The 55627-nt window shown below is 65.6% G+C and carries 58 protein-coding genes and 2 pseudogenes (2 of these 60 running past the window's edge); 23 read left to right on the plus strand and 37 right to left on the minus strand.

Annotated elements, in window-relative coordinates; translation table 11 throughout:
• The 3 genes in view from ACQPXH_RS21325 to ACQPXH_RS21335 are tightly spaced (at most 32 nt apart) and all read left to right on the plus strand, a layout consistent with a single transcriptional unit that may run on beyond the window.
• Window positions 1–367, plus strand: the 3' portion of a protein-coding gene (locus ACQPXH_RS21325) for a Zn-ribbon domain-containing OB-fold protein (protein WP_433598304.1). Its footprint begins 14 nt before the window's first position; only the last 367 of its 381 coding nucleotides appear in the window; its start codon lies off the left edge, out of view; it ends in the stop codon at window positions 365–367.
• Window positions 367–1524, plus strand: a complete 1158-nt coding sequence (locus ACQPXH_RS21330; protein ID WP_433598305.1) for a thiolase family protein — start codon at window positions 367–369, stop codon at window positions 1522–1524. The genes ACQPXH_RS21325 and ACQPXH_RS21330 overlap by 1 nt, the downstream gene beginning before the upstream one ends.
• Window positions 1525–1556: 32 nt before the next feature.
• Window positions 1557–3125 (plus strand): acyl-CoA mutase large subunit family protein, encoded by a 1569-nt coding sequence (locus ACQPXH_RS21335; RefSeq protein WP_433598306.1) that lies wholly within the window; start codon window positions 1557–1559, stop codon window positions 3123–3125.
• A gap of 154 nt (window positions 3126–3279) precedes the next feature.
• Here the strand turns inward: ACQPXH_RS21335 and ACQPXH_RS21340 are convergent, their stop codons facing one another.
• From ACQPXH_RS21340 to ACQPXH_RS21350, 3 genes are all read right to left on the minus strand, one after another.
• Window positions 3280–3504, minus strand: a complete 225-nt coding sequence (locus ACQPXH_RS21340; protein WP_433598307.1) for a MarR family transcriptional regulator — start codon at window positions 3502–3504, stop codon at window positions 3280–3282.
• Window positions 3505–3627: 123 nt separating this feature from the next.
• Window positions 3628–4767 carry an acyl-CoA dehydrogenase family protein gene (locus ACQPXH_RS21345; RefSeq protein ID WP_433598308.1) on the minus strand — a complete coding sequence of 380 codons (1140 nt, stop codon included), beginning with the start codon at window positions 4765–4767 and terminating at the stop codon, window positions 3628–3630.
• Complete coding sequence (locus tag ACQPXH_RS21350; RefSeq protein WP_433598309.1) at window positions 4767–6041, minus strand: acyl-CoA dehydrogenase family protein; 1275 nt, start codon at window positions 6039–6041, stop codon at window positions 4767–4769. The genes ACQPXH_RS21345 and ACQPXH_RS21350 overlap by 1 nt, the downstream gene beginning before the upstream one ends.
• 178 nt (window positions 6042–6219) lie before the next feature.
• Between ACQPXH_RS21350 and ACQPXH_RS21355 the strand changes: the two genes are divergently transcribed.
• From ACQPXH_RS21355 to ACQPXH_RS21365, 3 genes are all read left to right on the plus strand, one after another.
• On the plus strand, window positions 6220–7416 hold the full coding sequence (locus ACQPXH_RS21355) for a cytochrome P450 (RefSeq protein ID WP_433598310.1): 1197 nt from the start codon (window positions 6220–6222) through the stop codon (window positions 7414–7416).
• An 89-nt stretch (window positions 7417–7505) separates the two neighbouring features.
• Window positions 7506–7667: a hypothetical protein gene (locus ACQPXH_RS21360; protein ID WP_433598311.1), complete on the plus strand. Its 162-nt coding sequence runs from the start codon at window positions 7506–7508 to the stop codon at window positions 7665–7667.
• 52 nt (window positions 7668–7719) lie between these two features.
• On the plus strand, window positions 7720–8934 hold the full coding sequence (locus tag ACQPXH_RS21365; protein WP_433598312.1) for a cytochrome P450: 1215 nt from the start codon (window positions 7720–7722) through the stop codon (window positions 8932–8934).
• 150 nt (window positions 8935–9084) lie between these two features.
• Here the strand turns inward: ACQPXH_RS21365 and ACQPXH_RS21370 are convergent, their stop codons facing one another.
• Entirely contained in the window at window positions 9085–9501 is a 417-nt protein-coding gene (locus ACQPXH_RS21370; RefSeq protein ID WP_433598313.1) for a cobalamin B12-binding domain-containing protein, read from the minus strand.
• A 255-nt stretch (window positions 9502–9756) separates the two neighbouring features.
• On the opposite strand from ACQPXH_RS21370, the gene ACQPXH_RS21375 reads away from it, so the two are divergent.
• Window positions 9757–11217: an aldehyde dehydrogenase family protein gene (locus ACQPXH_RS21375; RefSeq protein ID WP_433598314.1), complete on the plus strand. Its 1461-nt coding sequence runs from the start codon at window positions 9757–9759 to the stop codon at window positions 11215–11217.
• A 63-nt stretch (window positions 11218–11280) separates the two neighbouring features.
• On the opposite strand, the gene ACQPXH_RS21380 is transcribed toward ACQPXH_RS21375, so the two are convergent.
• From ACQPXH_RS21380 to ACQPXH_RS21415, 8 genes and pseudogenes are all read right to left on the minus strand, one after another.
• Entirely contained in the window at window positions 11281–11691 is a 411-nt protein-coding gene (locus ACQPXH_RS21380) for a TetR-like C-terminal domain-containing protein (RefSeq protein ID WP_433603527.1), read from the minus strand.
• Between the two features lie 6 nt (window positions 11692–11697).
• A pseudogene (locus ACQPXH_RS21385) lies at window positions 11698–11958 on the minus strand (helix-turn-helix domain-containing protein); the annotation flags it as partial.
• The gene (locus ACQPXH_RS21390) at window positions 11955–13112 is read right to left on the minus strand and encodes an aldehyde dehydrogenase family protein (protein ID WP_433598315.1); all 1158 of its coding nucleotides are present in this window, start codon (window positions 13110–13112) and stop codon (window positions 11955–11957) included. The pseudogene ACQPXH_RS21385 and the gene ACQPXH_RS21390, both read right to left, overlap by 4 nt.
• A 412-nt stretch (window positions 13113–13524) precedes the next feature.
• Window positions 13525–14286 (minus strand): GntR family transcriptional regulator, encoded by a 762-nt coding sequence (locus ACQPXH_RS21395; RefSeq protein ID WP_433598316.1) that lies wholly within the window; start codon window positions 14284–14286, stop codon window positions 13525–13527.
• A gap of 186 nt (window positions 14287–14472) precedes the next feature.
• Window positions 14473–14913: a hypothetical protein gene (locus ACQPXH_RS21400; RefSeq protein WP_433598317.1), complete on the minus strand. Its 441-nt coding sequence runs from the start codon at window positions 14911–14913 to the stop codon at window positions 14473–14475.
• 412 nt (window positions 14914–15325) lie between these two features.
• Window positions 15326–16432, minus strand: a complete 1107-nt coding sequence (locus tag ACQPXH_RS21405) for an NDMA-dependent alcohol dehydrogenase (RefSeq protein ID WP_433598318.1) — start codon at window positions 16430–16432, stop codon at window positions 15326–15328.
• A gap of 40 nt (window positions 16433–16472) precedes the next feature.
• Window positions 16473–17948 (minus strand): aldehyde dehydrogenase family protein, encoded by a 1476-nt coding sequence (locus tag ACQPXH_RS21410; protein WP_433598319.1) that lies wholly within the window; start codon window positions 17946–17948, stop codon window positions 16473–16475.
• A complete protein-coding gene (locus ACQPXH_RS21415) occupies window positions 17945–18445 on the minus strand; it encodes a VOC family protein (RefSeq protein WP_433598320.1) in 501 nt (166 codons plus the stop codon). Before ACQPXH_RS21415 ends, ACQPXH_RS21410 begins: the two co-directional genes overlap by 4 nt.
• 286 nt (window positions 18446–18731) lie before the next feature.
• Here ACQPXH_RS21415 and ACQPXH_RS21420 point away from each other — a divergent pair, with 286 nt between their 5' ends.
• Window positions 18732–19475, plus strand: a complete 744-nt coding sequence (locus ACQPXH_RS21420) for an SDR family NAD(P)-dependent oxidoreductase (protein ID WP_433598321.1) — start codon at window positions 18732–18734, stop codon at window positions 19473–19475.
• 406 nt (window positions 19476–19881) lie between these two features.
• Here the strand turns inward: ACQPXH_RS21420 and ACQPXH_RS21425 are convergent, their stop codons facing one another.
• From ACQPXH_RS21425 to ACQPXH_RS21470, 10 genes are all read right to left on the minus strand, one after another.
• The gene (locus tag ACQPXH_RS21425; protein ID WP_433598322.1) at window positions 19882–21060 is read right to left on the minus strand and encodes an NAD(P)/FAD-dependent oxidoreductase; all 1179 of its coding nucleotides are present in this window, start codon (window positions 21058–21060) and stop codon (window positions 19882–19884) included.
• Entirely contained in the window at window positions 21057–21449 is a 393-nt protein-coding gene (locus ACQPXH_RS21430; RefSeq protein WP_433598323.1) for a ferredoxin, read from the minus strand. The genes ACQPXH_RS21425 and ACQPXH_RS21430 overlap by 4 nt, the downstream gene beginning before the upstream one ends.
• The gene (locus ACQPXH_RS21435) at window positions 21424–21951 is read right to left on the minus strand and encodes an aromatic-ring-hydroxylating dioxygenase subunit beta (RefSeq protein WP_433598324.1); all 528 of its coding nucleotides are present in this window, start codon (window positions 21949–21951) and stop codon (window positions 21424–21426) included. Before ACQPXH_RS21435 ends, ACQPXH_RS21430 begins: the two co-directional genes overlap by 26 nt.
• A 50-nt stretch (window positions 21952–22001) precedes the next feature.
• The gene (locus ACQPXH_RS21440; protein ID WP_433598325.1) at window positions 22002–23309 is read right to left on the minus strand and encodes an aromatic ring-hydroxylating oxygenase subunit alpha; all 1308 of its coding nucleotides are present in this window, start codon (window positions 23307–23309) and stop codon (window positions 22002–22004) included.
• Window positions 23310–23424: 115 nt separating this feature from the next.
• Window positions 23425–24078 (minus strand): GntR family transcriptional regulator, encoded by a 654-nt coding sequence (locus tag ACQPXH_RS21445; RefSeq protein ID WP_433598326.1) that lies wholly within the window; start codon window positions 24076–24078, stop codon window positions 23425–23427.
• A 296-nt stretch (window positions 24079–24374) separates the two neighbouring features.
• Window positions 24375–25868, minus strand: coding sequence for a glutamine synthetase family protein (locus ACQPXH_RS21450; protein ID WP_433598327.1), 1494 nt, complete (start codon window positions 25866–25868; stop codon window positions 24375–24377).
• 216 nt (window positions 25869–26084) lie between these two features.
• Entirely contained in the window at window positions 26085–26393 is a 309-nt protein-coding gene (locus ACQPXH_RS21455; protein ID WP_433603528.1) for an aldehyde dehydrogenase family protein, read from the minus strand.
• A 131-nt stretch (window positions 26394–26524) separates the two neighbouring features.
• Window positions 26525–26662 carry a hypothetical protein gene (locus tag ACQPXH_RS21460; RefSeq protein WP_433598328.1) on the minus strand — a complete coding sequence of 46 codons (138 nt, stop codon included), beginning with the start codon at window positions 26660–26662 and terminating at the stop codon, window positions 26525–26527.
• A 209-nt stretch (window positions 26663–26871) separates the two neighbouring features.
• Window positions 26872–27183: an SHOCT domain-containing protein gene (locus ACQPXH_RS21465; protein WP_433598329.1), complete on the minus strand. Its 312-nt coding sequence runs from the start codon at window positions 27181–27183 to the stop codon at window positions 26872–26874.
• Between the two features lie 109 nt (window positions 27184–27292).
• Window positions 27293–27775 carry a DoxX family protein gene (locus ACQPXH_RS21470; protein WP_433598330.1) on the minus strand — a complete coding sequence of 161 codons (483 nt, stop codon included), beginning with the start codon at window positions 27773–27775 and terminating at the stop codon, window positions 27293–27295.
• 384 nt (window positions 27776–28159) lie between these two features.
• Between ACQPXH_RS21470 and ACQPXH_RS21475 the strand changes: the two genes are divergently transcribed.
• Both ACQPXH_RS21475 and ACQPXH_RS21480 read left to right on the plus strand, forming a co-directional pair.
• Window positions 28160–29164 (plus strand): Acg family FMN-binding oxidoreductase, encoded by a 1005-nt coding sequence (locus ACQPXH_RS21475; protein WP_433598331.1) that lies wholly within the window; start codon window positions 28160–28162, stop codon window positions 29162–29164.
• A 283-nt stretch (window positions 29165–29447) separates the two neighbouring features.
• Window positions 29448–30434 (plus strand): Acg family FMN-binding oxidoreductase, encoded by a 987-nt coding sequence (locus ACQPXH_RS21480; protein WP_433598332.1) that lies wholly within the window; start codon window positions 29448–29450, stop codon window positions 30432–30434.
• 242 nt (window positions 30435–30676) lie between these two features.
• Here the strand turns inward: ACQPXH_RS21480 and ACQPXH_RS21485 are convergent, their stop codons facing one another.
• Together ACQPXH_RS21485 and ACQPXH_RS21490 are read right to left on the minus strand one after the other, a co-directional pair.
• Window positions 30677–31555 (minus strand): universal stress protein, encoded by an 879-nt coding sequence (locus ACQPXH_RS21485; protein WP_433598333.1) that lies wholly within the window; start codon window positions 31553–31555, stop codon window positions 30677–30679.
• Between the two features lie 11 nt (window positions 31556–31566).
• Window positions 31567–32169, minus strand: coding sequence for an Rv1733c family protein (locus ACQPXH_RS21490; protein WP_433598334.1), 603 nt, complete (start codon window positions 32167–32169; stop codon window positions 31567–31569).
• Between the two features lie 270 nt (window positions 32170–32439).
• Between ACQPXH_RS21490 and ACQPXH_RS21495 the strand changes: the two genes are divergently transcribed.
• Window positions 32440–32967 carry a flavodoxin family protein gene (locus ACQPXH_RS21495; RefSeq protein WP_433598335.1) on the plus strand — a complete coding sequence of 176 codons (528 nt, stop codon included), beginning with the start codon at window positions 32440–32442 and terminating at the stop codon, window positions 32965–32967.
• 8 nt (window positions 32968–32975) lie between these two features.
• The gene (locus tag ACQPXH_RS21500) at window positions 32976–33863 is read left to right on the plus strand and encodes a DUF302 domain-containing protein (protein WP_433598336.1); all 888 of its coding nucleotides are present in this window, start codon (window positions 32976–32978) and stop codon (window positions 33861–33863) included.
• Window positions 33864–33899: 36 nt separating this feature from the next.
• Here the strand turns inward: ACQPXH_RS21500 and ACQPXH_RS21505 are convergent, their stop codons facing one another.
• Window positions 33900–34814, minus strand: a complete 915-nt coding sequence (locus ACQPXH_RS21505) for an Acg family FMN-binding oxidoreductase (protein ID WP_433598337.1) — start codon at window positions 34812–34814, stop codon at window positions 33900–33902.
• Between the two features lie 249 nt (window positions 34815–35063).
• On the opposite strand from ACQPXH_RS21505, the gene ACQPXH_RS21510 reads away from it, so the two are divergent.
• From ACQPXH_RS21510 to ACQPXH_RS21535, 6 genes are all read left to right on the plus strand, one after another.
• Complete coding sequence (locus ACQPXH_RS21510; RefSeq protein WP_433598338.1) at window positions 35064–35441, plus strand: SDR family NAD(P)-dependent oxidoreductase; 378 nt, start codon at window positions 35064–35066, stop codon at window positions 35439–35441.
• A 27-nt stretch (window positions 35442–35468) separates the two neighbouring features.
• A complete protein-coding gene (locus ACQPXH_RS21515) occupies window positions 35469–36116 on the plus strand; it encodes a response regulator (RefSeq protein ID WP_433598339.1) in 648 nt (215 codons plus the stop codon).
• A 61-nt stretch (window positions 36117–36177) separates the two neighbouring features.
• Window positions 36178–37911, plus strand: coding sequence for a sensor histidine kinase (locus ACQPXH_RS21520; protein WP_433598340.1), 1734 nt, complete (start codon window positions 36178–36180; stop codon window positions 37909–37911).
• A 182-nt stretch (window positions 37912–38093) separates the two neighbouring features.
• Window positions 38094–39011, plus strand: coding sequence for a universal stress protein (locus tag ACQPXH_RS21525; protein WP_433598341.1), 918 nt, complete (start codon window positions 38094–38096; stop codon window positions 39009–39011).
• 29 nt (window positions 39012–39040) lie between these two features.
• Window positions 39041–39913, plus strand: a complete 873-nt coding sequence (locus ACQPXH_RS21530; protein ID WP_433598342.1) for a universal stress protein — start codon at window positions 39041–39043, stop codon at window positions 39911–39913.
• A gap of 470 nt (window positions 39914–40383) precedes the next feature.
• Window positions 40384–40683, plus strand: a complete 300-nt coding sequence (locus ACQPXH_RS21535) for a hypothetical protein (protein WP_433598343.1) — start codon at window positions 40384–40386, stop codon at window positions 40681–40683.
• A gap of 22 nt (window positions 40684–40705) precedes the next feature.
• On the opposite strand, the gene ACQPXH_RS21540 is transcribed toward ACQPXH_RS21535, so the two are convergent.
• The 4 genes from ACQPXH_RS21540 to ACQPXH_RS21555 form a co-directional block, all read right to left on the minus strand.
• A complete protein-coding gene (locus ACQPXH_RS21540; RefSeq protein WP_433598344.1) occupies window positions 40706–40948 on the minus strand; it encodes a hypothetical protein in 243 nt (80 codons plus the stop codon).
• A 161-nt stretch (window positions 40949–41109) separates the two neighbouring features.
• Window positions 41110–41340, minus strand: coding sequence for a hypothetical protein (locus ACQPXH_RS21545; protein WP_433598345.1), 231 nt, complete (start codon window positions 41338–41340; stop codon window positions 41110–41112).
• Window positions 41341–41402: 62 nt separating this feature from the next.
• Window positions 41403–42305, minus strand: a complete 903-nt coding sequence (locus ACQPXH_RS21550; protein ID WP_433598346.1) for an oxygenase MpaB family protein — start codon at window positions 42303–42305, stop codon at window positions 41403–41405.
• Window positions 42306–42745: 440 nt separating this feature from the next.
• Window positions 42746–43249, minus strand: a complete 504-nt coding sequence (locus tag ACQPXH_RS21555) for an NUDIX hydrolase (protein WP_433598347.1) — start codon at window positions 43247–43249, stop codon at window positions 42746–42748.
• 402 nt (window positions 43250–43651) lie between these two features.
• Between ACQPXH_RS21555 and ACQPXH_RS21560 the strand changes: the two genes are divergently transcribed.
• Window positions 43652–44146, plus strand: a complete 495-nt coding sequence (locus tag ACQPXH_RS21560; RefSeq protein ID WP_433598348.1) for a hypothetical protein — start codon at window positions 43652–43654, stop codon at window positions 44144–44146.
• A 65-nt stretch (window positions 44147–44211) separates the two neighbouring features.
• On the opposite strand, the gene bfr is transcribed toward ACQPXH_RS21560, so the two are convergent.
• The 6 genes from bfr to ACQPXH_RS21590 all read right to left on the minus strand — a co-directional run bounded on the left by bfr (window position 44212) and on the right by ACQPXH_RS21590 (window position 51147).
• Window positions 44212–44694 carry a bacterioferritin gene (gene bfr / locus ACQPXH_RS21565; RefSeq protein WP_387285530.1) on the minus strand — a complete coding sequence of 161 codons (483 nt, stop codon included), beginning with the start codon at window positions 44692–44694 and terminating at the stop codon, window positions 44212–44214.
• A 61-nt stretch (window positions 44695–44755) separates the two neighbouring features.
• Complete coding sequence (locus tag ACQPXH_RS21570) at window positions 44756–44980, minus strand: (2Fe-2S)-binding protein (protein ID WP_433598349.1); 225 nt, start codon at window positions 44978–44980, stop codon at window positions 44756–44758.
• An 809-nt stretch (window positions 44981–45789) separates the two neighbouring features.
• Window positions 45790–47175 carry an amidohydrolase family protein gene (locus ACQPXH_RS21575; RefSeq protein WP_433598350.1) on the minus strand — a complete coding sequence of 462 codons (1386 nt, stop codon included), beginning with the start codon at window positions 47173–47175 and terminating at the stop codon, window positions 45790–45792.
• 10 nt (window positions 47176–47185) lie between these two features.
• Entirely contained in the window at window positions 47186–48472 is a 1287-nt protein-coding gene (locus ACQPXH_RS21580) for a CoA transferase (RefSeq protein WP_433598351.1), read from the minus strand.
• Window positions 48473–48493: 21 nt separating this feature from the next.
• Entirely contained in the window at window positions 48494–49549 is a 1056-nt protein-coding gene (locus ACQPXH_RS21585) for an enoyl-CoA hydratase/isomerase family protein (protein WP_433598352.1), read from the minus strand.
• Window positions 49550–49701: 152 nt separating this feature from the next.
• Complete coding sequence (locus ACQPXH_RS21590) at window positions 49702–51147, minus strand: MFS transporter (protein ID WP_433598353.1); 1446 nt, start codon at window positions 51145–51147, stop codon at window positions 49702–49704.
• 464 nt (window positions 51148–51611) lie between these two features.
• On the opposite strand from ACQPXH_RS21590, the gene ACQPXH_RS21595 reads away from it, so the two are divergent.
• From ACQPXH_RS21595 to ACQPXH_RS21605, 3 genes are all read left to right on the plus strand, one after another.
• Window positions 51612–52256, plus strand: coding sequence for a TetR/AcrR family transcriptional regulator (locus ACQPXH_RS21595; protein ID WP_433598354.1), 645 nt, complete (start codon window positions 51612–51614; stop codon window positions 52254–52256).
• Between the two features lie 390 nt (window positions 52257–52646).
• Window positions 52647–53042: an ectoine synthase gene (locus ACQPXH_RS21600; protein WP_433598355.1), complete on the plus strand. Its 396-nt coding sequence runs from the start codon at window positions 52647–52649 to the stop codon at window positions 53040–53042.
• A complete protein-coding gene (locus ACQPXH_RS21605) occupies window positions 53039–54097 on the plus strand; it encodes a threonine aldolase family protein (RefSeq protein WP_433598356.1) in 1059 nt (352 codons plus the stop codon). Before ACQPXH_RS21600 ends, ACQPXH_RS21605 begins: the two co-directional genes overlap by 4 nt.
• A gap of 46 nt (window positions 54098–54143) precedes the next feature.
• On the opposite strand, the pseudogene ACQPXH_RS21610 reads toward ACQPXH_RS21605, so the two are convergent.
• Both ACQPXH_RS21610 and ACQPXH_RS21615 read right to left on the minus strand, forming a co-directional pair.
• Window positions 54144–54302, minus strand: a pseudogene (locus tag ACQPXH_RS21610) (acyl-CoA dehydrogenase family protein); the annotation flags it as partial.
• A gap of 41 nt (window positions 54303–54343) precedes the next feature.
• Window positions 54344–54802 (minus strand): MarR family winged helix-turn-helix transcriptional regulator, encoded by a 459-nt coding sequence (locus tag ACQPXH_RS21615; protein WP_433598357.1) that lies wholly within the window; start codon window positions 54800–54802, stop codon window positions 54344–54346.
• Between the two features lie 718 nt (window positions 54803–55520).
• Between ACQPXH_RS21615 and ACQPXH_RS21620 the strand changes: the two genes are divergently transcribed.
• Window positions 55521–55627, plus strand: partial view of a DUF2165 domain-containing protein gene (locus ACQPXH_RS21620; protein ID WP_433598358.1) — the beginning only. The gene runs 463 nt beyond the window's last position; 107 of the gene's 570 nt are visible here — the first part of the coding sequence; it begins with the start codon at window positions 55521–55523; the stop codon falls past the right edge of the window.

Below are 55627 nucleotides of genomic sequence, written 5' to 3' on the forward strand. Positions count from 1 at the left end.
AGGTCGTATGCAGCTGTCCACGTTTTTCCATTCCGACAGCGGGGCCGTCTTCGTGCACGGCAGTCGGTGCACCGACTGCCGTGCCGCCGCATTCCCCGCGCGTCAGGTGTGCGCGGTGTGCGCCTCCCGAAATCTCGAACGGGAGGACTTGGCCGCCCGCGGCCGCGTGCGGGCGACCTCGCTCGTGCGGACACCACCGTTCGGGTTCGATCAGCCGATCACAGTGGGTGTCGTCGTCCTCGACTCCGGTCCGGCGTTGTTCAGTCTGCTGGCGAGCGAACTTCCTGCTGGGTCCGCGGTACAGGCCGTGCCGGGCCCGGTGCGCGCCGGCGCCGAGGGCTTCGTGTTCGAGCGAGTGATGGAGTGATGGTGACCGGAGTACACGTAGCCGGAATCGGTATGACGCCGTTCGGCAAATTTCCCCAGCGCGGGCTCGAGGACCTCGGCCTGGCAGCGGTGCTCGCCGCGGTCGACGACGCGGGCCTGCATCAGCGAGAGATCCAGGCCGTCTACGCCGGGCACGCCAGAACAGGGCGGTTGCTGGGGAGAGAAAACGGTGTGGGCCAGCTCGTGATGGCCGCGGCCGGCGTCCGCGGCATCCCCGTCACCGGTGTCGGGAACTTCTGCGCGTCGGGATCCACCGCTTTCCGCGAGGCGGTGCTGGCGGTGATGACCGGCCTCTACGACGTCGTGCTGGCGCTCGGGGTCGAGAAGTTGTCGGTCCGGCCCGAGAAGGGCAAGCCGCTGACTTCCGACGGCATGGAGTTCGAGGGCGAGTTCGGCTTCACCCCACCGGCGTTCTTCGCCCTCGTCGCGAAGAGCTACCTGGCCGAAATCGGCGCGGACGCAGCCGATCTCGCGCACGTCGCGGTGAAGAACCGGGCGCACGCGCAGCACAATCCGTACGCCCAGTACCGGGATCCGATCAGCGCCGAGGAAGTACTCACCTCCCGCATGATCGCGGATCCGCTGACCCTGCTGTCCTGTTGCCCGACCGGCGACGGCGCGGCCGCGGCGCTCGTGGTGTCCGACCGGGTGGCCGCGCGCCTGGACCGCAAGACCGTCCGCGTCGGGGCGACCGCACTGCTATCGGGCTGCGGGGACCCCACCGCGACAGGGCATTTCGAGGTCGACACCCGCGCCGCGCGGGTCGCCTACGAGCAGGCCGGAATCGGCCCGGAGGACATCGACGTCGCGGAGGTGCACGACGCGTTCACGGTGACCGAGGTGATCCACTACGAAGATCTTCTGCTCTGCCCGCCGGGAGAAGGCGTCAAGTACCTGCTCGACGGCCGGACTTCGCTGGGCGGGCAGATTCCCGTCTCCACGAGCGGCGGGTTGATGTCGAAGGGACATCCGCTGGGAGCCACCGGCATCGCCCAGGTGCACGAGATCGTCACGCAGCTGCGTGGCGAAGCCGGTCCTCGACAGGTGGCAGGCGCGTCCACCGGTCTCACGCACTGCGCGGGCGGCTTCCTCGACAACGACGTCGCGGTCAGTGCCGTGCACCTCTTCAGCGTCTGAACCCGTTCTCCCCCAAAAGATCTAGGAGCACCATGTCCGGAACGACGCGCTCAGGTATCCCACTCGCCGACGTCTACACCGCCGCGGACGTCACCGCCGAACCCGCACCGCCGGGCACAGCGCCGTACACACGCGGCATCTCCCCTGGCGGCTACAACGACCGCATGTGGGTGATGGGACAGTACGGCGGCTTCGGCTCGGCGGCCGAAACCAACGCCCGCTTCAAACGCCTGCTCGACCAGGGGCAGACCGGCTTCTCGGTCGCCCTGGACCTGCCGACTCAGCTGGGTCTGGACTCCGACGATCCGCGCGCGCTCGGCGAGGTGGGCCGCGTCGGCGTGCCGATCGATTCGCTCGCCGACTTCGAGACGCTGTTCGACGGTATCCCGCTGTCCCAGGTCAAACAGATTCGCACGACCGCGAACTCGATCGGCCCGTTGTGGGTTGCGCTGGTGACCGCGTTCGCGGAGAAGCGGGGCACGGACCCGAACGACATCGCCATCTTCATCCAGAACGACGTGCTCAAGGAGTATGTCGCTCGCGGAACGCAGATCTTCCCCCCGGAGGCGGGCCTGCGGATGGCCGCCGATGTGGTGGAGCACACCGCGGCGCACCTGCCGAACTGGACGCCGATGGCGTTGTCCAGCTACCACATTCGCGAATCCGGCGCCGATGCCGCGCAAGAGGTGTCGATGACCCTGTCCAACACCGTTGCCTACCTCGACGAGGTGGTAAGGCGTGGCGTGGACATCGACCAGTTCGCCGACAAACTGTTCATGTTCCTCTCGGCCGGCATGGACCTGCTCGAGGAAGTGGCCAAGTTCCGGGCGGCCCGCACGGCGTGGTCACGGCTGCTGGAGAGTCGTTACCACGCCGGAGCCGATGCCCGAGCCCTGCAGATCTTCTCGTACACCGCGGGTTCCTCGCTCACCGCGCAGTCGCCGCACACCAACATCGTGCGCGTCACGATCGAGGCGCTGGCAGCCGTGCTCGGTGGCGTCCAGACGCTCAACACTTCCAGTTACGACGAAGCACTCGGCACGCCGACCCTGGAATCGGTGACGCTCGCGCTGCGCACCCAGCAGGTCCTTGCCGAGGAGACCTCGCTGGCCAAAGTCGCCGATCCGCTCGGTGGGTCCTATGTCGTCGAGTCGCTCACCGGCCAGATCCTTGCCCGCGTCGAAGCGGATATGGACGTGATCGCCGAACACGGCGGCGCGCTCCGCTGTATCGAATCCGGCTGGTTCGCCGAACGACTCTCCCAGCAGGCATACGAGGATCAGCAGAACGTCGAGAGCGGTGCCCGCCGCGTCCTCGGTGTGAACTGCTTCATCGACGACTCCACGATCGAGGTCCCCGCATTCTCCGTGGACCCCAGCGCCGAAGAGCAACAGCGCAAGCGGATTGCCCAGACTCGCGCCGACCGCGACCAGAGCGAGGTCGACGTCGCGCTCGACGAAGTCCGTCGCGCGGCCCGCCATGGAGAGAACTGCATCGGATCGATCACCGCCGCCGTGCGCGTCTACGCGACGGTCGGTGAAATCTACGGAGTACTGCGCGAAGTGCACGGCCCGTACACCGCGCACACCGGTCTCGGCTGATCCACTCCGAGCCAGCCTTGGTCAGGCCCCCTCGGGCCGACCGGGCTGGCTCAGCTAGTAATCGAGTCGCTCGCAACGGTAGCGCTCCTCGTCCCCGCCGGCGGCGCCAGTGCCTGGAGCAAGCTCATCTTCGCGGCGGGATCCAGCTCATTGATCATGAACGCGTCCAGGACGATCGTCTGCATCGATTCGTCGAGAATCCGGGTGCCAGCGCGGTCCGCGCGACCAGCCGGACCCGGCGGTCGCGCTCACTTACCTTGCACACCACCAGATCTCGCTGCAGCAACTGCCCGACGATGACGCTGACCGCGGACGCGTCCACGTCCAGTCCGCGGGCCAGCTCCCGCTGGGAGCGCGGCCCGTCCAGCTTCCGCAACACATTCGATTGCCCGTCGACGGCGGTATCACGTCCGGGCCGTTCCTGGATCCCCAGCGGATCAGGGAATTCGCGACCGAAGTAGTTGCGGCCGAATAGAACTCCGCGGCCGACCGGCCGCCTCGCTCACATGGCGAGGCGGTCGGCCAGCTCGGTCCGGTACCGGTCGGGTTCGCCGAACATCACTTCCGATGCCCTGGCGCGACGGAAGTACAGGTGCGCCGAATGTTCCCAGGTGAAGCCGATTCCGCCGTGCACGTGGATGGTGTCGGCGGTAATGGAACCGGCGGTCTCGGAGCAGAACATCTTGGCCGCGGTCGCGGCGGCGGGAAGGTGTTCGGGCCGATTGTCGGCGAGCCAGGCGGCATGTTCGACAATGGCCCGCATCGACTCGAGACCGACGGCCATGTTGGCGCACATATGCTTGATCGCCTGGAACGATCCTATCGGGCGGTCGAATTGCACACGGGTCTTGGCGTATTCGGCGCTCATCTCCACGGCCCGGTCGGCGCAACCGAGTTGCTCCGCCGCAAGTGCCAGCAGCGCCCGATCACGAACCTTGTTCACGATCTCGGCTGCCCGGCCGTTCGAGATCCGGCGGGCCGGCGCCTGCTGGAACTCCACTTTCGCCACCGAGCGAGCGAGATCCAGCCCGCGCAGCCCGCGAATCGTCACCGTGGGCCCCGGCTCGACCAGATACAGCGATCCACCGTGGTCGTCGGATGCCACCAACAACAACGCATCCGCGTGACACGCGTCGAGAACTCCGGACAGGGTTCCCGACACGGTCGCCTCGGCCCCGGAAACAGTTGCCGCGATAGTGAATTCGTGCCCCAGCGCGGGCAGGGCCGCGGTCGCGAGCAGGGCACCCTCGGCGATCTTCGGCAGCAGTTCCTGCTTCACCTGCTCGTTTTCCGCGGCGAGCAGCGCGGGAATCGCAAGGCCCACAGTGGAAAGCAGCGGCCCACTGTAGAGCGAGCGGCCCGCCTCCTGCAACGTGATCGACTGTTCGACCCAGCCGAATCCGTGGCCGCCGTACTCCTCGGGGATGGTCAGGCCCGCGGCGCCCAGCTCGCCACCGAACGCCTGCCACAGGTCGCGGTCGAATTCTTCGGCGCGGCCCTCGCGTTGGCGCAAAACCTCTTCGGAATGACGGCTCGACAGCAGAGCGCGAACCGAGTCACGCAGATCGAGATGCTCCTGGCGCAGTTCGGCGCCGCCACCGGCGACCTCGGCCGGGGCCAGCAACGCCCCCCTGGTTCCCATCACTCCTCACCTTTCGGCGGTGTCCCGCCATTCGTATTCGCCGTGCGCCGTGCGCCGTTCACCGACGGCTCGCGCGGCAACCCCAGCACCTGTTCGCCGATGATGTTCATGACGATCTCGTCGGTACCGCCGCCGATGGCCAGGCCGGGCGCGGCACAGAGGCGTAGCGCCCACTCGTCCACGCCTTCATCCTCGCTGTCCCAGGCCGTGGCGTTCTCACCGTGAATCAGCACACCGGTGCGCGAGGCCTTCTGGATATAGCGGGAAGCGGCCAGTTTGCCCACCGACCCCTCGGGTCCCGGCGTCCGACCAGCCTGAATCGCCCGTTTGGTTCGCTCTCGAAGCAAACCCAAGACCAGTTCGTCGATCCAGGCATCCGCCAGCCTGCCCCGAAGGAGCGGATCCTCATCCTTGCCTGCGGCGCGTGCGGCGGCAACCAACATCGCAAAGCTGCCGCCGCGCAGTGCGGTATTGCCTGCCACCGAGACGCGCTCGTTGAGCAGGGTCGTACGGGCCACGGTCCAGCCCTCGGTGGGTGCGCCGACTACCTGGTCATCGGGGATGAACACATCGTCCAGGAAGATTTCGTCGAATTTAGCGTGGCCCGTCATCTGCCGCAGCGGTCGCACGTCGACCCCGGGAGCGGCCATGTCGACGACAGCGACCATCAGGCCGGCGTGTTTGGGCAGGCTCGGATCACAGCGCAGCAGCGCCAAACCGAACTGGCTGTGCCGGCCGCCGGAGGTCCAGACCTTCTGCCCCGAAACTCGCCATCCACCATCGACGCGGGTCGCGCGCGAACGCACACTGGCCAGGTCGGACCCGGCCCCGGGCTCGGAGAACAGCTGGCACCAGATCTCATCACCCCGGACCAGCGGCGGCAGGTAGCGCTTGCGCTGCGCATCGGTCCCGTGCCGCAGGATTGTCGGACCACACATGCCGAATCCGACACCGAGCAATACGGTGGGCAGCTCGTAGCCCGCGATTTCCTGCTGATAGATCAGTTCGTAGCGCGAGGGGAGTCCGCGCCCGCCGCATTCCTCGGGCCAGCTCAACGCCGCGAAACCGGCTTCGGCGAGGCCGCACTGGAACTCTTTGGTCCGGCGAACGGACTCCTCATCCTGCTCCTCGGCAGTGCGCCCGGCACCGTCCGAGGCAGACAGGACCGGGAGATTCTGCTCGGCAAGCCAGGCGCGGAGCTCGGTCCGGAAGCGAGACTCCTCGGGAGCTTCGTCCAGCAGGCCGCGCTCCTCGGGCTCGGCAAAGATCGACATGGAAATATCCTACATCCAGGATACGAGCTAAGAAATGTGGGGCGCACCACGGTTAGCATCATTTGCATCCAGGATCCTACTTTGTCATCATGGTCCAGGTCACATTCCTGCTGGCTACACCCACCGTCTTGCGAGGTTCTCGATGACGCAAACCGATCCAACCGAAGCAACCTGTCCGGTGAGCACCGCGCAGAGAATCGCGGAGTATTCGACTTTCGCTCCCTGGTTGCAGACCGATCCCATTCCTTATTGGAAAGAGATGCGAGACGCGGCGCCGATCGCGCGTTCCGAGCAGCACGGCGGCTACTGGATCATGACCCGCCATGAAGATATCGTCTGGGCGGCACGGAACCCGGACATCTTCAGCAGCGCCGAACCACTGGTCCCCTACCACCCGTTGCTCGGTGCGGAGCGGCAGATTCCGCTCGAGCTGGACGGCAAGGTCCATCGAGATTGGCGGCGCACCCTGGGTGATGCTTTCAGCCCGGCCGCGGTCGAAGCGATCACCCCGCGAATTCGGCAGGCGGCCGCAGAATTGGTCGACCGGTTGGCAAACAACGAGCGATGCGAGTTCATCAGCGAGTTCGCCGTCACCCTGCCTGCGGAGACCTTCCTGGCCAACTTCGGTATCGGCCGGGAGCGGCTGGAAGAGTTCATCACCTTCAAGAACTGGTACGTGCACGAAGCGTTGCCCAACGCGCACTCGGGACTGGACATCATCGAGGCGGGGCGCCCGATTCGCGCATTCTTCGCCGAGGAGGTCGAGCGCCGCCGCGCGGCCGGCCAGACCGATGGCATAGATGTCATCTCACATCTGATGCGCGCGACCCTGGACGGTCGGCCACCGACGCTGGACGAGATCTCCAATGCTTGCTTCGTCTCGATGCTGGCCAGTTTGGACACCACGACGTCGGCCCTTGGACTGTCCTGGGCTCGCCTGGCGCAGGACACCAGGACTCGCGCCGTGATCACCGAATCACCCGACGCCATACCGGCTCTGGTCGAGGAGCTCATCCGCATCGAGCCGGTGCTCACCACTGCCCGCATCGTGACCAAGGACGTCGAATGTCACGGCGTCCAACTCTCGGCCGGGGACAAGGTTCTGATGTCCTGGGGCATGACTGGTCTGGACCCGGACGTCTACGATGAGCCGGACAAGTTCGTCGTCGATCGAATCCGCAAGAGACAGTTGGCCTTCGGTGTCGGACCGCACCGCTGCCTGGGTATGCACGTCGCCAGGCGGGTACTGGCCGTCGCGCTGCAGGAGTGGCATATGCGAATCCCGGACTATCGACTCGATCCCGAACAGCCGCCGGTCCTGCATTACTCATCGGTCCGCGGCGTCGATCAACTGCAGCTGCTGATCGGACGGTGAAAACCCACCGCGCATACTCGATCGAACCAGAGTAAACCGGCGCTTGGGCACTCCGCCGCGATGCACTGCCGGAAGTGGCGGTCCGCCGAGTGTCGGCGGGCAGTCGCCGCGAACTGCACGACGTGTTCGAACTCGCCCGCAATACCGGAATTCGTCCCGAAGTTGTGCGGTATCCCCTCGAACGCGTCGGTGATGCCATCGACGCCCTACACAACGGACAGATCGTCGGCCGGGCCGTGGTACTCCCCTGACCACATCGTCGACCGGAGTTATCGGACAAACACGTGAATGAGCATCGAAGGCATGGAAAGCTCGGATCTCGTGAACGGCCTCGAGCAACGCGTCGAACTGCACAGTCCCGATTTCTCCCACGATCCGCATCGCGCCTACCGGCAGATGCGAGAGCGTTTCGGCCGCCTCGTGCCGGTCGAACTCGCGCCCGGCGTCCCCGCCACCCTCGTCATCGGCTATCGAACCGGCCTTGCGATCCTCAACGATCCGGACCGGTTCCCCACCGACCCCCGCACCTGGGAGCCCAGCGTGCCACCCGAGTGCCCGGTGCTCCCAGCCATGCGCTGGAGGCCGAGTGCCTCGCGCACAACCGGTTTCGAGCACGCCCGGCTGCGCGCCGCGGTCTCTGCGGCACTGGACGAGGTCGACCTGCACGGTGTGCACGCGATCGTGGAGCGCACTGCGACACCATTGATCAACGCGTTCTGCACCACCGGTTCGGCGGAGCTGGTCACCCAGTACGCGGGGCCGGTCGTCTTCATGGTGATCAACCACCTGCTGGGCTGCCCGCCCGAGATCAGCCAGAAGGCCGCGGCCGGCATCGCCGCGATTCTGGACGGTGGCTCGGACGCGGAGGAAGGCAATCGCGCGTTCGAGAGCGCACTGCTCGAACTGATGGAGCTCAAGCGCACCACGCCCGGCACCGACATCGCGTCCGGTCTGTTGCGCCACGGCGACACCCTCGACGACGACGAGATCCTGCAGCAGCTCATCATGTTCTACGGCATCGGGATGGAGGCGGCGCAGTCGCTGATCGTCACCGCACTATGGCTACTGCTTACCGACGACCGGTTCGGCGGCAGCATCGTGAGCGGTGTCTTGTCCACACGTGATGCCCTCGACAGCGTCTTGTTCGAGGATCCGCCACTGCCCAACATCAGTTTCAGCTATCCGCGGCAGCCGATCATGATGGACGACGTGTGGCTGCCCGCCCACCAACCCGTCGTGGTCAGTTTCGCCGGGTGCAACTCCGATCCGGAGATCGCCGCCGGAGACCGGACGGGCAACCGCGCACATCTGGCGTGGGGAGCCGGGCCACATGCGTGTCCGGCCAAGTCGCTCGGCTATCTGATCGCACAGTGTGCCGTCGATCAGTTGCTCGACGCACTTCCCGAACTCGAACTCGCGGTCGCGGCCGATGCGCTCGAGTGGCGGCCGGGATGGCTGCAGCGTGCTCTTGCCGCACTTCCGGTCGCATTCCCGCCTTCGCCGCCCTTGCCGTCGTAATGACCCACCGCTCCTACTCCGTCGCCCCGGACCGCGCGCAACTGCCGGGGCGATGGGTAGTGCTAACGGCCCCTGGCTCTTTCCCATGTCTGCCGAATGTCATTGGCCAAGACGTCGGATACTTCAGCGAACCTTCCCGCATATCTTCTGTCACGCTCGGGACGTCTGTTCCAAGCTGCGCGAACGCACCCACTCGACGATCTCGGTCAGGCTCGCGCCCGGGGTGAACACTCCGTCGACGCCCATCTCCTTCAACCTGGGCACGTCGGCGTCGGGAATGATGCCTCCGCCGAACACCACTACATCTTCGATGCCCTGCTCTTCGAGCAGTTCGATCAGGCGCGCGAACAGGGTCAGGTGCGCACCCGACAGCACCGAAAGGCCGATGAAGTCGGCATCTTCCTGCAGGGCGGTCGCGGCGATCTCCTCCGGACGTTGATGCAGACCGGTGTAGATCACCTCCATCCCGGCATCCCGCAGTGCGCGGGCGACAACCTTCGCCCCACGGTCGTGCCCGTCGAGACCCGGCTTACCGACGACCACCCGGATCGGTCGCGTTGCGGCCATGACCACCTCCTAGGTTTCCCATAACAGTATCCTGGATCCTACTTTTCGCCAATGTGCGAGTTCTCTTGAATCCGAAAATAGACAGCGGATTCACCTTGCCTCGATACCGCGATTCGTGCATCCTGCATCCAGTACTCTGTCACTGACGCCGTGACAAACGGCATGGAGAACCGAAGGCCGGCTCGGGCCGCCCCCGGTCTCCCCGCTCCCGGACAGGTGACCTTGCACTGACCGAACGAACGAATTGGAGGCGACATGGTTGCCGATGACCGGAGCGAGATCTATGTCGGCGGGCGATGGGTCGATCCACGACTCCGGATTGATCTGATCGATCCGAGCACCGAAATGGTCTTCACTCAGGCGCCGATGGCCGAGACGGCAGCGGTGGACGACGCGGTGGAATCCGCCAGGGCGGCATTCGACTCGGGTCCCTGGCCGCAGCTGTCCCGCAAGGAACGGCTGGACGTGCTGTTGAGCATGTCGGCATACCTGGAAGAACACGCCAGCGAGTACGGCGACCAGCTGCTGCGTGAGACAGGACTGCCCCGACCGTTCGCCCGGGGCGGCGTCTTCGCGGCCGCTGGCCACGCCCGCTACCTGGCCGGGATCTACGAGTCCTACCCATGGACCGAGAAGCGCCAGGGCGTCACCGGAGTCAATACCCTTCTGGTACGGGCGGCCGTCGGTGTCGTCGCGGCCATCGTGCCGTGGAACTCCCCGTTCAGCCTGGCCGCGAGCAAACTCATGCCAGCGTTGCTCGCCGGGTGCACCGTGATCCTGAAGGCCTCCCCGATCAATGCGCTGAGCCTGCTCGCATTCGCCGACGCCGCCGAACACGCTGGTCTTCCGCAAGGGGTACTGAGCGTCTTCGCGGCCGGCCCCGAGCCGTCGCAGCGACTCGTGACGCATCCGGGCGTGGACAAGGTCGCATTCACCGGCAGCGACGCGACCGGTGCGGCGATCGCGGCCTCGGCGGGACCGTTGTTCAAACGCCTCACGCTGGAACTGGGCGGCAAGTCGGCAGGCATCGTGCTGCCCGATTGCTCGCTCGACCGGCTCCGCGCCGCGGTACCTCCGGCCTTCACCCTCAACAACGGTGAGGCCTGTGCGGCGATGACCCGGATGCTGGTGCCGCGCGCGCGGGCGGAGGAGATCACCAGCGCCGTCGCGGCCGAAGTCGACAAGCTCGTCGTCGGCGATCCGCGGGATCCGGCAACGGACATCGGACCGCTGGTGAACAAGGCGCAGTACGAGCGGGTGATGGGCTACATCGCCGGGGCGCTCGAGGACGGCGGTCGCGCGGTGTGCGGTGGGTCTCGGCCCGATCATCTCGACGTCGGCTACTACGTCCGTCCCACCATCATCGAGGGTGTCGGCCCGAATTCGAAGATCGCCCAGGACGAGCTGTTCGGCCCCGTGCTGACGGTGCTGCCGTACGACGACATCGACGAGGCCGTCGCGATCGCCAACGGAACTCGTTACGGTCTGTCCTCAGCGGTGTTCGGCGAGGACGAGGATCAATTGAACGCTGTCGGCAGGCGGCTACGCAGCGGCTCGGTGCACTTCAACAACGGCTTCACCGTCGATATCGGAATTCCGTTCGGTGGCTTCAAGGCCTCTGGCACCGGGCGTGAATTCGGACCCGAAGGCATCGACCCCTACGTCGAAACCAAAGCCGTGTTCCTCGACGGGCAGCCCTACCGCGCACGACGCTGAAAAGTGCCCGAGCAGCGCCGCGCGGTCACCGGCCCGACCCGCGGCGCTGCTCGCAAGCATCGATCACGACGAACCAATCAGCCGGTCGACGATTCGGGCGACGACTTCTCGCGCATCGACTTCGCCGACACCATGTACCGGAACATGCGGCGCCAAGAGCATCCGGCTCAATGCCACGCCGTGGAGCAGATCGAGTATTTCGCGGTAGTCGGCGTCCGGAGGCAACTCTCCGCGACTCACACCACGTTCGACTATCTCGCGCATCTGCTCCAACGCCGGCTCCAGAACTCTGGCCCGGTATGCCTGAAACAGGTCCGGCAGCATCTCGGCCTCGACGAACACACGTAACGTCGCGCCGCCATGGGGACCCAGGTATTGCTCCAGCATCGCCACACCGAACTGAATCAGCTGTTCGCGTGCACTTCCCGAGGCAACGATCGCGTCCCAGCCGGGCTCGATGTCCAATGCCTCCATCAGGAGTTCCTCGGGCGAGGACCAACGCCGGTACAGGGCGTTCTTCCCGACCCCTGCCCGCCGAGCGACCTGGTTGAAACCGAATGCGGCGCTACCGGATTCGGCGAAAACCGCGCGCGCTGCCTCGAAAACGCGGGCCTCCATGCCGGGGTCGCGGGGCCGTCCGACTGTCGCGGTCCGACCACGCGTTCGTGTCGCCGCCGCGCTGTCGCGGTCGTCCGTTCCGAGCGTGGTGGCGGAATCGTTCTCGCGTGGTCCGCCCGTCATGCCGAACGCGCGGTCGTCCCCGCGACCGATTTCCTGGCATGCGACTGGTTGAAAGTCGATCCGCCGGTCCACACGGAGTCGATGCAGAAACCCGCACGCCGCGCCAACTGCTGGGCGCCGTCGAGGCCGCCGTCGTAGGGCAGCAACGCCACCAACGGCCCGGGAACGGGCGGTTGGGCGACAGGTCCCAGGGGGTCGGGGTCCGCCACGACTGTCGGTTCCAGGAAGCAGCCGTCGTCCCAGGTGCGGTCCCGTGTGCCGCCCAGGGTGATCCGCGCTCCGGCCCGCCACGCCTGCGCGACAGCCGATTCCAGCGCCTCGACGTGCCAATCGTCCAGGACCGGGCCGATTGCCACATCCGGATCGCGCGGATCACCGACCGCCAGCGCGGCGACCGTGTCGGTCACGGCATCGACGATCTCGCCGAATCGCTTGCGGGGCACCAGAACACGCGTCCGGTCACGTCCGTACTGCCCATTGCCCGCAAGGCACAACCAGGGCAGCGCGGCGAGAAAACCATCGAGTGGAGCATCCTCGGACAGCAGTGCCGACGGGAGCGCGGACACAACGGCGTAGCCATTCGCGATCACGTGCTCCACGGCGGATCCCAGCAGCGCATCGACTGCGGCGGCACCACCGGGAAGCACCGTCACCAGTCCGTCCGGCAGCCCAGCGGCCCGCACGGCCTCGCCGAGCAACAGTCCGCTCAACGCGATCTCGGGTGCGACCACCACCACACATGAGCGGCCGGCCAGCAACAGCGGAACGATGAGGTCCGTGGTGCCCGCCAACGGGTCGTTCCACGTCACGACTACCCCGCAGACTCCGGCCTTGGCCCGGGATTCAGGGACGGCGAAGCCTGGGGACAGCGAAGGCAACGGGGTGACCGATACGCCTACCTCTTCGGCCAGCAGTCGAGCGATCTCCGGTTGTCGCAGAGTGACCTGCTCGATGACGCGGTGTACTGCGAGATGCTTGTCGACCGCGGGCACTGCCGCCCAATCCAGCGAGGCACGACGCGCGGCATCGACCGTCTGCAATACCTGACGGTCCGTCGCCAAAGGCACGCGCCCCAAGGAAAGACCGGTGACGGCAGAACACAGCCATGCCTCGTCGCCGTCCGCGTGTGCGGCCGACGGCCCCGTCACGGTCACTTCGCCAAATCGCCTCATCGCTCGCTCCCGCACGTGGCCTCGATCTCATTTCTGGGAGCCAGGCTATTACGGACCGCCGAAGTCCGCAACGATCGATTTTCGCGGCCCCTTTTGCCCGGCAACGCTTTCCAGCAGCTCGATCGTTCACCGAATACGATGCACGGCAACATGTTCCGACACATGGCGGCGATACATCGGGGCTTCCCGGTCGTCGCCGAGGCGGCTTTCGTTGCCGTCGTCGTCGCGCAGCCGGTTTACTTCACTTCGCCGGCGTCTCTCTACCGAAGATCTGGAGTCGGCTGCCCGCGAGTCGACAACCGAAGCGACGGCACGAACTCACCGAGCCGCGCCTTCGGCGAGAGCGCCAGGACGATCCGCGGACACCTCGCGCCGCGGAATGTGCGGATATGGTTCAGCCAGCCGCTTTACGCCCCTTGGCTTTATCGGCTTCAGCGCGCGTGCCCAGGCTTTCCAAAAGCTCGATCGTGGCGCGAATGTGCTGTTGCGCCGCACGTTCGGCGGCCGATGTATCGCCGCTGACAATGGCGTCGAAGATCTTCTTGTGGTTCTCGTTTCCGACCCGAATGGCATTGTGCACAGCCGAACTCGATCCACCCTTGCTTCGCTGGAGATGCCGGGTGAGTTGCATCTGCGTCGAAATTCGAACCAACGGTTCGAATTCGTGCAACCGAGGATTTCCCGCGGCGTCGATGATCGCGAGATGGAAATCAGCGTGCGCTTCGCTGTACCGGGTCAGATCCAACGGCGACTCGGCCGCGGACACCATTCGCTCTATCGCCTGTCCGATGCGACCGCTCGAATCGTCGGATAGACCCCGCCGGGCCGCCAAGCGGGCAGCGAGCCCGTCGATGACTTCCCTGATCTCGTAGGTATCGATGAGGGATTTGCGGTCGACCTCGACGACCTCGACCGTCTTGTTGCCGTTGGAAATTCGCAGCAAACCGTCGCGCTCCAAAAGCCGGAACGCCTCACGCAATGGAGTGCGGCTGACACCCAACTGCTCGGAGAGCTGAATCTGCAACAACTGCGAGCCGGGCTCCAACTCGCCACGCAGAATGAGGTCGCGCAGCACGTGCGCAACCTCGTCCGCCAGCCTCATCTGAGGGCGGTTCAGCAGCCCCACCGGGAGCTTGTCGAGTCCTTTGTCGGCCAAGTTTCCGACTCCTCATCCGATACCACGGTCCATTAATTGCTACATGCAGGATACCAGCCGGGGTTCGACGAACATGGACTCGCCACAGCGTCACGGAATCTACCGCCGAAGCCCGTGGAACCCGCCTCGGCGATCCGATGGTGACGCTATGCACAGCCACACAGAATCTTGTCTTGAATCCACGATTCAAGATACATCGAGTCGGTTGTCGAGTATCGGCGACACGAAACCCGGTTCAGCGGTTCGCCGTCCAATCCAGGAGCCGATTCCAGAGAATATGGCGGGTGCGCTCATTCCTGCCTCGCGAGGCAGAACTGTGCATCTCGCCTCCTCGGCACGCAATACTGCATCAGGGACGTCGTCGGCATGAAACTGCGGCCCGAGCAATTCACGCGGAACCTCCAGATACCCGCTGTCCCAGGTCTCCAGCGACATGGCTTTCAGAGCCGCTGCCGCATCCTCCAGCGACTTGGCGCCGAGCTCGGAATTGCCGACGAAAGAACTGCCCAGCACCACGATCCGATCGAACGGCCGGTGTCGAGCTTGCGCCGTCACAGTGATCTGCCCGCCCAGGGAATAGCCGAGGCCGACCAGTCCGACATCAGGCAACGGCGGTAGCGCCGCCAAACTACCGGATCGCAACTTCTCACCCAGTACCGACGCCGTCTGCGCCACAGCCTCCGCCATGTTGTGGACCGTAATCTCGGTCCCGTCGGACGGGCGGCTGCTGGCACCGGTGCCGAGGTTGGCCGAGGTTGGCTGAGGTTGTCCGGGGACAGCACGATCGCACCACGCGCTACCGCGTGATCGGCGAAGCTGTAGCCAGTCAACCCCGGCACCCGCAGATGCCAGTAGGACCTGTCGTAAGTTCCACCGGGACCAACGACCAGCGCGACCGGGGTGGCTCCGAGCCTATCGGTGAGCGGGGAGAAGAGCGTACCTGCCATCCGCTGGTTACCCAGACCTGTGACGCTTACTTCAACCTCGAACTCGGCCTGAATCGTCTCGGTTGTCCAACCCGATCCGCGCTCCCGCTGCATCAGAACTCGATGACTCCCCGCAGGTTCTTGCCAGCGTGCATGTCCGCGTATCCGGTCGCGATGTCATCCAGGGAGTACTTGCGAGTCACCATCTCGTCGAGCCGCAGGATGCCCGCCCGATACAGGTCGAGCATCGCGTTGATATCCGCAGCGGAATTGGTCAGCCCGAAAACGACACCGATCAGCGACTTCGCAGACAGCAGAAACCCGCTCAGCGGCAGGAGCGGCCGGTCGTCGTCGTATCGAGCAACTGCGGCGAGCACGAGTTTGCCGCCCTTGGCGGTCAACTGCTCCGCCGGGCCCAGCATGTCACCGTTCAACACGCCGACGGTCATGACCACGGCGTCGGCCATCACTCCCCTGGTCAGCTCCCGGACCAGGTCGAGCGCCTGGTCCATCGACTCGGCAACGTGGGTGGCCCCCAGCTTCAATGCCTGCTCACGCTTGAACGCCTGCGGGTCGACCGCCACCACGCGGGCCGCTCCCGAGATCCGAGCGCCCTGCACCGCGCTCATGCCGACGCCACCGGTGCCGACCACCACCACGGTCTGCCCCGGACGAACCTGCGCCGCTCGAACGGTCGCGCCGTAGCCCGTCACCACACCGCAGCTCAGGATCGCCGCACTGGCATCGGAGACATCCGATTCGTACGCCAGCACCTGCGTCTGCCGGACCACCGTGTACTCCGCGAATGTGCCCAGCTGCGCGTAAGCGCCGATCGGCCGGTCACCCGAGTAGAAGGGGGCCGATCCATCCGGACGGAGTCCGGACAGGACGTGGGCGTTCTCATCGCACAGGTAACTGCGACCCGAGGAGCAGAACCGGCACTTACCGCACGCCGGCGTCGCCAGCAACATCACCTTGTCACCGACCGCCACACGGTCGACGCCTGGACCCGCGGCCACTACCTCACCAGCACCCTCGTGTCCGCCCACCAGCGGCGCCTCCCCGGGAAAATCGCCCGTGACGTTGTGATCGTCACTGTGACACAGGCCGGCATAGAACATTTTGACGAGCACTTCGCCCGGCCCGGGATCGGCGACGTCGATTTCCTCGACGCTCCAAGGTTTTCCGACCTCCCAGAGGACAGCGGCTTTGGTCTTCATGAATGACTCCTTTGTCGAATGCGGAAAGGATCAGGGTTGATCAAGCGAGTGGGATGTAGACGTTCTTGTGATGCACGAATTCCTCGATGCCGGCGCGCCCGCCTTCGCGACCGAATCCGCTATGTTTGGTTCCGCCGAACGGCGCGGAGGCGGTCATCGACGGGAAGCTGTTCACGCCGATGTAGCCCGCCTCGAGTTCACTGGCCACCCGGTGAGCGCGCACCAGATCGCGGGTGTGCACGTAGGCGGCCAGCCCGTAGCGTGTGTCGTTCGCCTTGGCCAGGACCTCTTCCTCGGTCGAGAACGGCAACACGGCCAGTACCGGGCCGAAGATCTCCTCCTGCGCCAGTCGACTGCTGTTGTCGACGTCCGCGAAGACGGTCGGCCGGATGAAGTTGCCGCGTTCGAGCTCTCCTCCGACACGCTCACCGCCGGTGATCAACCGGGCCGAGCCGCTCCGCGCGTCCTCGACATAACCGAGGATGCGGTCGATCGCGCCCTGGCTGATGACCGGACCCATCACCGTGGCGGCCGCGAGCGGATCACCGATCGTCGGCGACTCCGCCACCGCGCGCGCCTGCTCGAGCACCTGGTCGTACACCGAGTCCTGCACGAACAACCGCGTCGGAAACAGGCAGCCCTGCCCGGAGGACGCGATGGTGGACATCAAGGCGGCCATCTGCGCGGCGTTGCCGAGATCGGCGTCGTCGAACACGATGTTCGCCGACTTGCCACCCAATTCCAGGCATACCGGTGTCAGGCTCTGCGCTGCGAGCGTCATGACCTGCTGCGCAATGGCCGGGCCGCCGGTGAACGACACCTTCCGAACGTCCGGATGAGCGATGATCGCGGTACCCGTGTCCGGCCCACCGGAGACGATATTGACCACGCCCTCCGGCAGTCCGGCCTCGAGCAAGATCTCCCCGAAGCGGATCAGCGCGAACGGGCCGAGTTCCGGCGACTTCAGCACGACGGTATTACCGGCGGCGATCGCCGGTGCGATCTTCATCGAGGCGTTGATGACCGGACCGTTCCACGTCACCAGCGCACCGACCACGCCGTACGGCTCATAGCTGACGTAGTCGAAAGCTCGATCGGGATAGCTGGTGATCAGCTCACCCTCGAATTTGTCGGTCCACCCCGCGTAGTACTCGAACTGATCGATGGCCATGCCGAGCCGGTTCGTGGCCAGCGGTGCGCCGGTTTCCAGCGCCATGATCTGCTTGAGTTCGTCCTCGTGTTCGCGCAACGCTTCGGCGATCTTGAACATGAGGTAGCGGCGCCGATCCGCGGGCATGCGGCGCCAGGCCGGGAACGCGGCCTTCGCCGTCGCAACGGCCCGGTCCACTTCCTGCTGTCCGGCAATGGGTATCTGCCCCAGCACTTCTCCGGTGGTCGGGTCGACATGATCGAAGGTTCCCGAACCGGTCTTGAACACGCGGTCTGCGCCGATCAGCAGAACCGGGTCCGGGAGCACGGCTGCGGCCACGGCAGTGTGGTCGGCGACGATGGTCATGAGGTCTCCTGGTTGGAATTCGACGGGTCGGTGCCGAGCCATTGGTCGATCTGCACGACGTTGCCCTCGGGGTCGTAGAACAGGGCGGTTCGCACGGTTGCGTCGCCGGGGTGGGCGTTGGCCGGTCCGTCGTTGTTCTTCGGTCCGGTAATGATCTCGACGCCCATCTCCTTCGCCTTCAGCACGACCGCATCGACATCCGCGACCAGGAAGGCGACGTGGTCGAACCCGATGCCCTGCAATGGAGTTGCCGTGCCGTCTTGCGTCCGGCCGACGTGCTGGCCGAGCGCGATGTAGCTGGCTCCCCACTTGTTTTCCCAGCGCAGATAGACCTCACGGCGATGGAAGTCGATCCGCGTGCCGTCGCGGTCGGGCGCGGAGAACGAGTGTTCACGGTCGATCGAGACCGCCAGTCCCAGCAGATCCTGATAAAACGGCAGGACTCGGTCGATGTCTCGCACCTGAACAGACAGGTGCGAGAACCCGGTGACCGTCATGCGCTATCACCCGGCCTCGACTGGTTCAGGCCCGCGCTGCGGGCTTCGGCCTCCGGTATGTGCACGTTCATCTTTCTCGCCTTCTTTCCCCGTTCCGAGCTAGTGTATCCAGGACCCAGGACGCAGGCAATGGATCATTTCGACCGGGTCGCGACCGACGGAAATCGCGACGAAGTATCCTGGATACCAGTATTCAATATATGTCCCCCGAGCGGGACACGTATAGGAAGGCCGTGCAGTGACTCAACTGTTTCGAGACGACGCGCTAGCAGGACGCCGAGCACTCGTGACCGGCGGAAGCCGCGGGATCGGCGCGGCCATCGCGACACGATTCGCCGACCTGGGCGCAGAGGTGATCTTGGCGGCCGATGACGCCGCCGGGCTCGCAGCCACTCGGGATGCCATCGTCGACAAAGGCGGCAAGGCTCAGATCGCCGTAGTGAACCTCATGGACCGCGAAGCGATCGCCGACCTCGCCCGCCAGTACGACGGAGTCGACACCCTTGTGAACAACGCGGCACCCGACCAGAAGCCCTTCCCTCTCCTCGACGCGCCAGACGAGTTGTGGGACGCGATGTTCGCGCTCAACTTCTGGGCACCGCTGCGGTTGATCAAGGCGCTCGCCCCGGCCATGATCAAGGCGCGAAGCGGCTGCGTCATCAACATCTCCTCGATCTCTACGCGCAACCCCGCGCCGCGCGTAGCCCCGTACGCCGCCAGCAAGGCAGCGCTGGAGATCGTCACCCGCATCGCCGCGATGGAAATGGGCCGCGACGGTATCCGGATCAACTCCATCGCGCCCTCGATGGTCCGCACCCAGCGGACCCAGCCAATGCTCGACGACCCTACGTTCGCCGCCTCCGCACTCGCGCGAATCCCCATGGGCCGCCTCGCCGAAACCGACGATGTCGCCGACGCCGCGGCATGGCTGGCGTCGGACGCCGCCTCCTTCGTAACCGGTCAGGTGCTGGCGATCGAAGGCGGTTCATCGGTGGGCACCTTCAGCCACGTACCGCCGAAAGCCGACTGACACCACTGGGCACGGGGCCCGCGCCGAACGGGCCCCGGTCAGGAACGATCGGATTCGTCCACATCGGTGCCCGAACGCTCCCGCACCAGCCCAGCGAGAGCTTCCTCCAGAACACTCCTGTGCTCCTGCGGTCGGACATCGAGAAAATCCTCTTCCGCACGACGAACATCCGCAGTCGCCGCGACGATCCGCCGCCGACCGGCCGAGGTGGGTGAGACCGCGATCAGCCTGCGGTCGGCCGAATCCCGATCCCGACGAACCAGCCCTTGCTCTCCAACGCATCCAACAGCGCCGTCGAACACTTCGTCTCCACCGTCCGCTGCATCTACCGGACTTGGATGCCGTGGCACACCGGGATCAGCGTCTCGGCGGGAAGGATGTCGATTCCTTCCCGCTCGCCAACTGATCAGGATTTCCCAATTCTCCGGCGCCACCTGGCGAGTTCACGGGTCATTCCGAAGCTCAACGCTCCGGACAGCTTTCCTGCTCGCCAGTAGCTCGCGACGAACCGATACGCTGCCGGCGAGCCCTCTTCCAGGCGCATCTCACAGCCGATTCCGAACCTGCCGATACCCCTGATGTTGACGCCGTACTGATCAGACCAGAACTCCGGCAAGGCGGTGTACGGCTGCGGATTACCAAGGACGCCCTGAGCCGCCGAGAGTCCTGAGAGCGCTGCGTTGGTCCAGTGCTCAACGCGCATGAGGTCTCCGCCGAAGCTGCGATGCGGCCACCGCGCAATGTCGCCCACCGCCCAGACCGGCCCGAGGTCGGTGCAATCGGCGGACCGGACCTTGAGCGTCTCGTCGCAAACTACACCGTTGTCGATCAGTGCCCCGCTGCCTTCGAGCCATTCGGTGCTGGGTTGTCCCCCGATGCCGACGAGAAGCAGGTCCCCTTCAACCGTCGACCCGTCGGCGAGCGTGACTCCTTCGACGCGGGTGTCGCCGTGGACCTCGGCGACTCGAGTGGCAAAGTGAGTTGCGACGCCATGCTCTCGGTGCAGGTCGGTGATCGTCGAGGCGACGTCATCGCCCAGGAGTGCGGCGAGCGGAGCGGGCGACTGATCGATGAGCGCGGTCTTGATCCCAAGCGAGCTGGCGGAGGCTGCGACCTCGCAGCCGATGAACCCGGCGCCCATCACGATGATCCCGCTGGACCTCGCGAGCCCGTCGGCCAACAGGGAAGCGTCCTCGACGGTCCGGAGTGTGATGCGGCCGACGCCTCGGGCGAGGGCGTCGGGCCAGCGCGGTCTCACACCGGTAGCGATGATGAGGGCGTCGTAAGCAACCGAACGTCCCGACTCGAGGTGGACAGTCATACGCCGCGGGTCGAGGTCGATGGCAGGGTCTGCGAGGTGCCACATCGCCTCGAGCTGATCGGCGCCCTTGAACGCCAACTCGGTAGCCGGCATCTTCCCGAGCACGAACTCCTTCGACAGCGGTGGCCGGTTGTAGGGAAGGTGTGGTTCTTCGCCGACCATGTGGAGCCGACCGGTGTAACCGCCGGCTCGCAGGCCTTCGGCGGCGCGAAGGCCTGCGAGCGAGGTCCCGACGACGACGACGTCATGGAGGTTGTGCGTCATCCGTCGTATGCGATCGCTTGGACCGGGCAAAGACGAGCAGCCAGCTCGATCTCCGCACGGTCGACGTCGTCTGGATTCGGCTCGTAGAGGAGATCTCCCGCCTCATCGAACTGGAATATGCCGGGTGCGGCGAAGACACACTGACCGTGTCCATCGCAGACATCCAAATCTACAGTCACTCTCATCGTGGGCTTTCCCTCCGCTCCTCGCGGTATTTGGACAACTTCGGCGTCAGGGTGGTAGGCAGCAGGCGCTGCTGCCAGGGCCCGAACCGGCCGACTCGCAATCCCCCAGCCGCCACGCGTCGGCGGAGTCGACCGCGGCCTCGATCTGTTCCCATGACTCGCGATCCCACCAGCGACCTCACAGCACGATCGACATGTTTTCATGCGGCTGGTCACTCTCGACGAGATAGACGTGCTTGGCGCGCACGTTCCAGCCGGTCGACGCAGCCGCGATGCGGTGGTGGAGCCACCCGAAGTGAGTGGCGTGGCGTGGTCCTCGCGCCTCGTGGAGGACGAAGTTGGATCTGACCAGCACGTCTTCGCCGTCGCGCGCTACCTCGACGTTGCTGAGCATGCGGACGGTCCGTGACTTCGGGATCTGGCTCCAGATATAGGCACTGCGAAGCCAGACGATTCGGTCTTCGAGCCGGCGGCGGTCGTCGAGGGCGATCGAGACTTCGGTTTCCGGGTCCCCTCCGCCGGGATGGCTGGGCACCCAATAGACGCAGTCGTCGGAGTACAGGTCGAGCCAGTCCTCGAACCTGCCATCGTCCAGCAGGCGGGCCTCGAGGAAGAGGAAGGCCTCGGCCTCAGCTCGGAGAGCGCCATTGCTTACCGGGGTGTTCTCGCTCCACCAGCGAGAATCCGACCGCAGCCGGTCGTACAACTCCGGCGTGAAGTACCACGACTCCCGAACCGGGACGTTCCCGAGATCAGTCATTTGAGCCAGAGTCCTTCCATGAGGTCGCGCCAGAAGGCGAAGTGTCCGCGCGCCGGATGTTCGTGCGTGACGGGGCCGGTGGTGACCTCGCCCTCGATCGTGACCCGGTCCATATCGCCGAGGCCCCGGTTGGTCATGACCCACTCCACTTCGGGGATGGCGAGGCCCCGCTGGCACTCGGCGAAGTTGGCCAGGTCGTCGGGCTCGCCGAACGCGGGGAAGTCCTCCTGGTGTCGCATCCGCAGGGTGTTGATGGAGTCCGGCAGTTCCGGGGAGGTGGTGGCGAACCAGGTCAGCACGGTCTGGTCGACCGAGATCGGGTCGAGGACCTGGATCTGGTTACCGATGAGCAGCAAGTTGGGGAAGATGGTGAAGTTCATTTGAGCTCCGACGCTGAGGTCGAGAGCGTTGACGGCACCCTCGCCGAGGTTCTTCTTCGCCTCGGACTCGATGAACTCGCGCCCGGGCGCCGGCCGCTGTTGTGCGAAGTACGAACCGGCTCCGTCGTAGGCAGGGCGCTGGTCGCAGAGGCTGTGACCGTGGCCGAGCGACTGGATATAGAGCGGTCCATTGTCGGGGCTGTCGGCGAAGTAGGACATGTCGCGGCCATCGCCGTATCGGGACGCCATCTGCAGGAGCGATCGGTGGGAGAAGGCCGGGTGGTAGCCGTCCACGGAGTTGTCGAGCACCAGTTTCCAGTTGGCCGGGACGACCATCTTGTGCTTGCCGTTGCGGGCGACGAGGTCGCTGCCGGGGAAGCGGGAGACCCACATCTCCAGAATCTCTTCGGCGGCACCCAGGTACTCACTCAGCGACGGTGCAGAAGGATTGAGGCAGGCGAAGACGAAGCCATGCCGGATCTCGACCCGGGCGCCGTGGAGCGGGAGCTGGGTCTTGTCGAAGTCCGGACCGTACGCCTCCGGCCAGGGCACACCATTCAGTTCACCGGAGTTTGCATAGGACCAGCCGTGGTAGGGGCAGGTGAAGCGGCTCGCCTTGCCGGACTCCCGGCGACATACGGTGGCTCCACGGTGCCGGCATCGGTTCAGGAGAACGTGGATTTCCCCCTTACGGCTGCGGGTCATGAGCATCGGCCGACGGGCGATGTCTCGCGTCACGAAGTCGTTCGGCTCGGGGATCTCGCTGGCGTGGCCGACGTAGAACCACACCTGGCCGAAGATGCGCTCCAGTTCGGCATCGAAGATTGCCGTGTCGGTGTAGACGGTGCGGTGGACGGCGTCAGGCCGAACCAGTTCGCTGGGTGAAGGAGGAGCCGGCATTGGTGACCGCCAATTGCTCGCCATGAGTGAGTTACCTTTCCGTCGAACGGTCGCAACCGCAGCGTGTCCGTATACCGTATACCGTATTTGCTAATGGTGCCCAGCGAGCCGGCTCGCGAGCACAACCGGTCGGCGAGGCCTAGTCGAGGTGAGAGGTGCGTCCCTCGCGGATATGCCCGCGCAAGGCTGTGAACGCCTCGTCCGGGCCCGAGCGCAGGGCGTCCAGCAGTGGGAGGTGCTCGTCGCGAACCGACATGGTCGGTTTCACATGCCCGGCGTAGTCGGCGAATGTGGCCATTCCGCGCGCCCGCTGCCAGATATCGTCGAAAAGCACGAGAATTACAGGATTCCCCGTCGCCTCGACGAGCGCACGATGGATCCGCAGGTTGGCGCTGAACGCATCTCGGACGTCGCCGCCACCGGCTGACCCTACGGATTCGATCGCTTCAGCAACGATGTCGATGGCCGCGGGCCCCATCTCTGCGACGCGTCGAGCCGAGAAGCCCTCGACTGCCTCGCGAGCTTCGTAGATCCACTCGACGTCCTCGACGGTGATCGCACTGACGACGTAGCCGCGACGCCCGGTCGGCTCGATCAGCCCCTCACGCTCGAGTCGCAACAGCGCGTCCCGCACGGGAGTACGGCTGATCGCAAGCTGATCGGCGAGCTGGTCCATGACGAGGCGCGCGCCGGGCGCGAATAAACCAGTCATCATCGCGTTCGAGATACGTTCGTAGGCGACATCCGCCAGACTTGCGCTCGTGCGGCCGATCGGTTCGAGTTGCCACGCCATCTGTACCGAATCCTCCTATGTTCGCCGCGCGCGCGCGAGAATACCAACCGGAGGCCGGGAGCCTCGCGCGAACGCACTTCAGGTCGGCTTGCCGCAGGAACTCCGGCAGTGCACAGGTGATCTCGCGCTCGAGGCTGGCGATAACGATGAACTGACTGCGGTCGGCCGGGCGCTCCACTTGGCGGAGTGGCCCCTTTGCCGGGAATTCTGCGACCACTCTGTCGCAGAAACTCCTGTCCACGCCTCCCACGACCGCGAGTATAGGAGGCGGCGAGCCGATACCTCAGGTCGGAGAGTCAGAAGAGCTCGAAGTACTCACGATGTTCCCACTCGGTGACGTTGGCGGCGTACTCGCCGTCCGGCCCGTGCTCGGCGAGGTGGGCGTTGTAGCGCTGAACCTCGCTCTGCTTGATCGTCAGCAGGTAGTCGACGAAGTCCGAGCCGAACGCTTCGCGGTAGAACCTGTCTCCGGTGAGCCGCTCCAGTGCCTGCTCGAGCGAGCCGGGCAGCGACTCGGCATCCTCGGCGTAGGGGTCTACGCTCGGCTCGCCGGGCTCGATCTTGTTGAGCACGCCGTCGAGTCCGGCGGCAGCCTGTGCGGCGAAGTAGAGGTAGGGGTTGGCAGCGGGCTCGCCTACGCGGTTCTCGACGTGAGACGCAGGGTCGTTCGCAGCGCTGATGACGCGAACCATCGCGGCACGGTTGTCGGCGCCCCACGTCAGCCGATCCGGCGCAAGCGAGTAAGGCCGGCGCCGTCGGTAACCGTTGACCGTCGGTGTGGTGAAGACCGATGCAGCCGCTGCGTGGGCGAGCGTTCCGCCCACGTAGTGGCGGCCCAGCTCGGAGAGCAGCTCACCCTCACCGGGCACCATGAGGTTGGTTCCATCGGTGGCGTCCACCAGCGAGGTGTGCAGGTGCCAGCCGCTGGCGTAGAAGCCGGGGATCCCGGGCGTGCACATGAAGGAGGCCAGGTGGCCGTTGCGACGCGCCACATGCTTGATTGCCTGACGGGCGAGAAGCGCGGCGTCCGCGGCGGCCACGCCTTCGAGGATGTCGAAGGTTGTCTCGATCTGGCTCGGAGCCCATTCATCCTCGACCGAGCGCAACGGCAAGCCGAGATCGACCAGTGCCCGGCGAATCGGACGCAGCGCGTCGTCGACGACGTCCAGATTGCCCTCGAGCATGAGGTTGTAGCCGCGATTCAGCGGAGCTACGACGGCGGGATCACCGGGCCGGCCCGGCGCGCCGACCGCGCCGGTAGCGAGCATATCGTCGACGATGCGAGTCAGGTACCACTCGATCTCGATGCCGGCGACGAATCGGTAGCCGGCCTGCTGCACTCGTTCCAGGGTGCGCCGGAGGATGTGACGCGGCGAATATGGGAACGGCATGCCGTCGCGGGTGTACAGGTCGCACAGCACCCATGCCGTGTCCGGCGCCCAGGGCAAGACCCTGACCGTCTCCGGGTCGGGGACCATGACCATGTTCGCCAGCCCGGCGAGTTCGGGGTCGCCGATCCCACCGTCGGGAGTGAACGGATTGATAGCGATCGTGTTGGCCGTGTCGAAGAAGAACGGCGCGATCGTGGCTTCCGCACCCGAACGGAGCGCAGCGAGGTAACCGTCCACGGTGAGGGCCTTGCCGCGAATGAGACCGTGTTGGTCGGGCCAGATGAGGCGGACGACCTCGATGTCGTGTTGCTTCATGGTCTCGTGAGAGCGGGCGGCGGCGGCGCGCTGATGATCGTTGTGCAGGCCGTATCGCTCTACGAAGGGGACCGGACTGTTCATGTATTGCTCATTTCTAGAGGGTCGTGCAGGTAAGGCTCGGGCGGGTGAAGGAGGAGCCGACCTTGGTGACGGCCAATTGCTCGCCATGAGTGAGTTACCTTCCATCGAACGGCTACAACCGCCGCTCGCCCGAATACCGTATACCGTATTTTGAAGTCCAGCGAGTCGACCGCGTGAGCACAACCGGTCGACGAGGCCTCAGCCGAGGTTTCGCGGCTATCTGCGGTCGATCTGCATCACCACGACCCTGGGCTCGGTGAAGAATTCGCGGCTGAAGTTGCCGCCCTCTCGACCGATTCCCGAGTCGCCGACACCACCGAAGGGTGTGCGCAGGTCGCGGATGAAGAAGCAGGTGACCCAGACGATGCCGGCGCGTAGCCGCGAGGAGATCCGGTGCACCCTGGAGCGGTTCTCGGTGAACAGCATCGCGTTGAGCCCGCACCGCGTGTCGTTGCTCAGACTGATTGCCTCGTCCTCGATCTCGAACTTGTGACCACCACGACGGGGCCGAAGATCTCCTGGCAGTACTGCGAGGCCTGCATGTCACGCGTGAGCGACCGCGCTCGGAGCAAACCGCGCAGCTCGCGGCGCTGATCACCGATGGGCCGTGACCTTGTGGCGCCGCCACCACGCGAAGCGGTAGCGCTTCGGCGGATTCAGCGGGTCTCGGCGAGAGCGGTCACCGATTCGGTGACCAGCGCAACGAGCCTCGAGCGGTTGGCGCGCGGTACCCGGGCCTCCAGCTCCGCCGCCAGGGCGGAGACGCCCGCTGGATCACCGGCCAATCCCTGCACGCCGGCGGCGGACTCTTCTGAACATCACCTGGTTCGTGTCCGCAGGTTATGCGACGGTCCGCCGCAGGGCGGGATCGGCGATCGCATCGGGGGTTTTGCCCATGTCGCGATCGCCGAAAACCGTTCCCGGAGGCACGATCTCGTCGATGCGGTCGAGCACAACGGGTGTCAGGACGACTTCGGCGGCCCGCTCTCGGGGAGCCCGTTCATCACCGCCGTGACTCCGGCGGCGCGGCGTGGGCGTGCAGCGTCTCGAGCCGACTCACGTATTCCTTCTCATCGATCTCGCCGCGAGCGAAGCGCTCCGCGAGCAAATGCTCGGCCCTCTGCGGCGACGGACCGGTCGACGCCGGATGACCGGAACGGGTGATCATACGAACCACCAGTACAAACGCGGCGATCAGCAGACCCCAGAACAACACCATCCCGACGCTCATCCAGGCGTAGCTCCACCCGTTGAGGTCGTGGTCGTACCAATACATCATCTCGGGCATCTCCTCGACATTACGAACCGGCCACATGCTGCGGACCGGTTCGGCAGATAGCACTACTGTGCGCCCACCCGCACGGCATCGGCAGGGCCGATCGCCCTGTCTTGCGGGTACCAATGACCCACGCCCCGACCGACACCTACCGACGACTTCCGGTGCCCTGGCCCAGCGCGGCGTCGGCCGAGTATGCGCCCGCGCCGACGATGAGCAAGAACAGGCTTCCACATAGTTGGGCCAGGTCGACGCGGGATTCGTGCACGAAATCCCACCAACCGGACTTGCCGGTGAACAATGCGGCCGTACCCCACAGGATGGGTAATTTCGTGATCAACAGTGCGCCGATCATGTCCACGATCATCGGGATCGCCGCGAGCCGCGTCAGCAGTCCGACCAGAATCAGTGCACCGCAGCCGATTTCGAATACTCCGTCGAGTGGGGCAACGAATCCCGCCGCCGGGATACCAGTCTTGTCGAACCGGCCGGTGCCGAGCGTCTCGGGCCGCAGAAACTTCAGAATGCCTTCGAAGAGAAAGACCGCGCCAACATACAGGCGGATCAGCACCACCGAGCCGGGCGCGGTGGTCGCGGTAATTCGGGCGAGCCAGTTGCCGTTGGTAGACATGCGACCTGCCTTTCGAAACACAATTCTATGAACCCAGCACCGCCGATGCCTGATCGGCGGCACAACTTCACGTGGTGGCGCAACTTCCGCACACCCCGGCCGGCGACGGTATGCGTATGGAGTTCGCTGGGCATCGTGCTCTCCTGATCAGGCATGCAATTCGATGCAACGCTCGCACTGCCCGGTGACCCGGAGAAGGGGCCGAAAGACCTGTTCAGCGTGCCGATCGGTCCGAATCCAGCGGCCACGGTCGCCATACCCGCCCAAAGGGGGAACAGGCCCCAACCTTGGAAGTGCCTATACCTCCGGCCGATGACCATGGACCTTCGGGAACAGGCGTAAGGCCCATATCGACTGGCACGTGGTCGGACGACACTCGAAGCCATGACCGACAACGCCACTACTCCAGTTCATCCCGGGCCGGACCATCCGACGGTGCTGGCGGCCATGCGTTCGGCCAGCCGAGCACCGTCGGTGCACAACACCCAGCCGTGGCGCTGGGTTTTCGACGGCGTCCGCCTGCACCTCTATCGCGACAACGACCGATGGCTGACCTCGACCGACCCGCTCGGCAGACAAGTGCTGATCAGCTGTGGCGCGATGCTGCACCACGTGCGCACCGCGTTCGCCGCCACAGGGTGGCACACCGACACCACGCGGATGCCCGATGCGCAACGCTCTGATTATCTGGCGGTGATCGAGTTCCGACCGTGGCCGGATCCCCCGATGGGGGTGCTGGCCCGCGCCCGCGCTATCGATGACCGACGCACCGACCGGCTGCCGCTGAACGCACCCGCGAACTTGGCGCAGCTCGTGCACACTGTGCGGATGCTGGTGACGCCCCACGACCTCGAGCTGGACGTCTTGGACGAGAGCGCCTATACGAAGCTCACGGTGGCCTCCGAACACGCCACGGCGGTACGCCGCTACGACACCGAATATCAGACCGAATTGCATTGGTGGGCGGGCCATTCCGGTGACCCGGAAGGCATCCCGCGTGAGGCCCTGATCTCCGACGCCGAATTCGCCCGAGTCGGTGTCGCGCGCACCTTCCCCTCCGCACCGCATTCCGCGCGCCGCGACAGCCTCGCGGACCAGGCCCGACTGCTGGTGCTCAGCTCGCCCCGCGAATCCGTGACAGCCTGGCTGCGCACCGGTGAGGCGCTCTCCGCCGTGTTACTGGAATGCACCACGGCCGGATCGGCGACCTGTGCACTGACACATATCACCGAGATACCCGCGAGCCGAAAGGCTATCGCAGGTATGCTGCCTCGCCCCGGTATCCCCCAAGTCGTGATCCGCGTCGGCACCGCACCCGACGACGAGCCGGAGACCGCACCGACGCCGCGGCGGCCGCTGACCGACATCCTGACGATGAACCACGGCTGAGCCGACCACGGCAACGACGACGGGACGGTCGCGGGAACCCCATGTCACCGTGATCAGCCGCACCGCAATCCCTCGCTGGAATGTCCTCGGAATCCAGCGCCACGCAAATGTCACGGTGGGTCGCGCTCCGCCGATTGCAGTGACCCCGACGTCACGCGGCTTGATGATCACCCGTCCAGACAGAGATCGGGTGAGTGGTGCTGGTGCTGTGGTGACCATGGACTCTCGGATATGTGCGTAATGCCCGTCGTGGTGGTGGGGTCGCGGAGGCGAGACTCGGAATATGAACGCAAGTCGTGCGAGCACACCCGATCTGCAGACCGTGCGGATGGCGCTGAAGCTCGCCTCGCGGGCCCCCTCGGTGCACAACACCCAGCCGTGGCATTGGGTGTTCGACGGCGCGCAACTGCAACTGCGCAGCGATACCGATCGGCTGCTGCAGTCGGCGGATCCGCTCGGCAGGCAGTTGGTGATCAGTTGCGGCGCGGTGCTCGATCACGCGCGCCTGGCCTTCCTGTCGATGGCCTGGTTCGCCGAGGTCACTCGCCTACCCGACCCCGGTCTGCCGGGCCTTTTGGCCACGCTGGAGTTTCGGCCGTGGTTCGGTGCGCTGAACACGACAGCCACTCGGGTGCGCGCGATACACCGGCGCCACACCGACCGATTGCCGATGATGACGCCGGACAACTGGCACGACGTGCTCAGCGCTGTTCGCGAACTGGCGCGCCCACATCACGTCGCGGTCGACGAGATCGCCGACAGCAGCAGGCCCCGACTGGCCGCGGCCACCGCACATGCCACGGCGTTGCGCCGCTACGATATGGAGTATCAGACCGAATTGCATTGGTGGGCCGGACATTCCGACGTCCAGGAAGGCATCCCCGCGGCCGCGCTGGTATCGGATGCCGAGGCAGCCAGGGTCGATGTCGGACGCACTTTCCCGTCCGCACCGTATTCGACCCGCCGAGACGACCTCGAGGACAAGGCGCGGCTGGTGGTGCTCAGCACCCTCGGCGATACCCCCGCACAATGGTTGCATGCCGGCGAGGCGCTCTCGGAGGTGCTGCTCGAATGCACCGCCCGCGGCCTGGCCACCTGCGCACTCACCCACATCACCGAACTCGGCGCCAGCCGTTCGGTTATCTCCGACCTGATCCCCCACCTAGACTTCCCCCAGGTCATCGTCCGCATCGGCATCGCCCCCGAGGACACCGAGTCGGCCCCGACACCACGACCACTCGACGAGGTTCTCGAGGTCCGTTCGTCTTGACCAATGGCCGCCTCCGCTCGGGCGGGTCGCGGGAATTCGGATCGGCGCGCACTGGTCGGCGCTGGTCACCCTGGGTCTGTTCACCTATCCGCTCGGCCGCTCGCTCACCGATGTCCACGGCAACTCGGTGGCGGTCCGGCTGGTCGCGGCGGTCGGCGCGATCGGGCTGTTCGCCTCACTGCCGGCCCATGAGCTGGCGCATTCGATCGTCGCTCGCCGGGACGGCACTCGGATTGAACAGATCAGTTGTTGCGTACCACGATCATCGGGCACTCCACCGCGTGCAGCAACGCGTTGCTGGTGGAGCCGAGGACCATACTCGCGAACCCACCGCGGCCGCGGCTGCCGACCACAACCAGCTGGGCGTTCACCGACTCGTCGAGCAGCGCTCGAACCGGCCGGTCGAGCTTCAGGATCCGCGACACCGGCACCTCCGGATATCGGTCGCGATAGCCGGCCATATTCTCGGCCAGCAGCGCCTGTTCGGATTCGCGCGCGGCCTCCCAGCCCGAATGTGGCAGATCGACGCCACTGGCATCGCTCCACGTGTGCAGCGCCGTCAGCCCCACCTTGCGTCGCGCGGCCTCCTCGAACGCGAGCTCGATGGCGGGCACGCTATTGGGAGAGCCGTCGACGCCGACCAAGACGGGTTTACTCGCCGATTCCGGATCGATCGCCGAATCGCCGTGAATCACGGCGACCGGACAATGCGCGTGATGGGTGACCGCGGTGCTGACCGAGCCGAGCAGCCCGCGGTGGAACGCGCCGATGCCGCGGCTGCCGACGACCAGCATCCTGGCCTGCATCGAGCGCAGGATCAGGGTCGGAATGATCGAGGCGAAGATCACCTCGGTGGCCATCTCCAATTCCGCCCCCGGCGCGGTGTGCTGTGCCAGGCTGGCCGCCTCGGCCAGGATCCGCTCGCCATCGCGGCGCAGCCACTCCATGTCCGCCTCGCTCAAAGTTCGGTCGGGTCCGAAGTCGGGGACGGCCACCGAGGTCAGAATGCGCAGCGGGCAGCGGTGCAGCGCGGCATCGACCGCCGCCCAGGCAACCGCCTCATATGAACTCGCCGAGCCGTCGACGGCCGCAATGATCTGCGGCGCTACGGAATTGCCCATGGTCGTTCCCTTCATTGCCTGTCTTCTGTGGTCGGACGGTTGAGCGTTCGCCATTGCCGGTCCCACTGCGCGCGATGTCGACGCCTGAGCAGCCATACGGTGCCCCGCAATAGCAGCCATGCGAGGACCCAGGTGCCGGTCAGCACGCCGACGCCGACGCCGATCCCGGTCATCGCGGCGGCACCGGGATGCCGAGGTGCGACCGTCGGAGCGCCGTCGGGCCCCAGCCACACCTCCACATGATCGCCGGGGACCGCATGGACCGGCACCCGCACAGTCGCGGTGCCTGGGCGGCCGTTGTGGACCCAGTGCACCGGTGCCTCGAGCAGATGCGAAGGCGTCCGCTCGGGCTCGGCCGTAATCACCGCGCTGACAACAGATTTCGTCACGTCCCCGGTGCGGATCCGGGCAGTGGCGTCGGTGTAGGCAGCCGTCCCCAGCGCTCCGGCGACCGGTATCGCTACGACTACGGCGACTACCGCCACGAGCCGCACCACGGCCTCGAGCCGATCCGAAGGCCGCACCAAGGGATTCGGGCTCCACAGGCGCAGCCACCACAGCCGTAGCATTGGTGAGGATGCGCCGCGAATCGAGAACGTCGAGTCCTGCGACATCGCCGATCACCTACTTCCCCGGGCAATTGTTCTGATCCGAGCATCGCGCGTAAGCGAGTACGCGGGCAGAGACGAAGGTCATCGCTGTCCGGGGTCCACCGACCTCGCTTTTCCGCCCGCTCGGTAGGCCGCGACCCGGTCGGCAAGGCGGGCACAAGGGATGGTCGAAAGTCCCTCGGCATGCCTCAGTTCGGCACTGTCCGCGGCCCGGCAGGCGGACGTAGCGTCGAGCGCGCAGGAGGTTCCTGCGGGTATGCAGAGGAGGCCGATATGCGGAGCCGAGTCGTCTACGAGTCGATGTTCGGCAACACCGCTGCCATCGCCGCCGCCATCGCACAGAAATTGGGCGAATACGGCGAGGTGGAGGTATTGGATGTGGCAGCCGCCGTCGAGCACCCTGAGCCGAAGGTCGATCTACTGGTGGTCGGGGCGCCCACACACGCCCTCGGGATGAGCCGTGCTCGGACTCGACGTGACGCGGCGAGCCGGACCGAGGCACCGGTCACGGTCGACATCGGCATGCGCGAATGGCTCGACGCGGCACTGCCGGTGCCGCCGGGCTCGCGGGCCGCCGCCTTCTGCACCAAGGCCGCGAAACCGTCCTGGCTGCCGGGATCGGCCGCGCGTGGCGCCGGAAAACGATTGCGGCGCTTGGGTTATGACCTCATCGACCGACCGGTGGACTTCCTCGTCGACGGCACCCTCGGCCCGGTCACGCCGGGCGAACTGGAGCGCGCGCAGGCCTGGGCGGATCACCTCGCCCGCGCCGAACTCGACCACATCGCCCACCGGGCCTGAGGTCGGCGATGCCCTACCAGGTCGAGATCGGCGAATCGAACACCACCACGGTGCTCGAACTGCGCCGCTCGGTGCGCCGCGAGCATGCCGGCGACGATATCGGCGCGGGGATGCGGGCACTCTACGAGTTGGCCACCCGCACCGGACTTGTACCTGCAGGACCACCGTCCACGACATACCTGGGCATGCTCGGACCAGGTATGACCACCGAGGTGGAGTTCGCTCTCCCGGTGACCGACGGCGTACTCGACAACAGCACCGAACAAGCCAGCTTGCGTCGTCCCGAGCCGACCTTGTGCGCCAGCATCAGGCACCACGGCGACTATCAGCACATCGGTGACGCCTACCGTGCGTTGGACGACTGGATCCGCTGCTCCGACTATCAACCGATGGGGCCACCGACCGAGGTGTATCTGGTGGCTCCGGACGCCGCCGTACGGCCCGGGGATCTCGTGACCGAGATCCGCCGACCGATCGCCGCCGCCCTCGCTGTGCGACTGCAAGCGCTGTTCGCCGACGCCGTCTCGGAGTTGCGAAAGGCGTTGGCCGAACAGGGCTTCGGCATCATGACCGAGATCGACGTGCGCGCCACACTGCACACGAAGCTCGGTGTGCGGATGGACGACTATCTGATTCTCGGTGCCTGCAACCCGATCCTCGCGCAGCGCGCCCTGACCGCCGATCCCCGAGTCGGGCTGCTGCTGCCATGCAATGTCGTGGTGCGCACCGACGGCGACACCACCCTTGTCGAGGCGGTCGACCCAGTGCTGCTGCTGCGCGGTGCGGTCCTGCACCACACCGACCGGCCCGAGCCGCACGCGGCCGCCCGTGAAGCCCGCGACCGGTTGGCAGCTGCCCTGGCAACCGTGGAAAAGCGCCTGGAGACGGCGACATAGCGTTCGCCCGATTCGAGGTAATCCAAGCTCGCCCGTTCAGCATGCGGTCGTTTCGGCGACCTCCAAGTGATCCAGCACATCCTCGACCGCCCGACGAGGTGTGAGGGGTAATTGTTCGGCGTTCGTCGGTGCCCAGCCGATTCTGATCACGGCCTGGGGGTAACCGTAATTGTCGAGGACACCGACACGGATACGGTCTCGCAGCGACGGTGTTTCGAGCGGTTCGGTCAGCGGACAGGTGGCCAACCCGACATTGGTCGCGGTCAGCAGCACCGCGCTCAGCGCCTCGCCCGCGCACAATCGCGAGAGCCGGTTGTCGGCGGAGGTGCCGAGCACGAGCAACTCGGCGAAGTCGGGTTCGTCTGCGGGCACAGCCTCCGCGGCGTGTCCGCCACTCCATTCGGCCGGCTCGAATCTGTATTCCAGGTCTCCGGCGTGTCGCTCGGCCGCGGCTTGCATCGCCTCGACCACACAGTCCCGCGATCGGTCGGCCGCCTGCCGCACGGTCGCCCCCAGGGTCGCCGCACGCTCGGTGACCAATCCGAGGTACCCGGACGGCACCGGCCACGCACTGAAGGGCCTGCGATCGGTTCGCCTGCGAGTGATGGCGGCGCTCAGTTCGATTTCGTGGGGAATGGGCCGATGCCGCACCAGTTCGATCGATGCCAGGTGGTTCGGTTGCGCCGGATTCGGCAGCCGCTGCACTACCGCCGACCAGCCAAGCGCGGCAAAGGCGACTCGCAGATGGTGCAGCGCGGCACCGCAGCTCGAGACGAGATCGCGTTGATCGGGGTCGGTCGAGGGCAAGGCCCGGGTCGGATCAAGATACAGGTGGACGCTGCGGTTTGCGATCCGCCACCGCCACGGTTGAGTGTTGTGTACCGACGGTGCCCGCACCGCGAGCGCTAGTGCCGCCCGCACAGTGTGATCGTCGGGCAGTCCGTGGTCCATCGCCGTCATCCTTTCGTTCCGTCCCGATTCACGCTCTCACCGTGGCGATATCGCATGTAGGGCAAGACGACCCCTCATGGCGGGACTTCGGACGTCAGGAGAGGGCGTCCGCCGACCACGAGAGCGCGAAGACGGTCCGGAAGTCCCATCACATCGATGACCTTCGGCCATCACGATGGGGCGGCTGTTGCGAAATTCTGAGTACAACAGCAGGAAACATTGCCCGTCAGCAATATGGAGGTGGGCACTATGCCCGAATTCCATGGCCGGAGCGCCGTCGTCGTCGGCGGCGCGCGCGGCATCGGTGCGGCGATCGCGCAAACCCTTGTCAAATCCGGCCTCCGCGTGGTCGTGGCCGATCTCCTCGACACCAAAGGCGCCGCGACGGCCGAATCCCTGGGCCCGACAGCGATGTTCCAGCACCTCCAGATATCGCCGATGCCATGGCGGCCGCGGCATCATCGTGGACCGATGCGGTACCGCTCGACACCGCTTTGCCGTTGGATCACACAGCGGCCGCGGCAGTACGTGCCTGGCAGCGGATCGAGCCGGACGCAGCTAGGGAAATTCGTCACCCCAACTGGGGCCCATCACCGCTATGTCATGCCTGATCACTCAGTAGTCTGAACTGACACTCGCGGAAGGTGTTTACCGATGATCAGTGTGTTCTTGGTCGATGATCACCAGATCGTGCGTCGCGGTGTCAAGGACTTGATCGAGACCGAGCCCGATCTCGAGGTCGTCGGGGAGGCGGGCACCGTTTCGCAGGCGCTGGCGCGCATTCCAGCGCTGCGCCCGCAGGTCGTGGTTCTGGATGTGCGACTGCCCGATGGCAATGGCATCGAACTGTGTCGCGAACTGCTGAATCAGCATCCGGAGCTGCGATGTCTGATACTCACCTCGTTCACCGACGAGCAGGCCATGCTCGACGCGATCTTGGCCGGGGCCAGCGGATATGTGGTCAAGGACATCGACACCCTGGAGCTGGTCGAGGCCATTCGCGAGGTCGGCGCGGGTAAGTCGCTGCTGGACAATCGCGCGGCCGCGGCCTTGATGGCGAAATTGCGTGAGGAAGCCGAGGCCAAGACCGGGCCCCTGGCGACACTCACCGAACAGGAACGAACCCTGCTCGATCTGCTCGGTGAAGGATTGACGAATCGGCAGATCGCGTCCCGAATGTTCCTCGCGGAGAAAACCGTGAAGAATTACGTCTCCCGGCTGCTGACCAAACTCGGAGTCGAGCGACGCACCCAGGCCGCGGTACTGGCCTCGAAACTCAAGACGCCCCTCACGAAGGAATGACCATCGACTGAGAGGTTTACACAGCACCGCACGGGGTAAATGATCATGCGAAAATGGGGGGATGGATGGAGTGTCCACCGAACCCGGCCAAACCCCGGTGACGGAAACCCTGGCCCAGCTGCGACTTCGGGAACTACTCGGCGAAGTCCAGGACCAGATAGCCCAAATCGTCGGCGTCCGCGACCAGATGGACCGCCTGATCGAGGCCATGCTGGTCGTCACCGCCGGACTCGACCTCGACAACACACTACGCTCGATCGTGCACTCTGCCATCGAACTCGTCGACGCCGGTTACGGAGCACTCGGCGTGCGTGAAACCGATAAGACCAGCCACCAACTCGCCGAATTCGTCTACGAAGGCATCGATGACCGGACCCGGGTGCTGATCGGCGATCTACCACGCGGTCACGGTGTCCTCGGCCTGTTGATCGAGGAGCCCAAACCCCTTCGGTTGACCAATCTTTCGGAGCACCCTTCCTCGGTCGGCTTTCCCGCCCACCATCCACCGATGCGCACGTTCCTCGGCGTACCGGTGAAGGTTCGCGACGTGGTGTTCGGCAACCTGTACCTGACCGAAAAGGCCGGTGGGCAGGAATTCACCGAGGACGACGAGGTCGTGGTGCAGGCGCTGGCCGCCGCCGCGGGTATCGCCATCGCCAACGCCCGCCTCTACGAACAGTCCCGGATCCGCCAGCAATGGCTGGAAGCCAACCGTGATGTAGCGACCGAGCTGCTCGCAGGCGGCGAACCGGGCACCGCACTCGAACTGGTCGCCGACCGCGCCTTGGCGCTCACTCGCTCGGCGTGCACCTTCCTCGCCCTCCCGGAGGATCCCGACATCCCCACCGAGGAGATCACCGAACTGGTGGTCGCCGCCGCCGCGGGCGTCGGCGCCGACGATCTGCTCGGCGAACGCATCCCGATGAGCGAATCGAATTCCGGCGAAGCGTTCCGATCCGGGCAGGTCGTCGCGGTCGACGAACTGCGCTTCCGGCCGGTCTTCTATGAGCCGTCGAAATTCGGGCCCGCGCTGATTCTGCCGCTACACGCTGAGGATTCGGTCATCGGCGTGCTCGCCACCGTGCAACCCGCGGGTGCGCAGCCATTGGACGAAGTGGGGCAATCGATGATGGCCGCCTTCTCCGAACAGGCCGCGCTAGCCTTGCAGCAGGCGACCACCCAGCGGCGGATGCGCGAACTCGACGTGCTTTCCGAACGCGACCGCATCGCGCGCGACCTACATGACCACGTCATCCAGCGCCTGTTCGCAGTCGGCCTCTCACTGCAGGGCACCGCGCAGCGGGCCCGCGCACCCGAGATCAAATCCCGACTCAACGACACCATCGCCGACATCCAATCAATCGTCCAAGACATCCGGCACTCGATCTTCGACCTGCACAGCACCACCACCGATGCCCCGACGCTGCGCAAACGCCTGCACGCCGTCATCGCCGACATGATCGGCGAAAGCGGTCTGCGCACCACAATTCGACTCGCCGGACCGGTCTCCGTGCTGGCGCCGCCACTATCCGAAGACGTCGAGGCGGTACTGCGCGAGGCGGTGAGCAACGTGGTGCGGCACGCGCACGCCACAACGGTGACGGTCCATCTGCGTGTAGGCGACGACGCCACCATTGAAATCACCGACGACGGCATCGGCATCCCCGACGACATCACCCGCATGAGCGGATTGGCGAATCTGGCGACGCGCGCCGAACAGGCCGGCGGCAACTTCAGCGTATCGAAGGGCGCGCACGGCGGAACGGTGTTGCGCTGGTCGGCGCCTTTGCCCTGAGGTCCGACACGCTCGCTCGGTGGCATGCGCGTGCCACCGAGCAGGGTCGCGCATGCCGAATCAGCGACGGCAGGAGCGGCCTTTGTGCCCTGCGGTTCGGGACCAACGCCAGGCGTGCCGAACCGCCTCGAATTCCTAATCTTCGGGTAGCCGATTTCTCGGAATCCGAAGGGACACTGTTCATGACCACCCAGCACCACGATGATCCGCACCGGCTGGCGTCGGCCGAAATAGTGGTCGGCATCGACGGTTCCGAAGCTGCCGACCTCGCCGTCCGATGGGCCGCCGAAACGGCGTCGCGGCGGGGTCGAGGCCTGCGGATCGTGCACGGCCTCGACCTCGCCGCCGCCGGAGCCGTCTACGGGATCTACGACGTGATCATGCCCCCGGTGATCGATGCGATCCGCCGCGAAGGCGCGGACCTCGTGCGCACGGCGCGTCGCCTCGCCCAGCAGGTGGATCCGACCCTGACCGTGGAAGCTGGAGTCTCCGAAGCCAATCCGGCTCACCTGCTGATCGAGCTGTCCGAGGTCGCGCATCTTGTCGCGATCGGCTCGGCCGGATCGGGCGGCACCCTCAGCCATCTCGGATCGACAATGCTCGCGGTCGCCAGCCATGGTCGCGGCCCGATCGTGGTGGTCCGTGACACCGGCACCGAACAGCAGACCCGGCGCATCGGCCCGGTCGTGGTCGGCGCCGACGGCGGACCGGTCAGCTCGGCCGCCGTTGCGGCCGCGTTCGCCGAAGCAAGCGAACGCAACACCCAACTCGTCGCCGTGCACGCCTGGAGCGATCTGTACTACGACCGCGTCGCCGGACTCCCCTACACCATCTCCGATCGCGACGCCGAGACCGCCGGAATGGCGATCCTGGCCGAACAACTCGCAGGGTGGCAGGAGAAGTACCCGGACGTGCAGATCATCCGCAAGGTGTATCTGTCCGCGCCGAGACAGGCGCTGCTCGAATGGTCGAGATCGGCCCAGTTACTGGTACTCGGCAGTCGGGGACGCGGCGGATTCCGCGGACTGCTGCTCGGTTCCACCAGCAACGCACTGGTGCAGACCGCGCACTGCCCGGTCATGGTCATCCACCCGCAGTAGCCACCAAACCAGAAGGGGTACGAATTCACATGTCCGCCAACGCCATCAATCCCCCCGTACTTGTCGGCATCGACGGCTCCGAGGCCGCCGCCGAGGCCGTGCGCTGGGCCGCCGTCGATGCCGTCCACCACCGCGCACCACTGCACATCGTGTATGGCATCGGCGCCCCGATGGATTTCGGGCCCGGAATCGCCTTCGACCAAATCGATTACGACGCCTATCGTGCCATCGGCGCCTCGGCCGTTGCCGCCGCCAGCGAATTCGCCACGGCCGCAGCCGCACCCGTCGGTGACCTCGACATCGCCACCTATGTGGTCGAGGCGCCGCCGATACCGGTCCTGCTCGACCGCTCCAAGGACGCGCGCATGCTCGTCGTCGGCACCCGTGGTCTCGGCGCGTTCCGCCGCGGCCTGCTCGGCTCGGTGAGCACCGCCGTCGCGAGGCACGGGCACTGCCCGGTCGCGGTTATCCCCGAACCCGAGAACTACACACCGGATCGGGTCCTCGGCCCCGTGCTGGTCGGCGTCGACGGCTCCCCCGCCAGTGTCCGCGCCATCGGAATCGCCTTCGATGAGGCCGTCAATCGCGACGTTGCGGTGCGAGCAGTGCTCACCTGGTCCGAATTCAACCGCTACATCTCCCGCGCCGACATGCAGAAAGAGGCCGAAGCACTGCTGTCGGAGAGCTTGGGCGGTTACGCAGAGAATTACCCCGGCCTCGAGGTGCAGCGCGTGGTCGTCGAGGACCGCCCGGCACGGCGCCTACTCGCCGAATCCACAGACGCGCAACTGATCGTCGTCGGCAGCCACGGCCGCGGCGGATTCGCCGGCATGACCCTCGGCTCGGTCAGCCAAGCCGTCCTCCACGCCACCGACTGCCCCCTCATCATCGCCCGCCCCTGAACCCGGCGTCTTCGGTCGGTTGCGCTGCCAGACCTGTCACGACCAGTTCAACTGCCAAAGGTTCGGACACCTGGTGGGTTCGCATGTGGCACTCGTCGGTGGGCGCGCCAGCCGGAAATGCATCGCGATCCGCTTCAGCGTCTCGGCATCCTTGGTGGTCAGCCGGAGCAACTGGGGCTCGTACTCCGCGCGAACCTCGGCCTCGACCGCGGCCAGCACTACTGCTCGGAAAGGTAACTCAAAAGTAAGTTGACTTGAGGGTAAGTAAAGATTTTCGTGTGTAGGACGTGAGATCGGTTGCGACGCTCGGAAAAAGGTAGTTTGCGCGAGCCGGATCATGGTTACAGCTAGGAGGATGCCGGTGCCGAGGACGCCGCCGGCTCATGATCGGGGCTGGAGACTAGCCCGCGGGGCATGCAGTCCGCCGCTTACCTCGGCCGACTGCCACGACAGCGGAAGGAACCAGACACATGCTGATGCTCACCCCCAATGCCATCGAGGCAGTTCGCACCATCACCTCCGCAGACGGCACGCCGACGGATGCCGGGCTGCGAATCTCCACGACGGATGGCGCAGAGACGATGTCGCTCGCAATCGCCGCGGAGCCGGCCGAGCAGGACCAGGTCCTGACCGCGGAAGGGTCGCGGATCTTCCTGGACGAGCAGGCCGCCGCCTTCCTGGACGACAAGATCCTCGATACCGAACTGGACCCGAACGGCCAGGGCACCTTCGTCCTCGCCCAGCAGGACCAACGCACGACCGGCCGGTAGTCCGGCTCGGGATCAGAACCGGCTAATTCTGCGGCAAGCCCCAGCAGGGATAGTCGCGGCCGGCATCAACGAGGCCGACGCTCTGCGGCGTGCGGCAGATGACGTGCGGTTTGTGGCGATAATCCACAACCAGATGCAGCGTCGCAGCCTTCTCACCGGTGAACGTCTGATGGCATTGGGAACAATGGCACACATTGTGCGCGCTCAAAGGCCACCAGCAGTGACATCCGCGGCATTTCACCGTCTCCGCCGATCTCGTCTTCATGATCACTCACCCACTCGCGCAACCCGGATGCTTTCCACCATCATCCTCGGCCGTACCCGCAGGATAGACTGTCGCAGCGCTCAGGCATCAATGCGTGTCGACGGCCGACCGAGATTTCGCTGGGCCACCACCCTGATGAGGGACGTCCATGCCGTGCTCCATCAGCTCTCGTAACCGATTGCGGCGCTGCGTACTTGGTTGATGTAGACGGTGGAGTGGTTGTAAGCCAGGACGGCTTGCCGCCAGCCATGGCGGTGGTCGCGCAGTACTCGCACCGCTTCCGGTTCGATGGTGGTGTGGACCCAGAATTTGCCGTCCGACCAGGCGAAAGAGTGCGGCATGCCGACCGACGCCGGAAACGCTACGGCGGATGCGGGCAGCTGCGATCCCATGTTTCGCTCGACGAGACGGCCCAAGGGCAAAGAATTATGGGGCGATGCCGGCAAGGAAGCTCTCAGATGAGGCTCTTGTTCTTGCGGATGCGCCAACGCAGGTCTCGCATCAGCCCGTAGGTGGGTGCGAAGCGCAGGAAGCGTGGGATGAAGCGGTTGACGAACCCGACGAACAGGAAGAGGTGCTCGAAGCGGCGTTGATCGGCGTCAGTCCATTCGACCTGGAGTTGCTCCTTGAAATACGGCGCCAGGAAACCGATCGTCAAGAACTTCAACAGGTTTCGGAACGGCAGCCGCAGATACCAGTGGATCATCCTGAGGTTGAGCAGATCATCCAGGTAGGCGCGGACCTTGTCGTCGAGGACGGCGTGGCTGCTCGCCTCGTTCCAGTAGCGGTCGAAGTCCTTACGCGTGGCGGGCCACATATCCTTGGTGACCTGCACACCGGTCGCCAGAGTGGAAGCGGTCTGATAGAACTGCTCGGCCTGCTCATCGTTCATCTTGCCGTGCAACAACTGGTAGGTGTCTTCGAAACCGATGAAAAGACAAGCAGCGACCCACTTTTGGAGATCACGGTTGAAGGCGTTGTACTTGACCGGGCTATCGGGACCCGACCGCACCTGACGGTGCGCGACGTTGATCGCCTCCCGATAGGCATCGATTTCATCCTGGGTGCCCAAGATCGCCACCGCCAGATACTGCGTGGTGGTCCTGGCCCGCTTCCACGGATGCACCATGAGCGCGCCGGAGTCCACTCGGCTCTCCGAAACGCCATAGCCGACACCGGGTCGCGCCATCTGCATCACCACATTGGCCGCGGCACCCGCGAAATTCCAGAAGTCCAGTGCGTCAGCGAGTTTCAGCGGCCGCTTCGTCTGCGAGCGATGGATGGCCGGAATATGGATCCGGGTTTCCTCGGCGGTGAGTGGCCCCACGGTGGGCAGCGGTTCAGCGGTTGCGGTCATCGGATTCCTTCCATTGTCGGGTCTGTAGCGGTCGAATGACATGCGTATGGACGTGCTGCCGTTTCCTCCCCGACCTGACAGCGGACGACCGTACAGCCCTTCCGGCGACCAAGAGGTCGAAGCGGTGTGAATATACAATAACTTATTGCCAGCAAGCGCACTGGTATACAGCGAAAACGCCCGTCAATCTTTGGCAAATTCGCAGTTCTTCGCCGTACGCACGGGACTAGAAGATCACGAATTGCGGGTAACATCATCGGCCAGGGCTCGACAATCCGCATCACGCGCCGGGCAGCCGCGATCGGCTTCCTGCGAGCCGTAGTCCAGCATCGCCGATCCCGATCGACCAGCGTGCAGGTGCGAGCCGTCGACGTGCCCGAAGGGCGCGTTCAGCGTGAAAAGCGCACGGGCACAACCGATATCGAGTATCGGAACAACGCTCAGCGGCTGAGGAGGTCCCGGTAGGTTTCGAGGATGCCGCGGATGGATGGCGTCACGAGCAGGTCACCGTCCAGCGGCGCCCACACGTAATCGGCGTGAGCAGACAGGACGATCGGGCCGGTGGCCGCCACCGTGACGGCGAAATGCAAGCGCCGCACGGGCTTTCCGGCCGGCGACAGGTAGTCGAAGTCGCCGATGTGGCGGCCGATATCGGTGACGGTCAGCCCGGTCTCTTCGCGGACGCCGCGAATCAGTGCGGCGGAGACTGATTCGCCCGGTTCGACAGTGGCACCCGGAAGCTTGCGGGTCAGCGGGAGCGGTCCGGTGCTGTGGGCCTCCAGCAGCAACACTTCCCCGCCGCGGTCGATGATCGCACCGACTCGCAGACCGACTCCATCACGTTCGCCGCGCGGAAGCGCCTCATCGAACATCGATACCGACATCGGCGGACTCACCAGCCTTCGGTCGGGCGGACGCGCCGCATTCGGAGTGAAAGCAATCATCCCAATATTAACGTGACGGGCCCGCCGCAGGACAGCAGGCACCAGAGGTATGTTCGCGCAATTGATTTCGCCCGGTCGACCTGCCGACCCGTGGCGCCTCCCGCGGCCTTCTTTTGAACCGCTCCGATTCAAGTATTGAACGCACGGGTTTCAATACCTAGTCCGAGATGTTCATGATGTCCGGAACCGACACTCACCCCTGGCGGATACGACTGCCGCTTGTCGGTAGCTCGAGATTGTCTGCTTCTGTATCGTCGTGTCTGCACTTATCGTCGGGTGGCGGACGTTTCGACACGAACAGCCGTGCAGCGGAGGTGCCGGGAGGGTTCGACGTAGTCGTTTGGGTCCACGAAGTGTTGTCGCGCAACGGTAGCTCGGAATGAACGACGGAGAGGGGCGTAGGTGGCGACAGCTGCGCAATTGCGAGCCGTGCTGGCGGTATTGCAGGCCGATATGGAAAGAACCGCTTCCAGCTGGTCGGCCGAACCGCGCGTCGAACGCGCCGAGTTGGCGGGTCGGCTACACGGTTTGATCAGTAGTGAGCTGCGGGACTTGGTAGTCCAGGACCCAGTTGGGCAGTACATGGGTGACTGGTCGATGGCGGCGACCGCCGAGCAAGCCGCCGTCGGTGATGTGTCGGCGCAGGCGCAGTTCGACGCACGGTGGCTGCGTCACCACATCGCCACACTGGCCTCGCGCAATGCCCCGACTCCCGTGCCCGCGCTATTGGCCGCCGCGGTGCAGGCCGTCGATGCCGCCACCACTTTGCTGGCGCTGGCCCGCGATCCGCGCGGCGAGGGCAGCCAGGCCGCGTGGCAGGCGGTAATCGATGATCTCGCGATCGCATTCCATCTGGTCAACGACGAACACGACGCCGTCACGCAGCCGATCCGCTGAGTGCAGGCACCTGACGATCACCGGTTCCGGGCGCCGAGATCGACGGACCGGAACCGGTGACGATGTCAATCGCCTTCCGGGGTCTCGGTAAAACGCTGCAGGTACAGTTGCTCGCCCAGCTTCTCGATCAGGTCGAGTTCGGTTTCCAGATAGTCGACGTGCGATTCCTCATCCTCGAGAATGGACTCGAAGATGCGCGCGGAGGTGACATCACCGCGCGAGCGCATCAGCTCGATACCGCCGCGCAGCCGGTCCACGGCCTCCATCTCGATCTTCAGATCGGCCCGCAACTGTTCGGGGACGGTCTGGCCGATGCGCAGCGGGTTGAGCTTCTGATAGTTGGGCAGCCCCTCGAGGAAGAGGATGCGATCGGTGAGCACCTCCGCATGCTTCATCTCATCGATGGACTCGTGGCGGGTGTGCTTGGCAAGTTTCGTGAAACCCCAGTTCTCCTGCATCTTGGCGTGCAGGAAGTACTGGTTGATGGCCGTGAGTTCGGCTGTCAGCTGCTCATTGAGCAGCGTAATGATTTCCTTATCGCCTTCCATGGGTGTGATGGTGTCACAGCGCACAATCGGCGAACTGGTAAGGACGACCTATCGTGTCGGACTATGCGGCGGGCACCTCGACGCCCCCGGCAGGGGCCGCACAGGCTCGGCCGACGACCTCCGAAAGGCGACGAGTGCAGCTCCCACAGCCGGGCTTCCAACCGCACGCCTTTTTGACCTGCGCGGTCGAGCTGGCACCTGCGGCGACACAGCTGTGTACGTCCGATTCGGAGACGGCGTTGCAGATACAGATATACACGGATGCCTCATTGTGCGAGTGGGACACTTCACGCGGTTAGCCTCATCTAAAGAGGTAAGCCTCCCCTAATGTATAGCACCCCCATCCCGATTCCTGTCAATAGCCTCTCGGCACTATTTGAGATGGAGATCTCCATCGCCTACCGGATGAGTCGGGCTCGCTCGAAGAAGGCGAGCAGCTGCCGCGCCTCTGCTTTGGACAGTTCAGGTGCCGCGCCGAGTACGTCGGCTGGACTACGCGATCCGTCCGATCGGTGCGATCGAGACGACCGTGACGGACGGGCTGGTCGACGAGTTCTCCAGCCTGCCTACGACACCGATAGATTCCGACTCGCATGTGTGGCTGCGCCGGTGGACGGCCCCGCGGGTGAGATCGTCGCCGGCGGCGACTGTGGCCGAAGTCCAGCGAATCCCGAGTCCAGCGAATCCCGGCCGTGGCCGAAGCGGTAAAGCGGGCGGCTGGCTCGGTCAGCACCAATCTGGCAAACTCCTCGGATCACATGGAGTGCTGACACTCCGACCGATGTGAAGCGGCCGGTCCTTGCCGCATTGCGGACAGGAGCCGGCCGGGGATGTGGTCGGTGATCACATGCCGAGCATGGAACGCAAGAAGTTCACGGTCATCCAGAACATATCCATCAACATCAGAGACTCACCTTCTTCGCAAATAGCTGTCATAACCCGCCATACCCAGCGTTATGACAGTTACGCAGCGACTACGGCAGACCGTCCCACTGCGTGGCGAACTCGGTGATCCGTGCGCGGACCTGGGGCAATCATGCTACTTCTGGCCGGTCCGGGATCGCGTTGGGTCTCGATCGACGGTATGTGCGGCGTCTACTGACCCGAATACACCAGCTCACCCGCCACGATGGTCACCGCGACGATCTCGGCATCGAGGTGATGGGCGGCCTCGTCCGGCGGTACCGACAGCAGTGTCAGGTCGGCGCCCGCGCCCGGGGTGATCCGGCGCGGCGTCGCCGGGCGCTCGGGTGCGCCGAAGAACAGTGATAGCGCTTTGGAGACCGAAACCGATTCCGCGGCATGGAATTCCGTCGGCCGACGTACTGCGGCACGCACTACCGACCACGGATCGGGTGCACCGAACGGTGCGTCGGACCCGGCTGCGACACCGACCCCGGCATCGAGGAGTGAACGCAGCCGCCACAGATCGGGCCGATCCTCCGCGGGCACCTCGTCGCGGTACTGCTCGGCTCGTTCGACCACGAAATGCGGCTGGGTGACGACCGTAACTCGCTGTCCGCGCAGCCAATCCAGCGATTCGCGGGGGATCACCGCACCGTGTTCGATCCGATCCCCCGCTCGCACACCGGCCAGGTCCAGCGCGGCCATGGTCAAGATGAACTGCACCCGCGTAACGCAGTGCACCGCGACAGCCCGGCCCGCCGCATGAATCGCGCGCAGCCGGTCGGCGAATTCGTCGAAGGGGGGCAGATCGAAATCGTCGAGCACGATCTTGGTGGGGCCCAACGTGAATCGTGTGCCACTGGGCTCCGACACTTCGGGCGGAGCCATGCAGTGCACCCGCTGGACGATCCGCCCGGTTTCGATCGTCTCGGCCAGTTGGTCGATATCGGTCTGTGCGAGTCCAGGGGTCGCGTCGGTGAATCCGGTTATGCCCATCGCCGCGGCGGCAGCGCTGACCGCGGCAAGATCCGTGGTCCGCGAGTCGATCCGCTCCCCCAGCCAGGAGTCGAGACGGCGCAGCCGCCCGGTCGGCCGTCCGGTCTCGTCGCGTTCCACACCCGGCGTGTCATTGCCGTCCAGGCCGACCAGCTCACATGCCATCGAGTTGAGCTGCCACAACACACCCGTGCGATGCTGCACGCGCACGGGACGGTGCGGAAGCATCCGGTCCAGCACCGCGCGATCGAGGGGTCCGGCTACCGACTCGTGGTATCCGGTGCCCCGAATCCACCTGCCGGGCAGCAGCTCTCGATCCGCCTCCTGCAATCGCGCCGCCAACTCGGTTGCGGTGCGCACCTGCGGCGGGCCCAGTGGAACCGACTCGTAGGTCGCCGCGAGTGAACGCAGATGGATGTGGTGGTCGTGCAGTCCGGGCAGCAACCAGCCACCGCCCGCGTAGATTTCGTCCTCACCCGGCAGGCGAACCAAACCGGTAGCGCATTCGGCAATGACACCGCCCTGGGTGCGCACGTCCATCCGGCCCGAACCGAAAACCTCCGCGTCACGAATCAACATGGGGCACAATTCATTTCATCCCGTCCAGTTGCGGTACCCGCGGTCGCATCACCCGTTGCGAACGACCGTAGTGCGGGCAGTCGACAACCCAATCCGCACCATCGGCAAGCACGCGATGCGGCCCATGGGTGAGCGCGGGAGCCGAGGCGAAGGCGGCGGCAGTGGCGCGCATGGACAGGTCGATCAGCTGTCCCCCGCCACCGAGAACGGCGCAGCATACCGCCAGTGCCGCACAGATTCCGGTGAGTGGATCGGCGATGGCATCACCGCAGAACACCGGCTCGCCCGCGTCCCAGCCGACCAGGCCGCCCGCCACCGCCGCATCGTCGCCGAATGCCACGCGCATCGGCTCGGCACGTCCGTATCCGGTCAGACTCAGCCAAACCTGTCCGTCGCGATGCACACGTTCCCCGGGAGCCAGCCCTAGTTGGGCCATCGCCCGCGGCCGGGATGCCTCGATCACCACGTCCGCGGTGGACACCAACTCGCGCAGCGTTTCCCGCCCCGCAGGGCTGTGGAAGTCGACGGCGATCTGTTCGTGCCCGCCGTGGAGCCAGTCGAAGAAGCGGGGATCACCGCGGCGCGCGCCATCCGGGCGTCGCGTGCTCTCCACCTTGATCACCCGCGCGCCCGCGCGCCCGAGCAGATGGGCACACAGCGGGCCGGCCCACATCGACGACAGATCGACGACCACCGCCCCGTCCAGCCGTGCTCCGACGACCGGTTCGGCAATCCGACTTGCCTGCCAGGGACATTCGGGACCGGGCGTCGCGGACGGCAGCGCAGCGGCGGGAACGCCGAGTAACTGTGCTCGGTCGGCGAGGTCGGTTGCGGTCCACGCACGGGCGGCCGTGGTGAGCGTTTCCCACGGATCGCCGGCCACCGAATCCATCCCCAGGATCGCGGGCACCGAGTCGATATCGTCTTGGCGGCTCAAGGTGATCGCGCACCAACCGTCCGAGGTGCGCAGCAATCGACCGGCTCCGCCCGCGGTCTGCCGACCGCCGCGTCGTAGGTTCAACAATCCGGCTCGACCGGCCAGGAGCAGCCCCGGATCGGCACAAACCTCGGAGCCGATCTGCGCGGTGATTCGCGCCAGCGCCCCGGTGGTTTCGAGGAGTAGTCCGTATGCCGCCGCCGGCGAGGCAGTGGGCGCGCCATCAGGGCGTCCGGTCAGATCCATGGCGCCGGACGCGGCCCAGGCGAGCGCCGCGCACTCCGGCCGTGTTTCGACCGGGCGCGACAGGACGTCGGTCGGGCACATCGACCGCACCCAATCCCGCAGCACCGCTGCCATAGCCGAGGTATTCGTGTGCGATCAACTCCTCGTCTGTTCCACCGCGTCGACCATGCCCCACTCCAGTGCGGCCGCCGCGGTCAATCGCTGTTCGGTCAGCATCAACCAGGCCGCGCGCCAGCGGCCGATCCGCCGCGGCACGCTGACGGTACCGCCCGCCCCGGGCACCAGGCCCATCCGCAATTCCGGGAATGCGAAGTAGGTATCGGGGGCGGCGATCACCGTGCCCGCGAACGCGGCCACCTCCGCGCCCGCACCGATGCATGCGCCATGGGCACGCACCGTGACCCGGTCCCGGACGCGGTCGATGATCCGCCATGGCGCCCGATCCAGCCGAACCAGATACGCAGCCACCAGATCGGTCGCCGTCCCGAATTCGTCCAGATCGCCACCACTGCTGAAAACTGGTCCCGCCCCGTTGATTTCGACGGTGGTGAGCGTGGAATCGAGGTCGGCCAGGCGCACCGCCTCCAGCAGTTCCTCACGCAGCCGCATGCTGAGGGCATTGCGTCGCTGCGGGTGATTCAGCGTGATCGTCAGGCGATCGTCATCGCGGTGTGTCCGAACCAATGCATGCTCCGGCGGTGCGACCGTGCGCGGCGCGCCACGCCCGGCCAGCCAACGCTCGAATTCGGTGCCGCCGAGGAGCATCGAGTACACCGCCGCCTCCGCCGCCAGCGCGAGCACGGTCGGCAACTGCGCCGTCTGGCGCAGCAACTGTCCACACGCGACGGCCGCGCGGGGCGAATGCCGCACCGCCGCCCCCAGCAGCTCGAGCGCGGCATCGATATCGTCCACCACAACGGCCTGCGGCAACGAGTTCGCCGCGGCGTCCGTGGTGAGGGTGAGTGTCGCCGCCGCCAGCAGTGGCGTCAGGCCGGGTGTCGCAGGCCCACGCAGCACCCCGATGACGAGCGGTAGCGCCTGATTCATCCGCTCGGCGGTCCGGGCGATTCGGTCCGGTGGTTCCGTGCCGAACGCGTCCAGCGGGACCACCACCATAGGGGTGGCCGGAGTTCCGTCCGCGGTGAGCTCCACCGCGAACTCGTCGAACAAATCGATCCCCGAATCCGGCATAACTAAAACCTAGCCGCACCGCCGCCGAACTCGGCACCGACCTCGGCCTGCTCGACGACCGGCGCTGACGCATACCAGGCGGCGCCCCGAACCTGCTGTCGGTGCAGGTTCGAGTCGCCGCGCCCACCGCGCCACGCCGCGCGGGTGAGCAATCAGACCGGGACGAGGACTTCCGCTTCGGTCTGCTGGGCCGGACGGGCGGCAATCGCACGACGGACCGGAATGGCCATCGCAACCAGTGCCGCGAGAACCGATACGCCACAGCCGATCAAGAACGCGACGCGGAAACCGTCTTCGGTGGGGATGCTGTGACCGCCGACCGTCATGGTCTGCTGTGCCAGCACCGCGCCGACCACGGCCGCGGAGATCGAGGTGCCGATCGAGCGCATCAGGGTATTGAAGCCATTGGCGGCAGCGGTTTCCGACTGCGGCACCGCGCCCATGATCAGGGCGGGCATGGCGCCGTAAGCGAAACCGACACCCGAGCTGCAGATGATGTTCACGATCAGCAGGCCCCAGGTGCTGCCCATCAGGACCTCCGCGGCGCCGTAGCCGATGGCCATGACGACGGCACCGACGACAAGGGTGAACTTCGGACCGCGCATTGCCGACAGCTTCGCGCCGACCAAGGAAATGAGCATCATCATGATGCCGGCCGGGGCCATCCACAGACCCATCGCCATCATCGACTGGCCGAGACCGTAACCGAGTGAACTCGGCAGCTGCATCAACTGCGGGACGCTCAACTGCAACGTGTACATGCCGACGCCGATGGCGACCGTCGCGAGATTGGTGACGAGCACCTGTGGCCGGGCAGTGACCCGCAGGTCGACCAGCGGCTCGACGGTCCGCAGCTCCCACCAGCCCCATACCAGCAGCACCACTACGGCCGCGACGAACAGGCCGAGAATGCTGCCGCTCGTCCAACCCCACGTCGCGCCCTTGGACACGGCCAGCAGCAGTGACACCAGACCGGCGCCGAGCAGTATCGCACCGAGTCCATCGAAACGACCCGACGATCGCTCGGCAATACCCTCCGGGACGATCAGCGTGATCAGAGCGGTGGCGACCGCGACCAGCGCCGCCGCCGCCCAGAACAGCACCCGCCAGTTGCTGTACTCGGTGACCGCCGCCGCCAACGGCAGCCCGAGCGCGCTACCGATACCGAGCGAGGAGCTGATCAGCGCGATGGCCGAGCCGAGCCGCTCGGGCGGCAGCACATCGCGCAGTAGCGCGACGGCCAGCGGGATGGTGCCGAAGCCGAGACCCTGCAAGCCGCGGCCGATGATCATCGGCAGTAATGAACTCGCCATGGCGCAGACCACCGAGCCGATGATGAGCGGCACGGTCGAGGCGATCATCATCCGGCGCTTGCCGAACATATCGCCGAGGCGTCCGGCGACCGGGGTGGCGACCGCACCCATGAGCAGAGTGACCGTGACGACCCAGGATGTATTGGCCGCCGAGGAATTCACAATTTGCGGCAACTCGCCGAGCAATGGCACTACGAGCGTCTGCATCAGCGACGCGACAATGCCGGTATAGGCCAGCACCGCCAGGATGGCGCCTGGCCGGGCAGCGGAATCAGGCTTGTCCACCTAAATCTCCCTCGGACTCACAAGAATCAGCGTGTATCGCACACTATACGTGTATTATGCATTTCACGTGACCGATACATGCGTTGTGTGTGATGCACATCTCCGAGGAAGGAGGGCGTGGACAAGCGCATACAACTGATCGAGTTCCAGACCTGGCTACTCGGCCACTACCGACTGAGCCCGCAGCATCGGCGCAGACCGCGTCGTGCCACGAGTCGATGCTGAGGAAGATCCGACCGTCGGGCCGTCGCGAAGCGTCGCCGCGGCCGACCACGATGACCCGGTCGAGCGCAGCTCGTATCTGCTTCTGAGCCGCACTCCAGAGCTGAGAATGTCATCCTCCAGTTCGGAAATGAAGAGTCTCGCATTCGTTCGCTGACACAGCGTCCAGCCAGACGGACACACCCCGTTCTCCGGTAAAGTCCATCCATGTTCTCTCGACATGACCGAGGACCGGAGCGCCGGTGACCAGCCCGAGCGAGGAGCCCGCCTGGAAACAGCGCGCCGTCGAGCGTTCGCTACGGACCGCGAAATTGCGGGCCGAACAGCGCGTTCAGCGCTTCCTCGACGCAGCGCAGGCCATCATGACCGAGAAGGGCGGCACCGACTTCACCGTGCAGGAAGTCGTCGATCGTTCGCGCCAGTCGCTGCGGAGCTTCTATCTGCAGTTCGACGGCAAGCACGAGCTACTGCTCGCCCTCTTCGAAGACGCACTCGTGCGCACCACCGACCAACTGCGTGCCGCCGCCGACGCCAAGGCCGATCCGCTGGAGCGGTTACAGGTAACCGTCGAGCTGCTGTTCGAGTTGTCCCGGCCCGATCCGGCCGCACAACGCCCGCTGTTCACCGATTTCGCGCCACAGCTGCTCGTCACGCATCCGGCGCAGGTCAAGGTCGCGCACGCACCGTTGCTCGCACTGTTCACCGAACTCATGGAGCAGGCCGATCAGCTGCGCTCGGACGCGAATCCGCGGCGGACCGCGGCGATGGTCATGCAGACGGTCATGATCATCGCCCAGTCCACCGGTGGCACCGACGAGGAGACCGCGCACCCGCTGACCGCGACCGAGGTCTGGAACTTCTGCGCACACGGCTTCACCAATGATTGAGAATAAAATTCTCATTCGACGAGAGTTTCACTTACACCACAACGGCCCGGCCCAGTAATGCAAACGTCATTCGGCGGTCAGGTGAGCGGGTGACCTCGGCGGCGGTCGTGCGATAGACGAGCTTGGTGCTGTCGGCGTCGCCGCCTGCACCCAGCCTCAGCGCGCGAACCGCAGGTCGCGCCGCCGCCAAAGGGATTCCCGCTCAGAGCTGTCTAGGGAAATTGCCGGTGTCGCTGTCGTCGGTAATGTGCAGGCGCGAGCCGTACTCATTCGTCTCGCATGGCGCGATCTTAATGAAGGGGGGCATTCCTGCCACTGTCGGCGATGCTGAGCCAGCAGCGATGCTGTAAGTGTTCGCAGGAAACGCACGAAACAAAAGGAACGTACTCCATGATCGTCCGTTCACTGAGAGAGATCATCGGCACCGCGCGAGAAGTGAAGGGCCCCAAGTGGACCAGCCGTCGCCTGGTGCTCGCCGAGGAGAAGGTCGGCTTCTCTTTGAACGATACCGTGGTGGACGCGGGCACCGAGCTCGAGATGTGGTACGCCGACCACATCGAGGCCGTATATGTCATCGAGGGCCGGGGCGAACTGGTCGACGACGAGACCGGTGAAACGTGCCGCCTCGAGCCCGGCATGATGTATCTGGTCGACGCACACCAGCATCACACCCTGCGCGCCCACACCGAGTTCCGTGCGGTCTGCGTGTTCAACCCACCCCTCACCGGCCGTGAGGTCCACGACGAGAACGGCGCCTTCCCACTGCTGACAGAAGAGGATCAGTGAGCGACACCGCTGCCCACGGGGACGAGCCGCTACGCGGTTTCGCCAGTGACAACAACGCCTCCGTGCACCCGGACATCATGGCGGCGCTGGCCGCCGCCAACGAGGGCCACCAGCCTGCCTACGGCGATGACGTCCATACCGCCCGCCTGCGCGAGCTGATCAAGGACCATTTCGGCGAGCGCGCCGATGTTTATCCGGTCTTCAACGGCAGCGGCGCCAATGTGGTTGGGCTGCAGGCGATGTGCGACCGATGGAGCGCGGTGCTCTGCCCGGAGTCCGCGCACATCAACCTGGACGAGTGCGGCGCACCGGAGAAGGTGGCCGGGCTCAAGCTCATCCCGGTGCCCACCCCGGATGGCAAGCTGACGCCGGAGCTGCTGGACCGGTACGCGTGGGGGTTCGGCGATCAGCACCACGCCCAGCCCAAGGTTGTCTCCATTACCCAGAGCACCGAGCTCGGCACCCTTTACACCCCCGGCGAGATCGCGGCCATCGGCGCGCTGGCGCGCGATCGCGACATGCTGCTGCACGTGGACGGCGCCCGGCTGGCGAACGCGGCCGCCGCGCTCGATATCCCGTTGCGTGCGTTCACCACTGACGCCGGGGTTGATGTGCTGTCGTTCGGTGGCACCAAGAACGGCCTGATGCTCGGCGAGGCGATCGTGGTGCTGAACCCGGACGCGGTGCGCGGCGTGACGTATCTGCGTAAAGCCGGGCTGCAGTTGGCCTCCAAGATGCGGTACGTGTCGGCGCAGTTCGTCGCACTGCTGGAGGGCGACCTGTGGCTGCGCAACGCCCGGCACGCCAATGCGATGGCGGCCCGGCTGGCCACGGCGGTCGCCCGGGTGCCCGGCGTCGAGATCGTACGGCCGGTCCAGGCGAACGCCGTCTTCGCCGTACTGCCTCGGGACGTCACCGAGCGGCTGCAGAAACTGTTCCGCTTCCACACCTGGGACGAACGCACCGGCGAGGTCCGTTGGATGTGCTCGTTCGACACCACCGAGGCCGACGTGGACGCCTTCGCAGCCGCCATCACCCGGGAGATGACCACGTGAACAGCGCACCGGGGAGTTCGGCACCGACCCCGACGACGAGCAGCTACCCATCGTCGATCACCACTGCTCGATCGGCGCCGTGCGCGTCGATCGCCCGGTCCGTAACCGCGACGGTCCAACGCTGACCGTCATCGGCCGGACCGCGCAGATCATCGGCCAGCACCGGTCCCAGGAACGGTACATCGACCAGTCCGCGCCCGAACTCTGCAGAAGTACCGGATCCGGCGGAGCCTGCGCGAGGGGTGATCAGTGGCTGATGGTGGAATGCCGCGGCCACGGACGGCCGTGGTAGCGCTCGATATCGGTGTTGAAACGTTCGAGATAGGCGGCGAAGGCGGCGACGTCGTCGGGCGTCCAGTCGGTCATGATGGTGTCCAGATTGCGAACGCTCTGCGTGCGGTCGGATTCGAGTCGGCTACTTCCCTCGAGGGTGATGCGGAACAGTCGAGCCATGCCGCCCTCGGGGTCCGGAATCCGCTCGATCAGCCCCGCGCGCATCATCGCGGCGGTTTGTCGACGCAGCGTGGACGCCTCCAACCCCAGTGCGTCGCTGAGCTGACCGATCGACATCGGCCCTTCCCCGTGCAGTCGGTTGAGCAAGGTGTACGCGCTGCGGTCCATGCGACTGGCACCACGCCGAGACGCGAGGCTGTACCGCCCCAGCAGCATGGTCTCGAATTCGATCAAATGCGTGGGCTTGTCCATCCCGACCCTTCTGCCGATCCGCGCATCACCAACGACGCATGTATTTCACACAGGAAGTGCGCGACCACCTCGAATGTGCATCTTACACGTAATATGTATCATACACGTCGCATGTGACCCAAAGAGCGCGCCTGCTCCGGTCAGGCGCGCCTCGGTCGGGGCAAGACGTGGGCTTACTCAGGTCGTACACCGTCGTGCCGCCGACCGTAATGGCGGTGTAGTTCGCCTTGACCCCAGCGGTGATTTCGCTTGCGCTGCTGTTGGATCCGCCGCCCAGGCCGTCGCCCGCGATGATAGGCGATATCGCCGTTGGCGACGTACTGCTGGAATTGCGCCAACGTCGGTGAATTGTCGCTGCCGGTGCACCGCCGATCGCCATAATCGAAGCGCCGGTGGACAATTCGAGGCCGCTCATCGACTGCCGCTGCGGCCCGACGGGTGCCGGTATTGCGCAATCCGTAGCGCCGGCGCCGGATCAAGATCAGGTGAAACTGGTGGGGGCCTTCTCGACGGATGCCACCACAGATTCCACTTGATCTTGATCAGGGCGGCGGCGGGAGCGGAATGCTCGCATCGGCGAGGACCGATTGTGGGCTGAACAGCTTGTGAAACAAGGCATTTCGAATCATGCGAGTTGAAGTATGATGGCCCGGGCTGTCGGTTCGGGGTAGCATGCGGCGGTCTCGAATCTTGTGCCAGATCGACCGAGGTGGCGGATATGGGTCTGAGTGGTAAGCGGTTCCTGGATGTGGCTGGGAGCAGGGATACTGCGGTGACGGTGCTGGCATCGATCACAGCGTTGTACTACCTGATCGTCGCGGTCAC

Origin of the sequence: Nocardia sp. CA-135953 (assembly GCF_050955735.1) — a bacterium.
GTDB lineage: Bacteria > Actinomycetota > Actinomycetes > Mycobacteriales > Mycobacteriaceae > Nocardia.

Bases quoted from the DNA above. Each gene is read 5' to 3' on its own strand.
- ACQPXH_RS21415 (WP_433598320.1), bottom strand. From the start codon at position 18,445: ATGACGGTCACCGGGTTCTCGCACCTGTCTGTTCAGGTGCGAGACATC.
- ACQPXH_RS21540 (WP_433598344.1), bottom strand. From the start codon at position 40,948: ATGAAGACGAGATCGGCGGAGACGGTGAAATGCCGCGGATGTCACTGC.
- ACQPXH_RS21495 (WP_433598335.1), top strand. From the start codon at position 32,440: ATGCGGAGCCGAGTCGTCTACGAGTCGATGTTCGGCAACACCGCTGCC.
- ACQPXH_RS21585 (WP_433598352.1), bottom strand. From the start codon at position 49,549: ATGCCGGATTCGGGGATCGATTTGTTCGACGAGTTCGCGGTGGAGCTC.
- ACQPXH_RS21505 (WP_433598337.1), bottom strand. From the start codon at position 34,814: ATGGACCACGGACTGCCCGACGATCACACTGTGCGGGCGGCACTAGCG.
- ACQPXH_RS21550 (WP_433598346.1), bottom strand. From the start codon at position 42,305: ATGACCGCAACCGCTGAACCGCTGCCCACCGTGGGGCCACTCACCGCC.
- ACQPXH_RS21525 (WP_433598341.1), top strand. From the start codon at position 38,094: ATGACCACCCAGCACCACGATGATCCGCACCGGCTGGCGTCGGCCGAA.
- ACQPXH_RS21405 (WP_433598318.1), bottom strand. From the start codon at position 16,432: ATGAAGACCAAAGCCGCTGTCCTCTGGGAGGTCGGAAAACCTTGGAGC.
- ACQPXH_RS21600 (WP_433598355.1), top strand. From the start codon at position 52,647: ATGATCGTCCGTTCACTGAGAGAGATCATCGGCACCGCGCGAGAAGTG.
- ACQPXH_RS21465 (WP_433598329.1), bottom strand. From the start codon at position 27,183: ATGTGGCCGGTTCGTAATGTCGAGGAGATGCCCGAGATGATGTATTGG.
- ACQPXH_RS21440 (WP_433598325.1), bottom strand. From the start codon at position 23,309: ATGGCGAGCAATTGGCGGTCACCAATGCCGGCTCCTCCTTCACCCAGC.
- ACQPXH_RS21445 (WP_433598326.1), bottom strand. From the start codon at position 24,078: ATGGCGTGGCAACTCGAACCGATCGGCCGCACGAGCGCAAGTCTGGCG.
- ACQPXH_RS21330 (WP_433598305.1), top strand. From the start codon at position 367: ATGGTGACCGGAGTACACGTAGCCGGAATCGGTATGACGCCGTTCGGC.
- ACQPXH_RS21535 (WP_433598343.1), top strand. From the start codon at position 40,384: ATGCTGATGCTCACCCCCAATGCCATCGAGGCAGTTCGCACCATCACC.
- ACQPXH_RS21475 (WP_433598331.1), top strand. From the start codon at position 28,160: ATGACCGACAACGCCACTACTCCAGTTCATCCCGGGCCGGACCATCCG.
- ACQPXH_RS21370 (WP_433598313.1), bottom strand. From the start codon at position 9,501: ATGGCCGCAACGCGACCGATCCGGGTGGTCGTCGGTAAGCCGGGTCTC.
- ACQPXH_RS21520 (WP_433598340.1), top strand. From the start codon at position 36,178: ATGGATGGAGTGTCCACCGAACCCGGCCAAACCCCGGTGACGGAAACC.
- ACQPXH_RS21380 (WP_433603527.1), bottom strand. From the start codon at position 11,691: ATGGAGGCATTGGACATCGAGCCCGGCTGGGACGCGATCGTTGCCTCG.
- ACQPXH_RS21345 (WP_433598308.1), bottom strand. From the start codon at position 4,767: ATGGGAACCAGGGGGGCGTTGCTGGCCCCGGCCGAGGTCGCCGGTGGC.
- ACQPXH_RS21425 (WP_433598322.1), bottom strand. From the start codon at position 21,060: ATGACGCACAACCTCCATGACGTCGTCGTCGTCGGGACCTCGCTCGCA.
- ACQPXH_RS21480 (WP_433598332.1), top strand. From the start codon at position 29,448: ATGAACGCAAGTCGTGCGAGCACACCCGATCTGCAGACCGTGCGGATG.
- ACQPXH_RS21485 (WP_433598333.1), bottom strand. From the start codon at position 31,555: ATGGGCAATTCCGTAGCGCCGCAGATCATTGCGGCCGTCGACGGCTCG.
- ACQPXH_RS21410 (WP_433598319.1), bottom strand. From the start codon at position 17,948: ATGACCATCGTCGCCGACCACACTGCCGTGGCCGCAGCCGTGCTCCCG.
- ACQPXH_RS21555 (WP_433598347.1), bottom strand. From the start codon at position 43,249: ATGATTGCTTTCACTCCGAATGCGGCGCGTCCGCCCGACCGAAGGCTG.
- ACQPXH_RS21545 (WP_433598345.1), bottom strand. From the start codon at position 41,340: ATGGGATCGCAGCTGCCCGCATCCGCCGTAGCGTTTCCGGCGTCGGTC.
- ACQPXH_RS21450 (WP_433598327.1), bottom strand. From the start codon at position 25,868: ATGAACAGTCCGGTCCCCTTCGTAGAGCGATACGGCCTGCACAACGAT.
- ACQPXH_RS21365 (WP_433598312.1), top strand. From the start codon at position 7,720: ATGGAAAGCTCGGATCTCGTGAACGGCCTCGAGCAACGCGTCGAACTG.
- ACQPXH_RS21530 (WP_433598342.1), top strand. From the start codon at position 39,041: ATGTCCGCCAACGCCATCAATCCCCCCGTACTTGTCGGCATCGACGGC.
- bfr (WP_387285530.1), bottom strand. From the start codon at position 44,694: ATGGAAGGCGATAAGGAAATCATTACGCTGCTCAATGAGCAGCTGACA.
- ACQPXH_RS21375 (WP_433598314.1), top strand. From the start codon at position 9,757: ATGGTTGCCGATGACCGGAGCGAGATCTATGTCGGCGGGCGATGGGTC.
- ACQPXH_RS21350 (WP_433598309.1), bottom strand. From the start codon at position 6,041: ATGTCGATCTTTGCCGAGCCCGAGGAGCGCGGCCTGCTGGACGAAGCT.
- ACQPXH_RS21580 (WP_433598351.1), bottom strand. From the start codon at position 48,472: ATGGCAGCGGTGCTGCGGGATTGGGTGCGGTCGATGTGCCCGACCGAC.
- ACQPXH_RS21470 (WP_433598330.1), bottom strand. From the start codon at position 27,775: ATGTCTACCAACGGCAACTGGCTCGCCCGAATTACCGCGACCACCGCG.
- ACQPXH_RS21615 (WP_433598357.1), bottom strand. From the start codon at position 54,802: ATGGACAAGCCCACGCATTTGATCGAATTCGAGACCATGCTGCTGGGG.
- ACQPXH_RS21510 (WP_433598338.1), top strand. From the start codon at position 35,064: ATGCCCGAATTCCATGGCCGGAGCGCCGTCGTCGTCGGCGGCGCGCGC.
- ACQPXH_RS21515 (WP_433598339.1), top strand. From the start codon at position 35,469: ATGATCAGTGTGTTCTTGGTCGATGATCACCAGATCGTGCGTCGCGGT.
- ACQPXH_RS21335 (WP_433598306.1), top strand. From the start codon at position 1,557: ATGTCCGGAACGACGCGCTCAGGTATCCCACTCGCCGACGTCTACACC.
- ACQPXH_RS21430 (WP_433598323.1), bottom strand. From the start codon at position 21,449: ATGAAAACATGTCGATCGTGCTGTGAGGTCGCTGGTGGGATCGCGAGT.
- ACQPXH_RS21500 (WP_433598336.1), top strand. From the start codon at position 32,976: ATGCCCTACCAGGTCGAGATCGGCGAATCGAACACCACCACGGTGCTC.
- ACQPXH_RS21575 (WP_433598350.1), bottom strand. From the start codon at position 47,175: ATGTTGATTCGTGACGCGGAGGTTTTCGGTTCGGGCCGGATGGACGTG.
- ACQPXH_RS21490 (WP_433598334.1), bottom strand. From the start codon at position 32,169: ATGTCGCAGGACTCGACGTTCTCGATTCGCGGCGCATCCTCACCAATG.